The sequence below is a fragment of the Agromyces sp. CCNWLW213 genome, from assembly GCF_037199545.1.
Classification (GTDB): Bacteria; Actinomycetota; Actinomycetes; order Actinomycetales; family Microbacteriaceae; genus Agromyces.
The window spans coordinates 854188-910118 of record NZ_JBBBDX010000001.1 but is presented as its reverse complement, the minus strand read 5'-3'; the positions used below and the strand labels follow the sequence as shown (position 1 = coordinate 910118).

General features: G+C 73.3%; 57 protein-coding genes (2 of these 57 only partly in view). 30 read left to right on the top strand and 27 right to left on the bottom strand.

Annotation, left to right across the window (positions count from 1 at the left end; genetic code table 11):
• Positions 1-276, bottom strand: the 5' portion of a protein-coding gene (greA, locus tag WBQ80_RS04280) for a transcription elongation factor GreA (RefSeq protein ID WP_336571106.1). The gene continues 216 nt to the left of window position 1, outside the view; only the first 276 of its 492 coding nucleotides appear in the window; the start codon lies at positions 274-276; the stop codon falls past the left edge of the window.
• 60 nt (positions 277-336) lie between these two features.
• Positions 337-861, bottom strand: coding sequence for a DUF4307 domain-containing protein (locus tag WBQ80_RS04275; protein WP_336571107.1), 525 nt, complete (start codon positions 859-861; stop codon positions 337-339).
• Positions 862-932: 71 nt separating this feature from the next.
• Here WBQ80_RS04275 and WBQ80_RS04270 point away from each other — a divergent pair, with 71 nt between their 5' ends.
• The gene (locus WBQ80_RS04270) at positions 933-1229 is read left to right on the top strand and encodes a hypothetical protein (protein ID WP_336571108.1); all 297 of its coding nucleotides are present in this window, start codon (positions 933-935) and stop codon (positions 1227-1229) included.
• Between the two features lie 13 nt (positions 1230-1242).
• Here the strand turns inward: WBQ80_RS04270 and trhA are convergent, their stop codons facing one another.
• Complete coding sequence (trhA, locus tag WBQ80_RS04265) at positions 1243-2043, bottom strand: PAQR family membrane homeostasis protein TrhA (protein WP_336571109.1); 801 nt, start codon at positions 2041-2043, stop codon at positions 1243-1245.
• Positions 2044-2117: 74 nt separating this feature from the next.
• Here trhA and WBQ80_RS04260 point away from each other — a divergent pair, with 74 nt between their 5' ends.
• The 3 genes from WBQ80_RS04260 (at position 2118) to WBQ80_RS04250 (ending at position 5666) form a co-directional block, all read left to right on the top strand.
• A complete protein-coding gene (locus tag WBQ80_RS04260) occupies positions 2118-2903 on the top strand; it encodes an isoprenyl transferase (protein WP_336571110.1) in 786 nt (261 codons plus the stop codon).
• A gap of 55 nt (positions 2904-2958) precedes the next feature.
• Positions 2959-4077, top strand: a complete 1119-nt coding sequence (locus tag WBQ80_RS04255) for an aminotransferase class V-fold PLP-dependent enzyme (RefSeq protein ID WP_337282468.1) — start codon at positions 2959-2961, stop codon at positions 4075-4077.
• Positions 4078-4280: 203 nt separating this feature from the next.
• A complete protein-coding gene (locus WBQ80_RS04250) occupies positions 4281-5666 on the top strand; it encodes a PhoH family protein (RefSeq protein ID WP_336571112.1) in 1386 nt (461 codons plus the stop codon).
• Between the two features lie 76 nt (positions 5667-5742).
• On the opposite strand, the gene WBQ80_RS04245 is transcribed toward WBQ80_RS04250, so the two are convergent.
• The 5 genes from WBQ80_RS04245 to xseA all read right to left on the bottom strand — a co-directional run bounded on the left by WBQ80_RS04245 (position 5743) and on the right by xseA (position 10020).
• Complete coding sequence (locus WBQ80_RS04245; protein ID WP_336571113.1) at positions 5743-7158, bottom strand: class II fumarate hydratase; 1416 nt, start codon at positions 7156-7158, stop codon at positions 5743-5745.
• Between the two features lie 76 nt (positions 7159-7234).
• On the bottom strand, positions 7235-7888 hold the full coding sequence (locus tag WBQ80_RS04240; protein WP_337282467.1) for a carbonic anhydrase: 654 nt from the start codon (positions 7886-7888) through the stop codon (positions 7235-7237).
• Positions 7889-7899: 11 nt separating this feature from the next.
• Positions 7900-8541, bottom strand: coding sequence for a DUF4245 domain-containing protein (locus tag WBQ80_RS04235; protein ID WP_336571115.1), 642 nt, complete (start codon positions 8539-8541; stop codon positions 7900-7902).
• Complete coding sequence (locus WBQ80_RS04230) at positions 8541-8786, bottom strand: exodeoxyribonuclease VII small subunit (protein ID WP_336571117.1); 246 nt, start codon at positions 8784-8786, stop codon at positions 8541-8543. The genes WBQ80_RS04235 and WBQ80_RS04230 overlap by 1 nt, the downstream gene beginning before the upstream one ends.
• Positions 8787-8796: 10 nt before the next feature.
• Positions 8797-10020 (bottom strand): exodeoxyribonuclease VII large subunit, encoded by a 1224-nt coding sequence (xseA, locus tag WBQ80_RS04225; protein WP_336571118.1) that lies wholly within the window; start codon positions 10018-10020, stop codon positions 8797-8799.
• Positions 10021-10105: 85 nt separating this feature from the next.
• Here xseA and WBQ80_RS04220 point away from each other — a divergent pair, with 85 nt between their 5' ends.
• Positions 10106-11152 carry a 4-hydroxy-3-methylbut-2-enyl diphosphate reductase gene (locus tag WBQ80_RS04220; protein WP_336571183.1) on the top strand — a complete coding sequence of 349 codons (1047 nt, stop codon included), beginning with the start codon at positions 10106-10108 and terminating at the stop codon, positions 11150-11152.
• A gap of 37 nt (positions 11153-11189) precedes the next feature.
• Here WBQ80_RS04220 and WBQ80_RS04215 read toward each other — a convergent pair whose 3' ends face one another.
• Both WBQ80_RS04215 and fbaA read right to left on the bottom strand, forming a co-directional pair.
• Complete coding sequence (locus tag WBQ80_RS04215) at positions 11190-11828, bottom strand: DUF6264 family protein (RefSeq protein WP_336571119.1); 639 nt, start codon at positions 11826-11828, stop codon at positions 11190-11192.
• 8 nt (positions 11829-11836) lie between these two features.
• Positions 11837-12868, bottom strand: coding sequence for a class II fructose-bisphosphate aldolase (gene fbaA, locus WBQ80_RS04210; protein ID WP_337282466.1), 1032 nt, complete (start codon positions 12866-12868; stop codon positions 11837-11839).
• Positions 12869-12973: 105 nt separating this feature from the next.
• On the opposite strand from fbaA, the gene WBQ80_RS04205 reads away from it, so the two are divergent.
• The 4 genes from WBQ80_RS04205 (at position 12974) to WBQ80_RS04190 (ending at position 17434) form a co-directional block, all read left to right on the top strand.
• Entirely contained in the window at positions 12974-13885 is a 912-nt protein-coding gene (locus WBQ80_RS04205) for a fructose-bisphosphatase class II (protein ID WP_336571122.1), read from the top strand.
• 134 nt (positions 13886-14019) lie between these two features.
• A complete protein-coding gene (gene glpX, locus WBQ80_RS04200) occupies positions 14020-15021 on the top strand; it encodes a class II fructose-bisphosphatase (RefSeq protein ID WP_336571123.1) in 1002 nt (333 codons plus the stop codon).
• 96 nt (positions 15022-15117) lie between these two features.
• Entirely contained in the window at positions 15118-16500 is a 1383-nt protein-coding gene (locus WBQ80_RS04195; protein ID WP_336571124.1) for an MFS transporter, read from the top strand.
• Positions 16501-16591: 91 nt separating this feature from the next.
• On the top strand, positions 16592-17434 hold the full coding sequence (locus WBQ80_RS04190) for a serine hydrolase (RefSeq protein WP_336571125.1): 843 nt from the start codon (positions 16592-16594) through the stop codon (positions 17432-17434).
• 57 nt (positions 17435-17491) lie between these two features.
• Here the strand turns inward: WBQ80_RS04190 and WBQ80_RS04185 are convergent, their stop codons facing one another.
• Positions 17492-18868, bottom strand: a complete 1377-nt coding sequence (locus WBQ80_RS04185; protein ID WP_336571126.1) for a M20/M25/M40 family metallo-hydrolase — start codon at positions 18866-18868, stop codon at positions 17492-17494.
• 269 nt (positions 18869-19137) lie between these two features.
• On the opposite strand from WBQ80_RS04185, the gene WBQ80_RS04180 reads away from it, so the two are divergent.
• The 6 genes from WBQ80_RS04180 to WBQ80_RS04155 are packed head-to-tail and all read left to right on the top strand — an operon-like array spanning position 19138 to position 27677.
• Positions 19138-20982 carry an ABC transporter substrate-binding protein gene (locus WBQ80_RS04180; RefSeq protein WP_337282465.1) on the top strand — a complete coding sequence of 615 codons (1845 nt, stop codon included), beginning with the start codon at positions 19138-19140 and terminating at the stop codon, positions 20980-20982.
• Positions 20983-20986: 4 nt separating this feature from the next.
• On the top strand, positions 20987-22024 hold the full coding sequence (locus tag WBQ80_RS04175; protein ID WP_336571128.1) for an ABC transporter permease: 1038 nt from the start codon (positions 20987-20989) through the stop codon (positions 22022-22024).
• Positions 22021-22986 carry an ABC transporter permease gene (locus WBQ80_RS04170; RefSeq protein WP_336571129.1) on the top strand — a complete coding sequence of 322 codons (966 nt, stop codon included), beginning with the start codon at positions 22021-22023 and terminating at the stop codon, positions 22984-22986. The genes WBQ80_RS04175 and WBQ80_RS04170 overlap by 4 nt, the downstream gene beginning before the upstream one ends.
• Entirely contained in the window at positions 22986-24674 is a 1689-nt protein-coding gene (locus tag WBQ80_RS04165) for an ABC transporter ATP-binding protein (protein ID WP_336571130.1), read from the top strand. The genes WBQ80_RS04170 and WBQ80_RS04165 overlap by 1 nt, the downstream gene beginning before the upstream one ends.
• Positions 24667-26709: a prolyl oligopeptidase family serine peptidase gene (locus tag WBQ80_RS04160; RefSeq protein ID WP_336571131.1), complete on the top strand. Its 2043-nt coding sequence runs from the start codon at positions 24667-24669 to the stop codon at positions 26707-26709. Before WBQ80_RS04165 ends, WBQ80_RS04160 begins: the two co-directional genes overlap by 8 nt.
• Entirely contained in the window at positions 26706-27677 is a 972-nt protein-coding gene (locus WBQ80_RS04155) for a S66 peptidase family protein (RefSeq protein ID WP_336571132.1), read from the top strand. Before WBQ80_RS04160 ends, WBQ80_RS04155 begins: the two co-directional genes overlap by 4 nt.
• Before the next feature lie 59 nt (positions 27678-27736).
• Here WBQ80_RS04155 and WBQ80_RS04150 read toward each other — a convergent pair whose 3' ends face one another.
• Positions 27737-28924 carry a M20/M25/M40 family metallo-hydrolase gene (locus WBQ80_RS04150; RefSeq protein ID WP_336571133.1) on the bottom strand — a complete coding sequence of 396 codons (1188 nt, stop codon included), beginning with the start codon at positions 28922-28924 and terminating at the stop codon, positions 27737-27739.
• 104 nt (positions 28925-29028) lie between these two features.
• Here WBQ80_RS04150 and WBQ80_RS04145 point away from each other — a divergent pair, with 104 nt between their 5' ends.
• From WBQ80_RS04145 to menC, 3 genes are read left to right on the top strand one after another with little or no spacing between them, the layout of a single operon-like run.
• On the top strand, positions 29029-29877 hold the full coding sequence (locus tag WBQ80_RS04145) for a hypothetical protein (RefSeq protein WP_336571134.1): 849 nt from the start codon (positions 29029-29031) through the stop codon (positions 29875-29877).
• 8 nt (positions 29878-29885) lie between these two features.
• Positions 29886-30524, top strand: a complete 639-nt coding sequence (locus WBQ80_RS04140) for a MurR/RpiR family transcriptional regulator (protein WP_336571136.1) — start codon at positions 29886-29888, stop codon at positions 30522-30524.
• A complete protein-coding gene (gene menC, locus WBQ80_RS04135; protein WP_336571137.1) occupies positions 30521-31678 on the top strand; it encodes an o-succinylbenzoate synthase in 1158 nt (385 codons plus the stop codon). The genes WBQ80_RS04140 and menC overlap by 4 nt, the downstream gene beginning before the upstream one ends.
• A gap of 35 nt (positions 31679-31713) precedes the next feature.
• Here menC and WBQ80_RS04130 read toward each other — a convergent pair whose 3' ends face one another.
• Together WBQ80_RS04130 and WBQ80_RS04125 are read right to left on the bottom strand one after the other, a co-directional pair.
• Positions 31714-33225: a DNA recombination protein RmuC gene (locus tag WBQ80_RS04130; protein ID WP_336571138.1), complete on the bottom strand. Its 1512-nt coding sequence runs from the start codon at positions 33223-33225 to the stop codon at positions 31714-31716.
• A gap of 125 nt (positions 33226-33350) precedes the next feature.
• Positions 33351-33968 carry an exonuclease domain-containing protein gene (locus tag WBQ80_RS04125; RefSeq protein WP_336571139.1) on the bottom strand — a complete coding sequence of 206 codons (618 nt, stop codon included), beginning with the start codon at positions 33966-33968 and terminating at the stop codon, positions 33351-33353.
• Positions 33969-34102: 134 nt separating this feature from the next.
• On the opposite strand from WBQ80_RS04125, the gene WBQ80_RS04120 reads away from it, so the two are divergent.
• On the top strand, positions 34103-34900 hold the full coding sequence (locus tag WBQ80_RS04120; RefSeq protein ID WP_336571140.1) for a class I SAM-dependent methyltransferase: 798 nt from the start codon (positions 34103-34105) through the stop codon (positions 34898-34900).
• Here the strand turns inward: WBQ80_RS04120 and WBQ80_RS04115 are convergent.
• Positions 34869-35408, bottom strand: coding sequence for a DUF7363 domain-containing protein (locus WBQ80_RS04115; RefSeq protein ID WP_336571141.1), 540 nt, complete (start codon positions 35406-35408; stop codon positions 34869-34871). The genes WBQ80_RS04120 and WBQ80_RS04115 overlap by 32 nt on opposite strands.
• A 151-nt stretch (positions 35409-35559) precedes the next feature.
• Here WBQ80_RS04115 and ychF point away from each other — a divergent pair, with 151 nt between their 5' ends.
• A complete protein-coding gene (gene ychF, locus WBQ80_RS04110) occupies positions 35560-36633 on the top strand; it encodes a redox-regulated ATPase YchF (RefSeq protein ID WP_336571142.1) in 1074 nt (357 codons plus the stop codon).
• On the opposite strand, the gene WBQ80_RS04105 is transcribed toward ychF, so the two are convergent.
• A complete protein-coding gene (locus WBQ80_RS04105) occupies positions 36623-36820 on the bottom strand; it encodes a hypothetical protein (protein WP_336571143.1) in 198 nt (65 codons plus the stop codon). The genes ychF and WBQ80_RS04105 overlap by 11 nt on opposite strands.
• A 51-nt stretch (positions 36821-36871) precedes the next feature.
• Between WBQ80_RS04105 and WBQ80_RS04100 the strand changes: the two genes are divergently transcribed.
• From WBQ80_RS04100 to WBQ80_RS04090, 3 genes are all read left to right on the top strand, one after another.
• Positions 36872-37456 carry an RNA polymerase sigma factor gene (locus WBQ80_RS04100; protein ID WP_336571144.1) on the top strand — a complete coding sequence of 195 codons (585 nt, stop codon included), beginning with the start codon at positions 36872-36874 and terminating at the stop codon, positions 37454-37456.
• 75 nt (positions 37457-37531) lie between these two features.
• A complete protein-coding gene (locus WBQ80_RS04095) occupies positions 37532-38833 on the top strand; it encodes a hypothetical protein (RefSeq protein WP_336571145.1) in 1302 nt (433 codons plus the stop codon).
• Positions 38834-38906: 73 nt separating this feature from the next.
• The gene (locus WBQ80_RS04090) at positions 38907-39116 is read left to right on the top strand and encodes a dodecin (protein ID WP_336571146.1); all 210 of its coding nucleotides are present in this window, start codon (positions 38907-38909) and stop codon (positions 39114-39116) included.
• A gap of 10 nt (positions 39117-39126) precedes the next feature.
• On the opposite strand, the gene WBQ80_RS04085 is transcribed toward WBQ80_RS04090, so the two are convergent.
• A complete protein-coding gene (locus tag WBQ80_RS04085; RefSeq protein ID WP_336571147.1) occupies positions 39127-39702 on the bottom strand; it encodes a 1-acyl-sn-glycerol-3-phosphate acyltransferase in 576 nt (191 codons plus the stop codon).
• Between the two features lie 254 nt (positions 39703-39956).
• On the opposite strand from WBQ80_RS04085, the gene WBQ80_RS04080 reads away from it, so the two are divergent.
• On the top strand, positions 39957-41642 hold the full coding sequence (locus WBQ80_RS04080) for a cell wall-binding repeat-containing protein (RefSeq protein ID WP_336571148.1): 1686 nt from the start codon (positions 39957-39959) through the stop codon (positions 41640-41642).
• A 36-nt stretch (positions 41643-41678) separates the two neighbouring features.
• Here the strand turns inward: WBQ80_RS04080 and WBQ80_RS04075 are convergent, their stop codons facing one another.
• Positions 41679-41930 (bottom strand): hypothetical protein, encoded by a 252-nt coding sequence (locus tag WBQ80_RS04075; protein ID WP_336571149.1) that lies wholly within the window; start codon positions 41928-41930, stop codon positions 41679-41681.
• A gap of 31 nt (positions 41931-41961) precedes the next feature.
• On the opposite strand from WBQ80_RS04075, the gene WBQ80_RS04070 reads away from it, so the two are divergent.
• On the top strand, positions 41962-42396 hold the full coding sequence (locus WBQ80_RS04070; RefSeq protein WP_336571150.1) for a MarR family winged helix-turn-helix transcriptional regulator: 435 nt from the start codon (positions 41962-41964) through the stop codon (positions 42394-42396).
• Positions 42397-42421: 25 nt separating this feature from the next.
• On the opposite strand, the gene WBQ80_RS04065 is transcribed toward WBQ80_RS04070, so the two are convergent.
• Positions 42422-43279 carry a hypothetical protein gene (locus tag WBQ80_RS04065; protein ID WP_336571152.1) on the bottom strand — a complete coding sequence of 286 codons (858 nt, stop codon included), beginning with the start codon at positions 43277-43279 and terminating at the stop codon, positions 42422-42424.
• Positions 43280-43500: 221 nt separating this feature from the next.
• Here WBQ80_RS04065 and WBQ80_RS04060 point away from each other — a divergent pair, with 221 nt between their 5' ends.
• From WBQ80_RS04060 to WBQ80_RS04045, 4 genes are all read left to right on the top strand, one after another.
• Complete coding sequence (locus WBQ80_RS04060) at positions 43501-43851, top strand: DUF7882 family protein (RefSeq protein ID WP_336571153.1); 351 nt, start codon at positions 43501-43503, stop codon at positions 43849-43851.
• Positions 43852-43934: 83 nt separating this feature from the next.
• Positions 43935-44825 (top strand): Fpg/Nei family DNA glycosylase, encoded by an 891-nt coding sequence (locus WBQ80_RS04055; protein WP_336571154.1) that lies wholly within the window; start codon positions 43935-43937, stop codon positions 44823-44825.
• Between the two features lie 69 nt (positions 44826-44894).
• Positions 44895-45608 carry an LON peptidase substrate-binding domain-containing protein gene (locus WBQ80_RS04050; RefSeq protein ID WP_336571156.1) on the top strand — a complete coding sequence of 238 codons (714 nt, stop codon included), beginning with the start codon at positions 44895-44897 and terminating at the stop codon, positions 45606-45608.
• Complete coding sequence (locus WBQ80_RS04045) at positions 45605-45796, top strand: hypothetical protein (protein ID WP_336571157.1); 192 nt, start codon at positions 45605-45607, stop codon at positions 45794-45796. The genes WBQ80_RS04050 and WBQ80_RS04045 overlap by 4 nt, the downstream gene beginning before the upstream one ends.
• A 28-nt stretch (positions 45797-45824) precedes the next feature.
• On the opposite strand, the gene WBQ80_RS04040 is transcribed toward WBQ80_RS04045, so the two are convergent.
• Positions 45825-46241: a hypothetical protein gene (locus WBQ80_RS04040; protein WP_336571158.1), complete on the bottom strand. Its 417-nt coding sequence runs from the start codon at positions 46239-46241 to the stop codon at positions 45825-45827.
• 88 nt (positions 46242-46329) lie between these two features.
• A complete protein-coding gene (locus WBQ80_RS04035; RefSeq protein WP_336571159.1) occupies positions 46330-46995 on the bottom strand; it encodes a phosphoribosyltransferase in 666 nt (221 codons plus the stop codon).
• A 154-nt stretch (positions 46996-47149) separates the two neighbouring features.
• Here WBQ80_RS04035 and WBQ80_RS04030 point away from each other — a divergent pair, with 154 nt between their 5' ends.
• The gene (locus WBQ80_RS04030; protein WP_336571160.1) at positions 47150-48808 is read left to right on the top strand and encodes a VWA domain-containing protein; all 1659 of its coding nucleotides are present in this window, start codon (positions 47150-47152) and stop codon (positions 48806-48808) included.
• Between the two features lie 85 nt (positions 48809-48893).
• Here WBQ80_RS04030 and WBQ80_RS04025 read toward each other — a convergent pair whose 3' ends face one another.
• The 6 genes from WBQ80_RS04025 to WBQ80_RS04000 form a co-directional block, all read right to left on the bottom strand.
• The gene (locus tag WBQ80_RS04025; protein ID WP_442892673.1) at positions 48894-50477 is read right to left on the bottom strand and encodes an MDR family MFS transporter; all 1584 of its coding nucleotides are present in this window, start codon (positions 50475-50477) and stop codon (positions 48894-48896) included.
• A gap of 118 nt (positions 50478-50595) precedes the next feature.
• Complete coding sequence (locus WBQ80_RS04020) at positions 50596-51738, bottom strand: cysteine desulfurase family protein (protein ID WP_336571161.1); 1143 nt, start codon at positions 51736-51738, stop codon at positions 50596-50598.
• Positions 51735-52634, bottom strand: coding sequence for a carboxylating nicotinate-nucleotide diphosphorylase (gene nadC / locus WBQ80_RS04015; RefSeq protein ID WP_336571162.1), 900 nt, complete (start codon positions 52632-52634; stop codon positions 51735-51737). The genes WBQ80_RS04020 and nadC overlap by 4 nt, the downstream gene beginning before the upstream one ends.
• Positions 52634-54217, bottom strand: a complete 1584-nt coding sequence (gene nadB / locus WBQ80_RS04010) for an L-aspartate oxidase (RefSeq protein WP_336571163.1) — start codon at positions 54215-54217, stop codon at positions 52634-52636. Before nadB ends, nadC begins: the two co-directional genes overlap by 1 nt.
• 1 nt (position 54218) lies before the next feature.
• Positions 54219-55625, bottom strand: a complete 1407-nt coding sequence (gene nadA, locus WBQ80_RS04005; RefSeq protein ID WP_336571165.1) for a quinolinate synthase NadA — start codon at positions 55623-55625, stop codon at positions 54219-54221.
• Positions 55622-55931, bottom strand: partial view of an NUDIX hydrolase gene (locus WBQ80_RS04000; RefSeq protein WP_336571166.1) — the 3' end only. Its footprint extends 461 nt past the window's final position; only the last 310 of its 771 coding nucleotides appear in the window; its start codon lies beyond the right edge, outside the window; its stop codon occupies positions 55622-55624. Before WBQ80_RS04000 ends, nadA begins: the two co-directional genes overlap by 4 nt.

The following is a 55931-nucleotide window of genomic DNA, read 5'->3' as shown; positions in this document are numbered from 1 at the left end:
GGTGCCGGACTCGACCACGCCGGTCGACTGCGGCGCCTCGCCCACCTCGGCGTTGCGCAGCAGTTCGGTCAGCTGCCGGATGCGGGCCTCCTGCTTGCCCTGCTCGTCCTTCGCGGCGTGGTACCCGCCGTTCTCCTTGAGGTCGCCCTCTTCACGCGCGGCCTCGATGCGCTTCGCGATCTCTTCCCGGCCGGTGGTGGAGAGCTGCTCGAGCTCGGCGGCGAGCCGGTCGTAGGCCTCCCGGGTGAGCCAGGTGACGGTTGCCTCCTGCGCCATGGTGCACACTCCCGTGTATAGACATGACGCCCCGGCGGATGCCGGAGCGAATCTCCTATGTTAGATCAGCCAGCAGTTCGAGACCAAACCCGTGTTGGGCTCGAGCGCCGTGCGGACGGTCTCGGTGAACGTGCGGAGCGGTCGTTCGGACGCGGGGATCTCGACGACCTTCCACCCCACGATCGTGAAGTCCTCGTTGAACGCCTGGACGACGCACGCGGTCTCGTTGCCCGCGGGCACCGAGAGCCGCCAGGTCACCTCGACGGCGTGGTCGTCGATGAGCCGGTGCCCGAGGTCGGTCGCCTGGACCTGCGGGCGGCTGCCGTCGAGGCCCGCCCACACGACCCACGCCACGAGCACGACCGCGAACGCGGCGGCGGCGCCGCCGAGGATCCAGCGCTCGCGACGGCGGCGCTCGGGGGTCCGACCGTACCGGTCGGCGAGGTCGTGCGGCGCACCTGGCGGACGCCGGCGATCGGCTGCGGACGACGCGGTCACCGGGGGACGGACTGCTTCGCCGTCGAGGGCGGCGTCCTCGGCGGCGGCGTCGATCTCGGCTGCGTCCGCGGGCTCGCGTGGGGGCACCGCCCGGCTCCTTCCCGGCTCGATCGTCTAGGCTTCACCCAAGCCTACGCCCCGCCCCTGAAGGGATCCCGATGCCCGTCGCGTCCGCCGTCACCGCGCTGCTCGCCGCCGCCGCGGAGGAGGAGTTCGACCCGAACGACGTCACGCCGGGGGTGGAGGGCTTCGTCATCACCTTCATCGTGATGGCGGTCGTCCTGCTCCTCGTGCTCGACATGGTGCGCCGCATCCGCCGGGTGAACTACCGCGCCGAGGCGAAGGAACGGCTCGAGCGCGAGGAACGCGAGGCCGACGCCGCTGCCGGCGAGCCCGGCGCCGACCGGGCCGCGGGCGACGCGGCATCCGACCGGCCGCCGAGCCGGCCCGAGTAGCTCCGGCAGCCCCTCAGCCGACGTGGTACGCGGGCTCCAGGGCGATGAGCAGCGTGGCCGTCCAGTGGCACATGAACGCCAGGACCGTGCACACGTGGAAGATCTCGTGGAAGCCGAAGTGCCCCGGCCACGGATTCGGCCGCTTCATGCCGTAGACGATCGCGCCCACCGTGTAGAGCAGGCCCCCGACGATGACGAGCACCATCATCGGGACGCTCACCGCGAGCAGGTCGCCGAGGTACATGACCGCGGCCCAACCGAGCAGCAGGTACAGCAGCACGTACAGCCAGCGCGGCGCGTGGATCCAGAACACGCGGAATCCGATCCCGACGAGGGCGCCGCCCCACACGATCCCGAGCAGCAGCCAGCCCTTGTCGGGCGGGAGGGCGAGGAGCGCGAGCGGCGTGTACGTGCCGGCGATGAGCAGGAAGATGTTGGCGTGGTCGACCCGCTTCAGGATCACCTTGGTGCGCGGCGACCAGTCGAACCGGTGGTACAGCGCGGAGAGGCCGAAGAGCAGCATCGAGGTGACCGTGAAGACGGCGGAGGCCCATTTCGCCCACGGGCCCTCGGCCAGCGCGATGAGCACGATGCCGGCGACGATGGTGAGCGGGAACGTGCCCGCGTGGATCCATCCCCGCCACGTCGGCTTCAGGTCGGCGGGCCGCTCGGTCGAGGCGTCGATGAGCGGCAGGTTCGGCAGGTCGGTGCCGCGGCGGTCGTCGACCGCGACGGCCGCATCGGCCGGGTCGAGCTCCGACTCGGGTCGCTGCAGGTGCTCGCCGACGTCCTCGGGTTCGCTCGCGGGGCTCATGTGCACAGCGTAGGGGCGTGCTGATCACGGGATGCTGTGAGTGATCGTCTCGGGCGGAGGGGTACCGTAGTCGGGTGCAGACGAGCGATCACCACCTCGGTCGCGGGCTCCTCTACCGGCTCTACCAGAACCGGCTCCGGCGCGAACTCGACGAGGCAGAACTGCCGCACCACGTGGCCATGATCATCGACGGCAACCGCCGCTGGGCCAAGCAGCTCGGCTACGAGACGGCCGCGCACGGGCACCGCGCCGGCGCCGCCAAGATGCGCGAGTTCCTGGAGTGGTGCGACGAGCTCGGAATCGGGGTCGTGACCCTCTACCTGCTCTCGAGCGACAACCTCGGCAACCGCACGTCCGTCGAGCTCGCCGACCTCATCGAGATCATCGCGGACCTCGCGGAGGAGCTCAGCCACTACCGCGACTGGCGCGTGCAGCACGTCGGCACCGACGCGGGGCTGCCCGAGCCGCTCGTCGCCGCGCTCGATGCGGCGGAGCAGCGCACCGCGGGCAAGACGGGCCTGCACGTGAACCTCGCCGTGGGATACGGCGGCCGCCGCGAGATCACCGACGCCATGCGGTCGATCGTCGCCTCGCACCACGCCGAGGGACGGAGCCTCGAGGACCTCGCCGAATCGCTCACGCCCGACCTCATCGGCGAGCACCTCTACACCGGCGGACAGCCCGACCCCGACCTCGTCATCCGCACGTCCGGCGAGCAGCGGCTGAGCGACTTCATGCTGTGGCAGGCGGCGCACAGCGAGTTCTACTTCGTCGAAGCCCTCGGCCCCGACCTGCGGCAGGTCGACTTCCTCCGCGCGATCCGCGACTACACGAAGCGGCACCGGCGGTTCGGCGGATGAGCATTCCCCCCTCCGCATGTCAGGATATGGCTCGGAGAAGGGGGCGCTGACCCACGTGACCATCGACGACTACCTCGCCGGATTCACCGAGGAACCCGGGTACCTCGACTACGCCCGCGTCGGCCCGATGACGCGGGTCGCCGCCGAGGAGACGTCCGCGTTCACGCACGCGCTGGAGCGGGCGCGACACGGCAGCCTCGACGCGCTCCGCGAGCAGGATGGGCGGATGCGCGAGGCGGCATCCGCCCTCACCGGCTTCGCGGTCGACCAGGTCGTCGCCATCCCGAACACCACGACCGGCCTCATGCACGCGATGTTCGGGCTCACCGGAACCGTGCTCCTCTCGCCGGGCGAGTTCCCGAGCCTGCCGATCGCCGCCGTGCGCGCCCAGGAGGCGCTGCACTCGGTCCAGCCGGCATGGCTCGAGACCGATCACGGCAAGGTCACGCCCGGCCAGATCCGCGACCAGCTCGAGGCCAACGTGGCCGCCGTCGCGGTGAGCCTCGTCGACTCCCGCACCGGTTACCTGTGCGACCTCGAGGGCATCCGGCAGGTCATCGGCGACCGGCTGCTCGTGGTCGACGCCATCCAGGGATTCGGCGTCGTCGACGCGCCCTGGGAGCTCGCCGACGTCGTCGTGACGGGCGGCCAGAAGTGGTGCCGGGCGGGGTGGGGCACGGGGTTCATGGCCGTGTCCGATCGCGCGCGTGCGCAGCTCACCCCCGTGTTCTCGGGCTTCACCGGCACCGAGGAGGACGAGGTCTGGGACGAGGTTCCGCCGCCGGCCTCGACGGCGCGGGCGTTCCGGCTCTCGAACCCCGACCCCATCGCCGCGGCCCGGTTCGCGGCCGCGATGGAGGAGATCGCCGACGTCGGCGTGGAGGCGATCAACGGCCGTCTCGCCGAGAACGTCAGCCGCGTCATCGACCTCGCCGACGAGTTCGCGATCCCCGTCTCGTCCTCGCGCGATGAGCGCGAACGCGCGGGCATCGTCGTGCTCGAGCCGGAACCCGAGCACGTCACCGTGCTGTCCGCGTCGCTGCACAACCACGGCGTGACCGCGACCACGCGGCTCGGCGGCGTCCGGCTCAGCATCCACGCGTCCCTCCCCGAGGACACGGTCGAGATGCTGCGCGGCGCCTTCGTCTCGTTCAACACGGCCGCGACGTACTGACGCGGGCGCGCGGCATCCGTCGCACCGACGACCGGCATGTGAACGGCGGATGTCGCGCCGCGTGTCGCTCACGTGGATGTCGGGCGTCGGACGTAGCGTCGAGGCATCGGGCAAGTCGCCCGGTCGAGTCGGCTCGTGAACCGCTCGTTGGAGGATCGCCGGCCGGCCCGTGAGCCGAGCGGAAGCTCGGGGCAGGAGCGGTCGTGACCTCTGTCGAACCCACCAAGCCCGTCGGATCGGTCGAGTCAGTCGCCAGCGCGGCGCCGTCGGGTGCCGAGCCCGGCGGGACCTCGCAGGCCGAACGCACCTACGTGCTCGACACGTCGGTGCTGCTGTCCGACCCGCGAGCCCTGTTCCGATTCGCCGAGCACGCGGTGGTGCTCCCGGTGGTGGTCATCACCGAGCTCGAGGCGAAGCGGAACGACCCGGAGATCGGGTTCTTCGCGCGCAAGGCCCTTCGGATCCTCGACGACCTGCGCGTCGAGCACGAGCGGCTCGACTTCCCGATCCCCGTCGGCGACGACGGCGGATCGCTGCGGGTCGAGCTCAACCACTCGAGCATGTCGGTGCTGCCGAGCGGACTGCAGCTGAACGACAACGACTCCCGGATCCTCGCGTGCGCGATGAACCTCTCGAACGACGGGCTCGCGGTGACCGTGGTCTCGAAGGACCTGCCGCTGCGGGTCAAGGCCGCCTCGGTCGGCCTCGACGCCCAGGAGTACCGCGCCGAGCTCGCGGTCGACTCGGGCTGGACCGGCATGGCCGAGCTCGCCCTCGGCTCGAACGACATGGCCAAGCTCTACGAGCACGAGTCCATCGCGACGAGCGAGGTCGCCGGACTGCCGGTCAACACTGGCCTGGTCATCCACTCCGAGCGCGGCTCCGCGCTCGGGCGCGTCGTCGGCGAACGCGAGGTGCGGCTCGTGCGCGGCGACCGCGAGGTCTTCGGGGTGCACGGCCGGTCGGCCGAGCAGCGCCTGGCGATCGACCTCCTGCTCGACCAGGAGATCGGCATCCTCTCCCTCGGCGGCCGGGCGGGCACCGGCAAGTCGGCCCTCGCGCTGTGCGCGGGGCTCGAGGCGGTGCTCGAGCGGCAGCAGCACAAGAAGATCATGGTCTTCCGGCCGCTGTACGCGGTCGGCGGCCAGGAGCTGGGCTACCTGCCGGGAGACCAGGGCGAGAAGATGAACCCGTGGGCGCAGGCGGTGTTCGACACGCTCGGCGCGCTGGTGTCCGACAACGTGCTCGAGGAGGTGGTCGACCGCGGGATCCTCGAGGTCCTGCCGCTCACCCACATCCGCGGCCGCTCGCTGCACGACGCGTTCGTGATCGTCGACGAGGCGCAGTCGCTCGAGCGCAACGTGCTGCTGACGGTGCTGAGCCGCGTCGGCCAGAACTCGCGGGTCATCCTCACGCACGACGTCGCACAGCGCGACAACCTGCGGGTGGGCCGGCACGACGGCGTCGCGAGCGTGATCGAGACGTTGAAGGGGCACCCGCTCTTCGCGCACATCACGCTCACCCGGTCGGAGCGGTCGGCGATCGCGGCGCTCGTCTCCGAGATGCTCGACGGCGCCGAACTGGCGTAGCAGTCCGCACGGCGACGGCCCCGGAACGAGTGGTTCCGGGGCCGTCGTCGCGAAGGCGGATGCCGCGCGGCGGGCGTCAGCCCGCCTGGGGCGGACGCGTCATCGAGAGCAGGTCGAGCGCCTCGTCGAGCTGCGCCTCGGTGAGGTCGCCGCGCTCGACGTGGCCGAGGTCGACGACGGCCTCGCGGACCGTGATGCCCTTCGCGACGGAGTGCTTGGCGATCTTCGCCGCGGCCTCGTAGCCGATGATCTTGTTCAGCGGCGTGACGATCGAGGGCGACATGCCCGCGAGGGCGGTCGTGCGCTCCTCGTTCACCTGCAGGCCGTCGACGGTCTTGTCGGCGAGCACGCGCACCGAGTTCGACAGGAGGCGGATGGACTCGAGCAGCGCGGTGCCCATCACGGGGATCTGGACGTTCAGCTCGAACGAGCCCGACGCGCCGGCCCACGCGACCGTGGCGTCGTTGCCGACCACGCGCGAGGCGACCATGAGCACGGCCTCGGGGACGACGGGGTTCACCTTGCCCGGCATGATGGACGAGCCCGGCTGCAGGTCGGGGATGAGGAGCTCGCCGAGTCCCGTGTTCGGGCCCGAGCCCATCCAGCGGAGGTCGTTGCAGATCTTGGTGAGGCTCACCGCGATCGTGCGGAGGGCGCCGGACGCCTCGACGAGCCCGTCGCGGTTGGCCTGCGCCTCGAAGTGATCGGCGGCCTCGGTGATCGGCAGCTCGGTCTCCTGCTGGAGGAGCTCGATGACGAGCTGGGGGAACCCGGCGGGGGTGTTGATGCCCGTGCCCACGGCGGTGCCGCCGAGCGGGACCTCGGCGACGCGGGGCAGCGCCGAGCGCACGCGTTCGATGCCGAGCCGGACCTGGCGGGCGTAGCCGCCGAACTCCTGCCCGAGCGTCACGGGCGTGGCGTCCATGAGGTGGGTGCGTCCGGCCTTGACGATGCCCGCCCAGGCCTCGGCCTTCGCCTCGAGGGCGACGGCGAGGTGGTCGAGCGACGGGATGAGCTCGTCGATGAGTGCGGCGGTGACCGCGATGTGCACCGAGGTGGGGAAGACGTCGTTGGAGGACTGCGATGCGTTGACGTGGTCGTTCGGGTGCACCGGGCTGCCGAGCTTCTCGGTCGCGATGGTGGCCAGGACCTCGTTCATGTTCATGTTCGAGGAGGTGCCCGAGCCGGTCTGGTACACGTCGACGGGGAAGTGCTCGGCGAACGAGTGGCGACCCGCGATGACCTCGTCGGCGGCGTCGGCGATGGCCTGCGCGAGCTGCGCGTCGAGCACGCCGAGACGCGCGTTCGCGAGGGCTGCGGACTTCTTGATGCGCGCGAGCGCCGCGATCTGCGCCGGTTCGAGTCCGGAGCCCGAGATCGGGAAGTTCTCGACCGCGCGCTGCGTCTGGGCGCGGTACAGCGCCGACGCGGGAACCCGCACCTCGCCCATCGTGTCGTGTTCGATCCGGTAGTCGGCGGCGTTGTCCACCACGGTGTGTTCCCCTTCGATCTCGGGCGGTTTCGACCTCGGCAGCGGCGCGCGGAGCGAGCGCGAGCCGCCGGCGGCCTCAGATGCGACCGACGACGATGTCGGTCTCGGCGCGCCCCTCGAGCAGGCGGTAGTTCGCGCCGACGATAGCCAGCGTACCGGCTGCGATCGCGTCGCTGATCACCTCGGAGCGGTCGAGGAGCTCGGCCACGGTGTCGCGCAGGTGCTCGCGCCCGACGTACGCGGCATCGATCGCGGCGGCGTCGACCGGCCCCTCGGCAGCCCCCGCGACGCGGCGGACGGCGGGCACGATCCGGTCGACGACCGACTGGATGTGCGCGGGCAGCGGCGCGGCGTCGGGCGCCTGCGAGTCGATCGCGGCGCGCACGGCGCCGCACTGGTCGTGCCCGAGCACGAGGATGAGCGGTACCCCGAGCACGCCGACCGCGTACTCGAGCGATCCGATCACGTCGTCGGAGGTCACCTGCCCGGCGTTGCGGACCACGAACGCGTCGCCGAGGCCCACGTCGAAGATGATCTCGGCCGACAGGCGCGAGTCGCTGCACCCGAAGATGGCCACGAGCGGACGCTGGTGGTCGGCGAGCTCGGTGCGGCGGTCGACGTCCTGTCGCGGATGCTCGGGCGTGCCGGCGATGAAGCGCTGGTTGCCGGCGCGGAGCTCGCGCCAGGTGTCGGCAGGGGTCGTGGGACGTGCGGGCGCGGTCTGGGTCACGGCCGTTCCTCTCAGCGCTGTGCGGCGATGGCCGGCGCGATCGCGCGGGCCAGGGTCTCGAATTCCTCCGGCGGGGCGGTGCCGAGCAGCACGAAGGTGCTGTCGCCGGCCTCAGTGACGAGGCCGTAGCGCGCGTTGCCCACCTCGTCGGTCGTCTCCCGGTTGTCGTAGACGGTCCACTCGACGCCGTCGATCGTGGTCACTCCGGTCGCGATCGTGTTCGCGAGGAGGTCGGCGGTCCACGTGGGGTTGGCGTCGAGGCCCTGGTACATGCCGGCGTACTCGTCGCTGGGCGTCAGGTAGCCGGCGTACCAGGCCGTCACGCCGTCGGCGCGATCGTCGCGCAGCTCGGCCGCGTTCGAACGCCAGCCCTCGGGCAGCTCGGGCACGGCGAGCGTGGTCCCGATGCCGACCTGGGCCTGCGCCGCGACGGCGGGCACGTCGACGTCGCGCTCGATCGGGTCGTCGCTGCGCGGAACGAGCAGCACGATGATCGCGACGACCGCGAGGCTCGCGAGCAGCGAGCCGACCAGGTTCTTGACCGTCTGGCGCTGGCGTCGCCGGACGGCGTCGTCGGCCTTGCGCGCCGCGGTCTCGTCCGGCGTCTCGGGCCGGCCGAGCTCGGCCACCACGCGGGGTTCGCGTCGCGCCATCAGCCCTCGCCGCCGTCGGTCGGCCGGCCGGATGCCACGGCGCCGGCGCGGGCCGCATCGAGCCGCGCCTTCGCGCCCACGAGCCACTCCTCGCATCGCTGCGCGAGCGCCTCGCCCCGCTCCCACAGCGCGAGCGACTCCTCGAGCGTGGCGGAGCCCTGCTCGAGCTCGCCGACGACGCGCACGAGCTCGTCGCGCGCCTGCTCGTAGCTCAGCTCGGCGACGTCCGGGGGAGTGGTGGGCATGGACGGCATTCTATTCGCCGTCGCCGACAGCCCCCCGAGAGGTCGCCCCCAGGCGGCCCTCGGCGAGCGTGATGCGCAGCGGCGTGCCCTCGGGTGCCTGGTCGGGCCGCGTGAGGACGCCGTCGTGATCGCGCTGCACGATCGCGTAGCCGCGTTGCAGGGTCGCGAGGGGCGACAGGGCGCGCAGCTGCGATCGCAGTTCGCCCACCCGGACGCCGGCCCGCTCGATCGAGCGCTCCGCGAGTTCGGCGCCGCGGGCGACCCAGCGCGTGACGTCCTCCGCGCGCCGGTCGACGATCCACCCGGGATCGGCGATGGCGGGCCGCGAGCGGAGGTGCTGGAGGCGGTCGATCTCGTGCGTGACGAGCGTGGTCACGCGCATGCGGAGGCGGGCGCGTGCCTGCTCGACCCTGATGAGCTCCTCGGCCACGTCGGGGACGACGCGCTTCGCGGCATCCGTCGGCGTGGAGGCCCTGAGGTCGGCGACGTCGTCGAGCAGCGGGCGATCGGCCTCGTGCCCGATGGCGCTCACGATGGGCGTCGACGCCGCGGCCGCCGCCCGCACGACCCGCTCGTCGCTGAACCCGAGCAGGTTCTGGAAGTCGCCGCCGCCCCGGGCGACGATGATGACGTCGACGTCGGGGTCGGCGTCGAGGCGCCGGATGGCCGCGACGACCTCGGGGCCGCAGCGCTCGCCCTGCACGGCCGCGTGCACGACGCGGAACTCGACCGCGGGCCACCGCAGCTTCGCGTTCCGGATCACGTCCTTCTCGGCGTCGCTGTCCTTGCCGGTGACGAGGCCGATGACGCCCGGCAGGAACGGCAGTCGCTTCTTGCGGGCGGCGTCGAAGAGCCCCTCTGCGGCGAGCTGGGCGCGCAGGCGCTCGAGGCGCTCGAGCAGGTCGCCGAGCCCGACGTGCCGCAGGTCGAAGACCTGCATGGTGAGCGATCCGCCCTTGACCCACCAGTTGGGCTTCACGAGCGCGACGACGTGGTCGCCGGCCTTGAACTGCTCGGTGAGCTTCGCGCGCGTCGACGACCAGATCGTGAACGACACCGTGGCGTCGGCCTCGAGGTCCTTCAGCTTGCCGTAGACGTTGCCGGCCGAGACGCCCCACTGCGTGACCTCGCCCTCGATCCACACCGTGCCGAGGCGGTCGAGGTACTCCTTGAGCTTGCTCGAGAGCATCGAGACGGGCCACGGGGTCTCGCGCGTCGTGGGGCCCTGAGCCATGCGCCTCCCAGCCGCTCGTCATCTGGGGCCACGTAGGATGGGCACCGTGACGAGCTTGACGGATGCCCCGCGAATCGACCTCGGCATGCCTCGGATCCCGAGCGTGCGCGGCCGGCTCAAGGATATCCCCGCCCAAGGACGCAAGCGGGTGCTGCTCGCTGCGCCCCGCGGCTACTGCGCGGGCGTCGACCGCGCCGTGATCGCCGTCGAGAAGGCGCTCGAGCACTACGGCGCGCCCGTGTACGTGCGCAAGCAGATCGTGCACAACATCCACGTCGTGACCGAGCTCGAGAAGCAGGGAGCGATCTTCGTCGAGGAGGTCGACGAGGTGCCCGAGGGCGCCCACGTCGTCTTCAGCGCGCACGGCGTCTCGCCGGCGGTCGTGAACGAGGCGGCCGAGCGCGGCCTGCACGCCATCGACGCGACGTGCCCGCTCGTGACGAAGGTGCACCGCGAGGCCGTGCGCTTCGCGCGCGACGACTTCGAGATCCTGCTCATCGGCCACGAGGGCCACGAGGAGGTCGAGGGCACGGCGGGCGAGGCGCCCGATCACGTCACGCTCGTCAACAGCCCCGACGACGTGCCGAACATCGAGGTCCGCGACCCCGACAAGGTCGTGTGGCTCTCGCAGACCACGCTCTCGGTCGACGAGACGATGGAGACCGTGCGGCGCCTGCGCGAGCGGTTCCCGAACCTGCAGGACCCGCCCTCCGACGACATCTGCTACGCCACGCAGAACCGCCAGGTCGCGATCAAGAAGGTCGCGCGCGATTCCGACGTGGTGATCGTCGTCGGCTCGGCCAACTCGTCGAACAGCGTGCGGCTCGTCGAGGTCGCGCTCGAGTACGGCGCCAAGCGCGCGTACCGGGTCGACTACTCCACCGAGATCCGGCAGGAGTGGCTCGAAGGCGCCGAGACCGTCGGCGTCACGAGCGGCGCGTCGGTCCCCGAGGGGCTCGTCAAGGAGGTGCTCCTCGAACTCGAGGACGCCGGCTACGGCGAGGTCCAGGAGGTCAAGACGGCAGAGGAGGACCTGATGTTCTCGCTGCCGAAGGAACTCCGCAAGGACCTGCAGGGCAACCGCGACGCTCGCGCCCTCGGCGGACGCGGACGGCAGGCGGCGACGGCCTGATCCGGCCCCTGGCGCGGCCGGCCACCGGACGGGACGGTCAGGCCCCCGGCCCCATGAGCACGCGCGCGTACTCCGGGTCGGACAGCAGGATCTGCGCCATCAGCGCGTAGAGCACGACGAACGCCACCGCGCCCATCACGAGCGGCACCCAGAACGCGAGGCGCCGCGCGCGCAGGCGCCGGACGGACCACGCCAGCGCGATCACCCACAACGCCAGCTGCACGATGGTGCCGACGAGGATGAGCGTCGGCACCTGCGGTCCGGCGACGAAGTCGCGGGCCGGGAGCTCGGTGCCCAAGACCTCGGCCGTCTGCCGGAACGTCTCGGTGGCGACCGACGGCAGCATGGTCAGGAGCAGCGCGTTGTACGCGGCGCCGAACAGGCCGACGACCAGCAGGATGATCGTCGCGATCGCGTCGCCGCGCCGGACCCCGCCGGCCGGCGCGGGCGGCGGTGCGGCCTGCGGTGCCGTGCCCGGAGCGTTCGCCCCGTACGAGGGCGCCGGGGCGGCGGGCGCGGGATCCGCCCGCGGCTCGGCCGGCGGCTGCCACGACCAGCCCTCCGGCGCGTACTCGCCGTAGCGGGGACGGGGCCGCTCGTCGCGCGGCGGCGGGGGAGCGCCGCCGTCGGCCGGCGGCCCCTGCGCCTCGTTCCGAGCGGCCTCGTCCTGCGACATCCGCTGCCCTACGCCGAGATCGACTTGCCGGCGGAGCCGAGCTGGCGGGTCGACTCGCCCACGCGGGCGGCCATCGCCGTCTCGGCGACCTTGCCCCATGCGCGCGGGTCGTACTGCTTCTTGTTGCCGACCTCGCCGTCGACCTTCAGCACGCCGTCGTAGTTCTTGAACATGTAGTCGGCGATCGAGCGCGTGAACGCGTACTGCGTGTCGGTGTCGATGTTCATCTTCACGACGCCGTTGGCGACCGCCTCGGCGATCTCGTCGTCGGTCGAGCCCGATCCGCCGTGGAAGACGAGGTCGAGCGGCTTCGGGCCGGTGCCGTACTTCTCGGCCAGGCCGTCCTGGATCTCCTTCAGCAGCGACGGGCGGAGCTTGACATTGCCCGGCTTGTACACGCCGTGCACGTTGCCGAAGGTGAGCGCCGCCATGTAGCGGCCGTTCTCGCCCAGGCCGAGCGCCTCGACCGCCGCGATCGCGTCGTTCAGGGTCGTGTAGAGCGCCTCGTTGGAGCCCTCGTGCTTGACGCCGTCCTCCTCGCCGCCGACGACGCCGATCTCGACCTCGAGGATGGCGTCGATGTTCTTGATCTTCGGCAGGATGTCCTTCGCGATCTCGAGGTTCTCGTCGAGCGGCACGGCCGAGCCGTCCCACATGTGCGACTGGAAGATCGGGTTGCGGCCCGCCTTCACCTCCTCCTCGGAGGCGGCGATGAGGGGGTACACGAAGCTGTCGAGCGCCTCCTTCGGGCAGTGGTCGGTGTGCAGGGCGACCGTGACCGGGTACGCCTTCGCGACCTCGTGCGCGAACTTCGCGAACGCGAGCGCGCCGGCCGCGCGGGCCTTGACCGTGTGGCCCGCGAAGTAGTCGGCGCCGCCCGTCGTGACCTGGATGATGCCGTCGGAGCCGGCCTCGGCGAGGCCCTGCAGCACCGCGTTGAGCGTCTGCGAACTCGACACGTTGAACGCCGGGAAGGCGAAGCCCTGGGCCTTGGCGGTGTCGAGCATCTGCGCGTACTGCTCGGGAGTTGCGATGGGCATACCTTGCTCCTTCGAAAAGTCGTGGGTTGCGCACGAGTCTAGCGACGTGTCGAGGCGGGCTCAGGTGGGTGACGGATGCCGCCGCCCATCGGGCACGATGGACGCGTGCCTGCTCCGTCGCCCGACGAACCCCCGCTCGCCCTCGCCCTCGCCGAGGCCGCGCGCCTCGCCGCGCTCGCGGCGATCCCGGTCGTCGGCGGAGGCGACCGCGACGCGGTGGACGGCGCCGCGGTGGCGGCGCTGCGCGCTGCGCTCGCCCGGATCGACGTCGACGGACGGGTCGTCGTCGGCGAGGGCGAGAAGGACGGGGCGCCGATGCTGCACCTCGGCGAGCGGTTCGGCACGGGCGCCGGCCCGGCGATCGACATCGCGGTCGACCCGGTCGACGGCACGAGCCTCGCCGCGGCGGGACTCCCCGGTGCGATGGCGATCATGGCGGCGGCGCCTCGCGGTGCGTTCCTCGGCATCGGTCCCGCGCACTACATGGCGAAGCTCGTCTCGCGCGTGCCGGGGCTCGAGATCGACGCGCCGGTGCGCGAGGCGATCGCGCGCATCGCGGAGCACCGTGGGATTCCGGTCGAGCACGTGAGGGTCGCCGTCCAGGACCGTTCGCGCAACGCGGCGGTCGCGGATGCCGCCGAGGCGGCCGGTGCGCGGGTCGAGCGGTTCGTCCACGGCGACGTCGAGCGATGCCTTCGCGCCGCCCGCGCCGACGGCGACCTCGACCTCGTGATCGGCATCGGCGGGGCGCCCGAGGGCGTGCTCACGGCCGCCGCCGTCCGCGCCCTCGGCGGATGGATGCAGGCCCGATTGGCGCCGCAGTCGGCGGCGGAGTCCGATCGGCTCGCCGCCGCGGGCGTCGCGCTCGGCCGGGTCCACGGACTCGACGAGCTCTGCGGTTCGACGACCGCCGTGTTCCTCACCGCCGTGACGCCGTGCGACCTCGGCGGAGGACTGCGACTCGCGCCCGGGCGATCGTGGCGCATCGCATCGCCGTCGTGGGCCTCCGTTCGTTAAGAACCGCCGAACTTTCACGGCACTTCGGCCCGTTCGACCCGGCCGCGCGCATGCCCCGTCAGTAGGCTCGAAGCGAGACGTCGGCGCGCGTGTCCCGCGGTCGCCGCATCCCCACGACGACGGAAGGCCCTCCGATGGCGAGCACCGAGACCGAAAGCCTCTACCTGCACCCCGACCGCAACATCGCGCTCGAGCTGGTGCGCGCCACGGAGGCCGCCGCCATCCGCTCGTACCCGTGGATCGGGCGCGGGGACAAGCTCGCCGCCGACGGCGCGGCGGTCGACGCCATGCGCGCCTTCCTCGGGACGGTGAACTTCGACGGCGTGGTCGTGATCGGCGAGGGCGAGAAGGACGAGGCGCCGATGCTGTTCAACGGCGAGAAGGTCGGCAACGGGCGGGGCCCCGCGTGCGACATCGCGGTCGACCCGATCGACGGCACGTCGCTCACGGCGGCCGGCCGCCAGAACGCGCTGTCGGTCATCGCGGTCGCCGACCGCGGCACCATGCTCGACGCGTCGTCGGTGTTCTACATGGACAAGATCGTGACGGATGCCGCGGGCATCGGCGTCGTCGACATCCGCAAGCCGATCGGCGAGAACCTCCGGGCCCTCGCCAAGGCCAAGGGCAAGGACGTCGGGGAGCTGCGGGTCGCGGTGCTGAACCGGCCGCGCCACGAGCAGCTCATCGCCGACATCCGCGCCGCGGGCGCCGGGACCCGGCTCATCAGCGACGGCGACGTCGCCGGCGGCATCAACGCCGCGCGGTACGAGTCGCGCATCGACATGTGCGTCGGCATCGGCGGCAGCCCCGAGGGCATCACCACCGCATGCGCGATCAAGGCGCTCGGCGGGTTCATGCAGGGCCGGCTCGCCCCGAAGGACGACGAGGAGCGCGCCCGCGGCGAGGCCGCCGGACTCGACTGCGACCAGGTGTACGAGCTCGGCGACCTCGTCCGCAGCGACAACACGTTCTTCGTCGCGACCGGCGTGACCGACGGCGAGCTCGTCGACGGCGTGCGCAAGAAGGGGCCCGTCATCCGCACCGAGTCCATCGTGCTCCGCGGCCGGTCGGGCACGATCCGGCGCATCGTGGCCGATCACCTCGTCGAGAAGTGGCTCGACGAGGACGACCGCTGACCCGGCCCGCTTCCGGCCGACGTTCCGCCGGCGTCGGGGTGCTGCCCTGAGCGGACGGGCTCGCGAGGTGTCGGACGTCTGTCGCAGACTGGGCGGATGACCGATACGCGCGTTCCGCGGGCGCTCCGCCCGTTCACGTCCGGGCAGTACCGGCTGCTCGTCGTGGCGCTCGCCGCGTCGCTGCTGTCGGCCGGCGCCTGGATCGTCGCCGCCGCGTGGCAGGTCATCGAGCTCGGCGGCACTCCGATCGACTTGTCGATCGTGGCGGTCGGTGCGAGCCTCGGCCTCGTCGCGGCCGTGCTCGTCGGGGGAGTGGTCGCCGACCGCGTGCCGCAGCGCCGCATCCTGCTCGTCGTCGAGGTGGCTCGAGCCGGGGTCTTCGCGGTGGCCGGAGTGCTCGCCGCGACCGGCGCGATCGAAGTCTGGCACCTCGCCGTGCTCTCCTTCGTGCTCGGCGTCGCCGACGGGTTCTTCTATCCTGCGTACTCGGCGTGGCTTCCCGCGCTGCTTCCGTCCGAGCAGCTGCTCGCGGCCAACGGGGTCGAGGGCGTGCTGCGGCCCGTGGCGCAGAACGCCGCCGGACCGGCGCTCGCGAGCCTGCTCATCGCCGTGCAGGGTCCGTGGCTGTCGTTCCTCGTCGTCGCCGGGCTGCAGGTCGTCGCGGTGGTCGCGCTGGCGCTCATGCGCACGACCGCCGTCCGACGCGACCTCGACGGCGAGGAGACGCATCCCGTCCGGCAGATGTTCGTCGACCTCCGCGACGGGTTCGCGTACCTCCTGCGGACCCGGTGGCTGTTCGCCACGCTCGCGTTCTCCATCCTGCTCGTGCTCGTCGTGATCGGCCCGATCGAGGTGCTCATGCCGTTCGCGGTTCGCGACCAGGCGGGCGGCGGTGCGGGCGAGTTCGCCCTGGTGCTCGCGGCGTTCGGCGTGGGCGGCGCCGTCGGCTCGCTCCTCGTCTCGTCGTTCCGGCTGCCGCGGCGCTACCTGACGCTGATGATCCTCGCGTGGGGCTTCGGATGCATCCCGCTCGCGGTGATCGGGGTCACCCCGTGGCTCTGGGTGATGGTGGTCGCGACGTTCATCGTCGGGTTCCTGTTCGACGCCGCCCAGGTCGTGTGGGGCACGCTCCTGCAGCGCCGGGTGCCCCCGGCCATGCTGGGCCGGGTCTCGAGCCTCGACTTCTTCGTGTCGCTCGCGCTCATGCCCGTGTCGATGGCGATCGCCGGCCCCGTCGGCGAGTGGCTCGGACTCGCGCCGGCGTTCCTCATCGCCGGCCTCGTGCCGCCGCTGCTCGCGATCATCACGCTCGCCGCGGCCCGGCTGGGCGAGGACGAACTCGCGCATCCGCTCGACGACGGCCCCATGGACGCCACGCAGGTGACGGGCGCCGAGGCGGCGGCCGGGTTCGCCGTCCCCGCCGATGAGCGGCATCCCGGAGCCGAGGACGGCGACCGGGGACGTCGCGGCGACTCCTAGGGATCGCGCCCACCGCCCCGCCGGGCGTCATCGAGATGCAGCCGCTCCGACCGGGCTGATAGCCTCGCCCGGGATCCGAGGGAGGATGACGATGGCGGTCCGCGTCGAACCGGCTCTGCTCGAGCTGCTCCGTACCGACGACGTCCGGCTCCGCGAGGTGTCGTGGTCGGTGTCGGTGCTCGACGTCGAGTCGGGCGACGTGCTCGTCGACCACGAACCGGAGCGCGTGCAGCGGACCGCGAGCATCGGCAAGCTCTTCCTCCTCGTTGAGGTGGCCCGCCAGGCCGCAGCCGGCGTGCTCGACCTCGACGAGCAGGTCGAGCGGAATCCCGAGGAGTTCGTCGCCGACTCGGGCATCTGGTACCGCCTGCGCGCGGACGCGCTCAGCATCCACGACGCCTGCGCGCTGGTCGGCGCAGTGAGCGACAACCTCGCGACCAACGTGCTCGTGCGCCGCATCGGGCTCGACGCCGTCGCACGGACCACGCGGTCGCTCGGCATCACCCGCTCGGCCCTGCTCGATCGGGTCCGCGAGGAGCGCGGGCCGGAGCATCCGCCGACCCTCTCGCGCGGCTGCGCCGGCGAGCTCGCCGACCTCGCGCGCCGGCTCGAGCGGGGTGAGGTCGTCTCGCCCGAGGTGTCTCGCGCGGTCGTCGACTGGCTCGCGCTCGACACCGACCTCTCGATGGTCTCCGCGGCGTTCGGGCTCGACCCGCTCGCGCACACCGAGGTCGACCGCGGCATCCGGCTGTGGAACAAGACGGGGACGATCAGCAGCGCCCGCATCGACGTCGGCGTCGCGTCGACCTCGCGGCGGGGCATCGCGTGGGCGGTGCTCGCCGACTGGGACGGCGCGTCGGGCGATCCGCGCGACGCCGTGCTCGAGCGCATGAGGTCGCTCGGCGAGGGGATCCGGGTGCTGCTGGAGGCGTGACGCAGGGCGCCGCGGGCGATCCGATCCTCCGTGCGCGGGCCGGGCTCGGAGCGGGCGTCAGGCGTTCGTGAGGAAGTCGTGCAGCATGCGGCGGCCCTGCTCGAGTGCCGCGACCGGGACTCGCTCGTCGACGCCATGCGTCCCGGCGAGCTCGCGACCGTCCGGGTCCGGCCCGAGCGGCGCGAAGCCGTACCCGGCGATGCCGATCCGCGCGAACGCCTTGGCGTCGGTGCCGCCGCCCATGCAGAACGGCACGACGACCCCCTCGGGGTCGGCGCGCCGGATGGCGGCGCGCATCGCCTCGAACCACGGCCCGTCGAGCGCCGACTCCACAGGAGGTTGGAACGAGGTGAACTCCAGGTCCACGTCGCCGGCGAGCTCGCGGAGCCGCTCCGGCATGCCCGCGTCGAACCCCGGGGGGCAGCGCACGTCGATCAGGGCCTCGGCCGCCGAGGGGATCACGTTGACCTTGTACCCGGCGTTCAGGACCGTCGGCGTCGAGGTCGCCCGGATGGTGTGACGCGCGTAGTCCGCGGCGCCTCCGAGCGCCTCGAGCGCGGCCGCGACACCCGCCTCGGTTCGCAGGTCGGCCGCGTGCCCGACCGCCGCGCACGCCTCGGCGAGGAAGGTCCGGACGGTCGTCGACAGGTGCAGGGGCCAGCGATGCGCGGCGAACCGCTGCACGGCCTCGGCGATCGCCGCGACCGGATTGTCGATCGTCGGGCGCGAGCCGTGCCCGGCCGTGCCCTCCGCGCGCAGGCGGAGGTGCATCGTGCCGCGTTCGGCGGTGGCGACGGGGTAGAGGCGCACGCTGCTCCCGTCGGCCCCTCGGACGCTCACGGGGACGCCGCCGCTCTCGCCGATCGCGGCCTCGACGCCGGCGAACAGCTCGGGGCGGTGCTCGACGAGCCAGAGCGCGCCCTCGGCGCCCGTGTCCTCCTCGTCGGCGACGAACGCGAAGACCACGTCGCGTCGCGGGCGCTCACCGCGCTCGGCCCAGTCGAGCAGGCACGCGAGCATCATCGCGACCATGTCCTTCATGTCGGTGGCGCCACGTCCCCAGACGTACCCGTCCCGGATCTCGCCGGCGAACGGCTCGACGCTCCAGTCGTCGGGCTCGGCGGGCACCACGTCGAGGTGACCGTGCACGAGGAGCGCCGGGAGCGCCGGGTCGACGCCCGGCACGCGGAGGACCACGCTGGCGCGTTCCGGTCTCGGCCCCAGGATCTCGGGGTCGTATCCGGCGCCGCGGAGGAGCTCCGCGATCCAGGCCGCGATCAGGTGCTCTCCGGAGCTGCGGCCGCCTCCGTGATTGGTGGTGTCGAAGCGGATGAGTCGGGCGCACAGCTGCGCCACGTCGGCCCCGGCGGCATCGGCGGGAAGGGCGGACGCCGAGCTGCCGGCATCCGTTTGGGTGAAGGTTACGTAGCGCATGATTGCGACCGTTCTATCAGATCTCGCGAAATCAAGGCTTGATTTTCCAGAAACAGACCGAGAAACTCAGTGCCAGCGGAAATGATCCGCTACGTAAATTGCACCAACCGCCCCGCACGCCACCGGTTCCACGCGGACCCGGGCCGATTTGACTCCCCGCCCCGCGGGTGATTGATTCGGACGGCGCGACGGGGCGACGGGCTCCCCAGCCCGTCTCGTCCATGGCAGCCCATCGCGCCCCGGCGCGTGATCCGAACCTGTGAGGTCCCGTGAACCAACCGCCAACGCCGCGCTCCGTCGCGACACCGCGCTCGCACCGAGCGCGACTGCTCGCCGTGCCGGCCGTCGTCGCCGCGCTCGCCGCACCGCTCGCCGCCGCTCCGGCCGCCCTCGCCGATGAGGGGACCGACCCGTACCTGCGCGTCGCGACGAGCAACGACATCGACTCGCTCAATCCCTTCATCGCCTCGCTCGCCTCGAGCACCAACCTGATCGGCCTCACGTACGAGCGCCTCGTCGAGTGGAGCGCCGAGGACAACTCGGAAGTCCCCGGCATGGCCTCGGAGTGGACGACCTCGGCGGACGGGCTCACGTGGGAGTTCACCATCCCCGAGGGCCGCGAGTGGAGCGACGGCGAGCCGATCACCGCCGAGGACGCCGCCTGGACCTACACGGCGATCCTCGAGAACGAGCCGCTCCAGATGGCCAACGGCGGGCTCCTGACCAACATCGACTCGGCGGTCGCGGTCGACGACGACACGCTCGAGATCCGCCTCAAGGAGCCGCAGGCGCCGAACCCGGGCGCCGACCTGCCGATCGTGCCCGCCCACGTCTGGTCGGAGCTCGACGCGCCGGAGGAGCACGCGAACGACGAGGACGTCGTCGGCTCGGGCCCGTTCCTCATCTCGTCGTACGACGAGGGCCAGAGCGTCGAGCTCGTGGCCAACGAGACGTTCTGGCGCGGCGCTCCGAAGGTCCCCGGCATCCGCTACATCTACTACAAGAACGGCGACGCCCAGGTCCAGGCCCTCAAGGCCGGCGAGGTCGACTTCGTGAACGGACTCACGCCGGCGCAGTTCGAGGCGCTCGAAGGCGTCGAGAACATCGAGCTCAACGCCGGCGACGGCCGCCGCTACTCGGCGCTCGCCCTGAACCCCGGCGCGAAGGATGCCACGGGCGCACCGCTCGGCGACGGCAACCCGGTGCTGCAGGACGTCGCGGTCCGCCGTGCGATCGCGATGGCGATCGACAAGGAGGCGATCGTCGAGAAGGTGAAGCAGGGCTACGCGGTGGTCGGCGAGACCGAGATCCCGCCGGTCTACCCCGCCTACTTCGGCATCGCCGACAGCGAGCGGATGGAGTTCGACCCCGAGGCCGCGAACGCGCTCCTCGACGAGGCGGGGTACGCGCTCGGCGCCGACGGCATCCGGGTCGACAAGCAGGGCCAGCCGATCGAGCTGCGCATCATGGGCCGCTCGTCCAACCCGGCCCACGCGCAGACCGCCGAGTACATCCAGCCCTGGCTCGCGGACATCGGCATCGCGACCCGCGTCGACATGTTCTCCGACAACCAGGTCAACGACGACTCGACCCTCGGCCGGTACGACATGTACTTCACGGGCTGGGGCCAGGGACCCGATCCCGACTTCCAGCTCTCGATCAACCTCTGCTCGTCGTTCCCGAACGCCGACGGATCGGGCGCCCTCAGCGAGAGCAACTGGTGCGACCCCGAGTTCGACGAGCTCTTCGCGGCCCAGCACACCGAGCTCGACCCCGAGCGCCGTGCGGAGCTCGTCAAGGAGGCGTGGGCCGTCAAGTACGCCGACGCGGTGAACGTGGTGCTCTCGTACGACCAGTCGCTCGAGGCGTACCGCTCCGACCGCTTCGACGGCTTCGCGCTGCAGCCCGCCGAGGGCGGCATCATCGGCAACCAGAACGGGTACTGGGGCTTCTACGAGGCCACGCCCGTCGCGGAGGCCGAGAACGTCGCCGGAGCCGAGGGCGCGCCGACCTGGCTCGTGGTGGCCGTCATCGCCGGAGTCGTCGTCGCCGGCGGCGCCATCCTGCTCATCGTGCGTCGCCGCCGCGCGGCATCCGCGGACGATCGGGCCTGATGACATGACTGTCGCGCTCCAACCCGAGGACGCGATCCGGGAGGCACCCGGGGACGAAGCTCCCCGCGGTGCCTCCTGGCCCCGATACCTCCTCGAGAAGGGGTCCGGTGCGCTCGTGAGCCTGCTCATGGTCGTCGTGCTCGGCTTCTTCGTCTTCCGCATCCTCCCCGGCGACCCGGCGATCTCGCTCACCCGCGGCCGCCGCGTGAGCGCCGAGCAGGTCGAGCAGCTGCGCGAGCAGTACGGGCTCGACCTGCCCCTCCCCGTGCAGTTCTGGAACTACCTCGTCGGGCTGTTCACGGGCGACCTCGGCACCTCGTACACGTACAACCAGCCGGTCGTCGACCTCATCGCCTCGCGCGTGGGCCCCACCCTGCTGCTCACGACGACGGCCGCGGCGATCTCGATCGTCCTCGGCCTGTGGCTCGGCCAGCGCTCCGCCTGGCGCCGGGGCTCGGCGTTCGATCGTGCGCAGACCTCGCTCGCCCTCACCTTCTGGTCGGTGCCGACCTTCTGGCTGGGCCTGCTCCTCCTGCTCGTGTTCGGGGGACTGCTGCAGTGGTTCCCGACCGGCGGCATGGTCACGCCCGGGAGCGACGCGACCGGGTTGGCGTGGGCGTGGGACGTCGCGCGTCACCTCGTGCTCCCGGTCACGACGATGGTGGCCGTGGTCTACGCGCAGTACCTCCTCGTGATGCGGGCGTCGCTCCTCGAGGAGATGAGCTCCGACTACCTCACCACGGCGCGCGCGAAGGGACTCAAGGAGGACGACGTCCGGCGGCGCCACGCCGTCCCGAACGCGCTGCTGCCGACGGTGACGCTGATCTTCCTCACGGTGGGCGGGCTCATCGGCGGCGCGGTGACGGTCGAGGCCGTCTACTCGTGGCCGGGGCTCGGCTACCTGACCTACCAGGCGCTGGGGACCCCCGACCTGCCCGTGCTGCAGGGCACCTTCGTCGTGTTCTCGTCGATCGTGGTGCTCACGAACTTCGCGGCCGACGTCCTCTACCGGGTCATCGACCCGAGGCTGAAGGAATCATGATCACCGACACCACCCCGGCCCCCGCCCCGGCCGCCGCCGCGCCCGCGACGCCGCCGTCGCCGTCGCCGTCGCGGCAGGGCCGCCGGAGCCCCGCCGCGGAGCGCCGTCGACGTCGCGCCGCCGAGGTTTGGCGCGAGTTCTCGCGGCACCGTTCGGGACTCATCGGGCTGGCCGGGCTCCTGATCGTCGTGGCGCTGGCCCTCCTCGCGCCGGTCCTCGCACCGAGCACGCTGCTGCTGGCCACCGAGGCGACGCTGCCCCCGAACCAGCCGCCGTCGGCGGAGGCGCCGCTCGGCACCGATCCCGCCGGCCGATCGGTGCTCGTCATGCTCCTCTGGGGCGCCCGGATCTCGCTCCTCGTCGGCTTCGCCGCGACCGCCGTGTCGATGGTGATCGGCACGACGGTCGGCATGGCGGCCGGCCACTTCCGCGGGTTCGGGCAGTCGGCGTTGCTCCGGGTCATCGACTTCTTCCTCGTGCTGCCCTCGCTCGTGCTCGCCATCGTCCTGTCGACGGTGCTCGAGCGGGGCGTGTTCACCATCGTCATCGCGATCGGCGTCACGTCCTGGGCCGCCACCGCCCGGCTCGTGCGGTCGCAGACCCTCACGGTGGAGGCGCGGCCGTACATCGAGCGCGCGTGGGCGCTCGGCGCCGGCCACGCGCACGTGCTCGGCCGGCACGTCCTGCCGGCCGTGCTCCCGCTCGTGCTCGCCAACACGACCCTCACCGTCGGGTCGGCCATCATCGCGGAGTCCACGCTCGCGTTCCTCGGGCTGGGAGACCCCACCCAGGTCTCGTGGGGCACGATGCTGAAGACCGCCCTCGACACCGGCGCGGCGACGGCGGGCTACTGGTGGTACGTCCTTCCGCCGGGCCTCGCGATCGTCCTCGTCGTCCTCTGCTTCACCCTGGTCGGCCGCGCGCTCGAGGCCGTCGTCAACCCCACCCTCCGGAGCCGCTGATGCCCACGCTCGAGTTCGACGATGTCCGCATCGCCTACCGCACCGCCGGCGACGACGGCCGGCCCGTCCTGCGCAACGCGGTCGACGGGGTGAGCCTCGTGCTGGAACCCGGCGGCACCCTCGGACTCGCGGGGGAGTCGGGCTGCGGCAAGTCCACGCTCGCGATGTCGGTGCTGCGCCTGCTCCCCTCGAACGCCGAGGTGAGCGGCGCCATCCGCTTCGGTGGCGAGGATGTCACGGCGATGCGCTGGGGCCGGCTCCGCGCCGTGCGCTGGGCCGAGGCCGCGATCGTGTTCCAGGGGGCGATGCACTCGCTGAACCCGGTGCAGCGGGTGTCGACCCAGATCGGGGAGGCGCTGCTGCAGCACGCGGCATCCGACTACCGCGATCGGGCGCGGCGCACGGAGCGCATCACCGAGCTGCTCGCGCTCGTCGACCTCCCGGCCGAGAAGGCGGACGCCTATCCGCACGAGCTCTCCGGCGGCCAGAAGCAGCGCGTGATGATCGCGATGGCCCTCGCGTGCGACCCGGAGCTCATCATCGCCGACGAGCCGACCACGGCCCTCGACGTGATCGTGCAGGCCCAGGTGCTCGAGGTGCTCACCGGCCTCGTGCGCGAGCGGGGGCTCAGCCTCCTGCTCATCAGCCACGACCTCTCGGTGCTCGCCGCGACCTGCGACCGCATCTGCGTGATGCAGCACGGACGCGTCGTCGAGGAGGGTCCGGCGAGGCAGGTCATGGCCGACCCCCAGCATCCGCACACGCAGGCGCTCGCCGCCGCGTTCCCCGAGGTCGGCGACCCCGACTCGCGCCTCCGCCTCCCGGGCTACACCGCGCCGCGGCCCGCCGTCGTGCCGGGCTCGGACGACGCGGCGCGTGCCGGGCATGCGGGCCCTGGGGCGAGCCCCGGCGAGGTCGTCGTGGCCGCCGATGGGCTGACCGTCCGGTACCAGGGCCGCGGCGGCCCCGTCACCGCCGTCGACGATGTCAGCCTCGAGTGCCGCGCCGGTGAGATCGTCGCGCTCGTCGGGCAGTCCGGGTCGGGCAAGACCACGCTCGCCCGCTCCATCCTCGGCCTCCAGCGGCCGACCTCCGGTGCCGTGCGGTTCCGCGGACAGCCCCTGCCCACCCGCCGGAAGGAGCTGCTCGCGTTCCGGCGCGCGGTGCAGTTCGTGCTCCAGGATCCGAGTGCGGCCCTGAATCCGCGGCACACCGTCTACGAGGCGGTCGCGGAGGGGCCGCGGCTGCACGGACTCGGCGGCGACGAGGAGGAGATCGTGGCCCGGGCGCTCGCTGCGGCCGAGCTGTCGCCGCCGGAGCGGTTCTTCGGCGCCATCCCGCAGGAGCTCTCGGGCGGGCAGCGACAGCGCGTCGTCATCGCCGGCGCGCTCGCGCTCGAGCCGTCGTTCCTCGTCGCCGACGAGCCGGTCGCCAGCCTCGACGCCAGCGTGCGCGGCGAGATCCTCGCCCTCTTCCTGCGGCTCAAGCACGAGCTCGGGCTCGGAGCGCTGGTGATCACGCACGACCTGGGCCTCGCGTGGAACATCGCGGATCGCGTCGCGGTGATGCACCGGGGCCGCATCGTCGAGGAGGGGACGGCCGAGCAGGTGCTGCTCGATCCCCAGCACGACTACACGCGCAACCTCCTCTCGGTGGTGCCGTCGGCCCTGGCTGCGGACCGTGCCTGAGCCCCGGGCGCTCGCCTGCGGCACCTGGCCCTCGCAGGTCACGGCCGCCGACGTGGCCGCCGCGCGCGGCTCGCTGCAGTGGCTCGAACTCGTGGACGGCGTGCCGTGGTGGGTCGAGGGGCTCCCCGGCGAAGGCGGACGGCTGGCGCTCATGCGCCTGGCCGAAGACGGCTCGGCTGCGGAGGTCACCCCGCCGGGCGCGAGCGCCCGCAACCGCGTGCACGAGTACGGCGGCCGGCCGTGGTGTCCGGTCCCCGGGCGGCCCGGTGCCCACTGCTTCACCGACTGGCGAGACCACCGGCTGCACGCGGTCGAGGCGAATGGTGCGAGCCGGGCGCTCACGCCGGCCGCCGAGGTCGCAGCGGGCGACCGCTACGCGGAGCCGGTCGTCGTCGGCGACGAGGTCTGGGTGCTGCGCGAGCACCACCGGTCCGACGACCCGACCTACCTCGAGCGGGCGTGGATCGCGGTGCCCCTCGACGGCTCCGCCGGCGAGGATCCGGGACGCGTGCGCGCGCTCACCGGGACCGACGCGCACCGGTTCCTCGCCGGCCTGCGGGTCTCGCCCGACGGGCGCCGCGCCGCCTGGATCGGCTGGAACCACCCGGACATGCCGTGGGACGCGACCGAGGTGGTCGTCGCCGAGGTGGTCGACGGCCGCTTCGCTCGGGCGCGGGTCGTCGCCGGCGGGCCGGGCGTGTCCGTCTGCCAGGTCGAATGGCGCGACGACGCCCGCCTGCTGTACTCCGGGGACGCGTCGGGGTGGTGGAACCTCGTCGAGCTCGACCTCGCGAGCGGCGCGCGTCGGGCGGTGACCGAGGACGAGTCGGAGCTCGGCGGGCCGCTCTGGAAGACGGGCTCACGGTGGTTCGCACTCGTCGACGAGGGCCGCGCGGCCGCGCTGCAGGGCGAGACGGCCGTGCTCGTCGACCTCGACTCCGGCCGGGTCGCGCCCATCGACGGCGCGGACGAGCACGGGGTGGCGCAATGGGCGCCGTCGATCTCGGCGGGCGGCGGGCGGGTCGCCGGCATCGGGTCCGGACCGCGTGCGCTGCCGCGCGTGTTCGTCGCCGTCGTCGACCCCGCGCCGGTGGGCGGCTGGGGTGACGGAGGCGGGTTCGCCCCGGTCGGCGGCCACGAGCCGCTCCCGCGCCGCATCGACGGCTCGGTCCTCGACGCGGCATGGCTCCCGTCGCCCCGGTTCGAGTTCCTGACCGTGCCCGGGGGGCTCCCCGTCCCCGCGCACGTCTGGCCGCCGACCAACCCGCTCGCCACGGCACTGCCCGGTGAGCTCCCGCCCTACGTCGTGCACGTGCACGGTGGCCCCACGGGGTCGAACGGCGTCGGCCTCGACCTCGAGATCGCGTACTTCACGTCGCGCGGAATCGGGGTGGTCGCCCCGGAGTACGGCGGTTCCACCGGGTTCGGCCGTGCGTGGCGCGAGCGGCTTCGCGGCGCGTGGGGCGACGTCGACCTCGCCGACGCCGAGACGGCGGCACTGGCGCTCGTCGACTCCGGCGAGGCCGACCCCGACCGTCTCGTCGTGCGCGGCGGCAGCGCCGGCGGGTTCACGAGCGCCGCCCTGATGACGCGGCCGTCGGCCTTCCGCGCCGGGCTCGTCAGCTATCCCGTGATCGACCTCGTCGCCTGGGCGAGCGGCGAGACCCACGACTTCGAGTCGCAGTACCTCGCCGGCCTCGTCGGGCCGCTGCCCGACGCCGAGGCGCGCTACCGCGAACGATCGCCGAGCGACCGGGCGGATGCCGCGCACGGGCCGATCCTGGTGCTCCAGGGCCTCGACGACCCGATCTGCCTGCCGGAGTCGACCGAGCGCTTCGTGGCGCGACTGGCCGAGGCCGGCGTGCCGTACCGGTACGTCGGGTACGCCGGCGAGGGGCACGGCTTCCGCCGCGCCGAGACGCTGCGCCACGCGATCGCCGCCGAGTTCGCCTGGGTCGTCGAGGTCTTCGGGATCGACCCCGTCGCGGCGGAGCCGGCGGAGCCGCAGCCCGCGGTCGATCGGGCGGGTCGATGACGGCCGCAGACGCCGGCGCCCCGCGCCTCGGCGGGGCGGCCGCGATCCGCCGAGCCGCCGACGTGCTGGCCCCGCTCGAACCGGGCGCGCGGGTCGCGCTCGTCGCGACGAGCGGCCCCGTCGACCCGGCGCGGCTGGACCGCTCGATGGCACTCCTGCGGTCGTGGGGCCTCCAACCGGTCGCGTACCCGAGCGCGTCCGCCCGGCATCCGCGGGCCGACTACCTCGCGGGCGACGATGCGGTGCGGGCGGGCGACCTCTCGACGGCATGGTGCGATCCGTCGATCGCCGCGGTCTTCTGCCTCCGCGGCGGCTACGGCTCGATCCGGCTGCTCGACCGCCTGGACGTCGACCGGCTCCGCTCGGCGCCCCCCAAGGCGCTGTTCGGCAGCTCGGATGTCACGGCCGTGCACGAGCTCTGGAACGGGCGACTCGCCACGCCGACGTGGTTCGGCCCGATGCTCGGGACCGACGCGCTGCTCGAAGACGCGGTGGCGACCGAGGGCCTGCGCCGGGCGGTCTTCGAGCCGCTCCCCGGCCGCGAGTACTCCTCGCCGGGCACCGAGACCCTCGTGGCCGGGACGGCGACGGGCCGCGTGGTCGGCGGCACGCTGAGCCTGCTGCGCATGACGCTCGGGTCCGCGGAGAGCGACGGGCTCGACCGCTCCGGCGCGATCGTGCTGCTGGAGGACGTGACCGAGGAGCCGTACCGCCTCGACGCGCTGCTGAGCTCGCTGCTCCGCGCGGGATGGTTCGAGGGCGTCGCCGGGATCGCACTCGGCAGCTGGGAGTCGTGCGGCGACCCGTCCGAGGTGCGCGCGCTCATGCTCGAACTGCTGGGTCCGCTCGGCGTGCCGCTCGTGTGGGACCTCGGCTTCGGGCACTGCGCGAACGCGCACACGCTGCCCCTCGGCATCGAGGCCACGCTGCACGCGGACGGGCGTCCGCGCCTCGTCGTGCACGGCTGAGCCGGCCGGGACTCGCACGCCCGCGCCCGCGCCGACGGCGACGGCGCCGCAGCCGCTGCTCAGTCGTCCGCGAGGGCGGCGATCGTCGCGGCGGCCAGTCGCACGCGCGGGGCGAGGCTGTCGGTCAGCACGTGCTCGTGACGGGCGTGCGCCCCGCCGCCGAGCGGGCCGAACCCGTCCAACGTCGGCACGCCGAGGCGGCCGGTGAGGCTCGTGTCCGCCGCCCCTGCCGCAGGACGGCCCGCGACGGCCTGGCCGACGGACGCCGCCGCCCCGATCACGCGCTCGAGGAGCGCGCCGCCGGACTCGGCCGACCATGCCGGCCGGCTGCTCAGGACCTCGACGACGACGGATGCGCCCTCGCGCACGGGGGCGAGCGCGCGGAGCCCGGCGAGCAGCGACGTCTCCGTCGCCTCGTCGGGCGTCCGCAGCCCGAGGTCGGCGTGCGCCCGGTCCGGGACCATGTTCGTGAGGCCCCCGCCCCGGACGGTGCCCACGTTGACGAGTGCCGTCGGGTGGGCGGTCGCGAGCGCGCGGACCGCGTGCAGCTGGTCGATGAGCTCCTCGATCGCCGACACCCCGGCGAGCGGATCGAGGGCCGCGTGCGCGGCCCGCCCGGCGACGACCAGCCGCACGCGCGCACTGCCGAGGCGCGCGGTCTTGAGGGCGCCGTCAGGATGCGGCGGTTCGAAGCCGAGCACCGCGCGCGCACGGAGCGCGTGCTCCTGCACGAGGTCGCGCCCGGTCGGCGTGCCGATCTCCTCGTCGGCCGTGACCAGGAGGACCACGGGCGGATGCGGCACGCCGGCACGCCGCAGCAGCCGGAGGGCGTGCACGGCGATCACGAGGCCGGCCTTCATGTCGTACCCGCCGGGCGCGTCGAGGCGGACCCCGTCGTGCCGGATGCCGTGCGCCTCGACGGTGCCGCGCGGCCAGACGGTGTCGGCGTGCCCGAGCAGCAGCACGGGCCGCGCATGGGGCGCCGCGGCCGCGCCGTCGACGTGCGCGATCAGGTGGGCCCCGGAGTCATGGTGCCGGGTGGTCACGGCGGCGCCCACGGGGGCGAGCAGGCGTCGAAGTCCGACGTGGACCTCCTCGATCCCGGCGGCGTCGCCCGTGGGCGACTCGGCGCGCACCAGGTCCTCGACGTCGGCGACGAGCTCGCCCGAGTGCAGCGGCTCGTCGGCGAGGCGGGATGCTGGGCGGGCTGGCGCCGGTGAGGCCGGGGATTCTGGGGCGTCGGACATAGATACGAAACGTAACAGGACAGGCGGTTGCGGGCAAGGTTGACGATTCCTGCACAAATACGGAAGCATTGCGAGCAGTTACGTTCCGTAAGAATGAGGTGGCCATGCAGCGAACGGTGCAGGCCGTGACCGTCGGACCGCTCGACAGCGCGGACCGGCGTCAGGCGGCATCCCGGCTCTACCGCGACGTGTTCGGGTACGCCGACCCCGCGCACGCCGTCAGCCCGCGTCTGCTCCGCGCGCTGCTCGACCACGGCGGCACGGCTCTCGGCGCGTACGACCCCGCGGGGTCGACGCTCGGGTTCTGCTACGGCTTCCCTGCGGCCGACGCGCTCGGCGCCTACCACTACTCGCAGGCCGTGGCCGTGCACGAACGGGCCCGCGGGCTCGGCGTCGGTCGCGCGCTGAAGCTCGCACAGGCCGATGGCGCGCGGCGTGCCGGGGCGCGGGCGATGCGGTGGGCGTTCGATCCGCTGCTCACCCGCAACGCCCACTTCAACCTCGCGGTCCTGGGCGCCCGGGTCTCGACGTTCCACCGCTCGTACTACGACGAGCCGGGCACCGATCGGGCCATCGCCGACTGGGCGCTCGACCCGGGCGCGCTCGAGATCGATCGCCGCGCGGCGTCGGCGGACGTCGCCGCGATACGCGACGCCGCCGTCGGAGACGGCGCCGAAGCCGCCTCCGCGGCTCGGCGCGGGGACGTCGTGCGCGCCGGTGAGGGGGACGGACCCGGGGGCCGAGCCGTGCGCTGGCTCGTCGCCCCGCTCGATCCGGCGTCGCCGGCGGGCGCGGTCGCGACGCCCGCGGCGGCCGAGGTCGCCGAGCAGCTCGTCGCGGCGTTCCGCGACGGCTACGCACTCGTCGCCTGCGTCCCGACGTGGCAAGCCGAGTCGCGGCATCCGTCGGAGCCCTTCGCGCTCTATGTTCTGGGGAAGGAGCCCTGCCGGTGAGGAGTCAGATGTCTGAGCGGAATGGCCTGAACAGCCCGCATGAACGCTACGACGCGCGCGTGCAGCGACGGTCGGCCGTGGTGCTGAAGCGTCGCGTGCTCGAACAGGAACGAGCCCAGCTGCTCGCCGCGCTGGACTGGGCGCGCGACGACGACTCGTTCGAGCGGATCGCCGCGCTCATCGTCGCGGCGCGACGGCGCTTCATCTTCGGTGCGGCGAAGTCGTTCACGTTCGCCTCGCTGCTCGCGATGGACCTCAGCGCGAGCCTCGCGAACGTCACCCTCATCGACGGCACCATCGTGCGACCACTCGACGTGCTGAGCGACGTGCGCACCACCGACGTGATGGTCGCCATCTCGCTCGCCCGCTACCGGCGCTACACCATCGACATCGCCCTCGAGTTCGCCCGCGCGGGCGGCACGCTCGTGGTGATCACCGATGCGCCCGACGCCCCGCTCGTCGACCACGCGACCGAGACGATCGTCGTGAGCACCGAGAGCGCGTCGTACGCGAACTCGCCCACGACGGTCGCCCTCGCGCTGCACCTGCTCGCGACGCTGACGTCGGCGAGCTCGAAGGGCGCCGGTCGACGGATGGTGGAGCGCGACCGACTCGCCGACGTCCTCGGCCTGTACGTGGCGGAGTGAGCGTGCGCATCGTCGAGGCGACGCTCTTCCGGGTGCGACTGCCGCTCGTGCACGAGTTCGAGACGAGCTCGCATCGGAAGAGCGCGATCGAGCACGTGCTCGTGCGTCTGCGCGACGCCGACGGACGGGCGGGGTGGGGCGAGATCGCCTCGCCCTCGGGGCCGTACTTCGGCGCCGAGACCACGGACACGTGCTGGACCATCGCCGGGCGCGTGCTGCTGCCCGCGCTCGTCGGTGCCGAATGGGAGACGCCCGCGGACGCCGCCGCGACATGGCGACGCGTACGCGGCAACCGCTTCGCCATCGCCGGCATCGACGGCGCCCTGTGGGCGTTGCACGCCGACCGGCTCGGCGTCGCCCTCGGGCGCGCGCTGGGCGGCGTGCGGGATGAGATCACGGCAGGCGTCTCCCTCGGCATCGAGCCGACGGTCGACGCCCTGCTCGCGCAGGTGCAGCGCCACGTCGACGACGGGTATCCCCGGGTGAAGCTGAAGATCGCGCCGGGATGGGACGTGGAGCCGGTCCGCGCGGTCCGAGCCGCTTTCCCGCGGCTCGACCTTCACGTCGACGCGAACGGCGCCTACCCGCGCGATGCGGGGTCGTTCGAGGTGTTCACCGCGCTCGACCGGGAGGGGCTGACGATGATCGAGCAGCCGTTCGCTCCTGACGACCTCCTCTCGCACGCCGAGCTGCAGGGTCGCCTCGACACCCCGGTCTGCCTCGACGAGTCGGTCGAGACCATCGACGGACTGCGCACCGCGCTGCACCTCGGGGCGATCGGCGTGCTCAACATCAAGGTCAGCCGGATGGGCGGACTGTCGACCGCCCTCGTCGCGCACGGCCTGGCGGGGGAGGCAGGAATCCCCGTGTGGTGCGGCGGGATGCACGAGTTCGGCATCGGCCGCGCTGCGAACCTGGCCATCGCCAGCCTGCCGGGATTCGTCCTGCCGAGCGACGTGTCGGGGTCCGACAAGTACTACGGCCGGGACGTCACCATGCGGCCGATCCTGGCGGATCGCGGCCGCGTCCCCGTGCCCGACGCTCCCGGACTCGGTCTCGAGGTCGATGAGGCCTTCATCGAGGGGACGGCCGGCGACCGGCTCGATGTCGTCGTCGATCGGCGCGAGGCGGGAACCCGCGTCATCGCCGCGTGACACGAGGCCGTCGGACCGGACCGCGCTCCGACGCGTCAGGATGACGCGGAACGGATGTGCGGGTCGAGGTCGGCGCCGTCGAACTCGGTGTCGATGACGAGCTCGACCGGCGCATCGACCGGCACGGCCGCAGCCTCGTCGGGCGATCCGCCCTCGGGTGCGGCGGTCGGCGACGAAGCCGAGGCCTGGGCCGAGGCCGCGGCGGCTGCACCACCCTCGAGGCCGCCTTCGGTCAGCTCCGGGGCCGACAGCCGGCGCGGCGACTCGTGGATCGGGGTGGGCTCGGCGACCAGCGACAGCTTGGTCTCGTTGATGCCCGGGAACTGACGCGCCGTGACCAGCACGCGCGACTCGAGCGAACTGGCGAACTTGTTGTAGCTGTCGACCGTGCGCTCGATGGCCTTGCGGAGGGAGTCCGCGTGCCCGGCCAGGACGCCGATGCGCTGGTACAGCGTGTTGCCGAGGTCGAACAGCTTCTTCGCCTCGTCGGACACGGCCTGCTGCTGCCACGCGTAGTCGATGGTCTTCAGCACCGCGAACAGGTTCACGGGCGAGGCCAGCGCGACCCGGCGCTCGAAGGCGTAGTTGAGCAGGCCCGCGTCCGCTTCGAGCGCCGCGGAGAGCAGCGACTCGTTCGGGATGAAGGCGATGACGAACTCGGGCGCCTCGAGCCCCTCCCAGTACCCCTTCTTGCCGAGCGCATCGATGTGCGAGCGCATCGCGCGGACGTGCTTCTCGATGAGGGACTTGCGGCGCGCGCCCTCTTCTCCGATCGCGGTCTCGGGGATGGCCGAGGCCTCGAGGTAGTGCTCGAGCGGCACCTTCGAGTCGAGCGGGATGAACTTGCCGCCCGGAAGGTAGACCACGAGGTCGGGGCGGCCCCGACCCTGGTCGGTGGCCACCTGGTGCTGCTCGCCGAAGTCGACGTGCTTGATCAGGCCCGCGGCCTCGACCACGCGGCGCAGCTGCGTCTCGCCCCAGACGCCGCGCGTGCTGTTGTTGCGCAGGGCGCTCGCGAGCGACTCGGTCGTCGCGCGCAGTTCGGCGTCGGAGAGCTGCGCGCGCTTCAGCTGCTCGGCGATCGAGCCGTACTGCTCGTTGCGCTGCTGCTCGAGCTCGGACACCTTGCGCTGCATCGTCGCCAGGGTCTCGCGCACGGGGCTCAGCGCCTGGAGGACGGCGCTCTCGCGGCGCTCGCGCTCGCTCCGCTCGGCCTGGTCGAGCCGCTGCTGCTCGAGCGCCTCGCGGTGCTGGCGCACCTGGTGCTCGAGCTGCTCACGCAGCCCGGCCGCCGCCGCCTCGGCCGCGGCGAGTTCGGCCCGCAGCATCGCCTGCTGCTCGTGCTGCTCGGCCAGCAGCGCGGCCCGCTCGGATTCGGCCGCCGCGCGCAGCTCGAGCAGGGCCCGCTCGTGACGCGCCTCGACGAGTGCCGGGTCCTCGACCGTCGCGCCGACATCGCCGGGGCGACGGGACGCCACGACGTGCATCGCGAGCGCGCCGAGCGCGCCGCCGACGAGGAGGCCGATGAGCAGCAGGAGGAAGTCCATGCCGTCAGTGTGGCAGCGGCCCACGACATCCGATCGACGCCCCGGGGCGTGGCGCGACGAACCCTCCGCGTGCGTCGCCGGGGTCGCAGGCCGGACCCACGACCCCGGCTCCGGGGGAGTCGTCGCTACTGCAGCGCCATCGGGTCGTGCTGCGAGGCCCGCTGCGCCGTGGCGGTCGCGCCGATCGCCCCGACCCGGACGCGCGTCACGTGCGCGAGGCGCTCGAGGTCGTCGACGTCGTGGCGCTTCGCCGCGTGCACCACGATCCCGGCGCACGCCTCGGCGTCGGCCAGCGCGTCGTGGTGCGAGAAGTCGTCGAAGCCGGCCGCCATGGCGGCGACGGGGAGCCGGTACGAGTCGAGGTGGTAGGTGCGTCGCGCGACCTGCAGGCTGCACAGGTAGCGGAAGTCGGGCACCGCGAGCCCGTGCGCCTCGGACGTCTTCGCGATGACGCCCATGTCGAAGCCGGCATTGTGCGCGACCAGCCAGTCGTCGCCGGCGAACTCGCGGAGCCACGGCAGGTGGGCCTCCCAGCCGGCGGCGTCCGCCACCATGCCCGGGGTGATCCCGTGGATCCGCACGTTCCACGGCGAGAAGTCGCCGTGGGGGAACGGCGGCCGGATGTAGCGGTGCTCGCGTTCCACGACACGACCGCCGACCACCTTCACCACCCCGACCGAGCACGCGGACGCGGCGGAGGAGTTGGCGGTCTCGAAGTCGATCGCGGTGAAGCTCACTGGCACGCGCCGATCGTCCCACGCCCGGGCGACACCCCCGGGCGCGTCGCGCAGCGCGTCGGCGATCGGGGTGCGCACGAGTGGTTGACGGATGCCGCGCCGCGGGCGTGGAATGTCCGGGACGGGATCGGGGGCCGGCCATGGGCGACGCGGACGAGCAGTCACGAGGGGGCGGGCGCGCCGCGCCCGTGATCGACCCCGGCGACCCGGGCACGCAGGCCGTGGCGCGGTCGTTCGGCGCCGTGGCATCCGTCTACGGGACGGCCCGCCCCGGCTACCCGGTCGCGGCCGTCGCCTGGCTGGTGGGCGACGCCCGGCGCGTGCTCGACCTCGGCGCCGGCACCGGGAAACTGACCGAGGCGCTCGTCGCGCTCGACCTCGAGGTCATCGCGGTGGACCCGGTCGAGGAGATGCTCGACGAGCTCGAGGTGCGCGTGCCCGGCGTCCCGCGGATCCTCGGCACCGCCGAGGACATCCCCATCGAGGACGCCTCGGTCGACGCGGTCGTCGCCGGGCAGGCGTGGCACTGGTTCCAGACGGAGCGGGCCGTGCCGGAGATCGCACGGGTCCTCCGTCCGGGCGGCACGCTCGGCCTCGTCTGGAACAGCCGCGACACGTCCGTCGGCTGGCTGCGCGAGGCCGGCGCCATCATGCACGAGCGCCACGACGCCTCGGCGACCCTCGAGGAGTACGTCCGCGTCGGCCGTCCGTTCGGCGACATCGAGGAGCACCGCGTCGAGTGGGTCGAGCGGATGACGCGCGCGAGGTTCCTCGACCTCGTGCGTTCCCGGAGCCACTGGATCACCGCACCGCCGGCGGAGCAGGGGGCCGTGATCGCGTCGATCGAGACGCTGCTCGACACGCACCCCGACGTGGCTGGAGCGGGCGAGCTCGCGATCCCCTACGTCACGCGGTGCTTCCGGACCCGGCGGCCGTGACCTCGCCCTCGGGCTCGGCCGCGGCGATCTCGGACGGGGGCGGGCACACCGGCGGCTGACCGGCGGGACGGGCCGGGACGACCGCCGTGACACGCGCCAGCCCGGTCTGGTCGTGGTCGCCGGAGCCGACGACCTCGATGGTCGCCCGAAGAGCGGCGAGCGGTTCCCGCCCCTCGCCGCAGATCACGACGGTCACCTCGCCCGGTCCCGGGTCGACGCCCACCAGGCGGAAGGTGACGGCGGCACTGCCGTGGGGGGAGAGGCGCAGCGCACGGGTGCGGCGGACGCCGAGCGCGAGCTTGAGGCCCCGCGGCTCCACGGTGACCCAGAGGTGCCGCGCGGCCGCATCCGGGCCGACCGCGGGCGCCGCGGCATCCGTGCGCGCGGCTGCAGGCGGAGCGGCCGCGCTGAGTTCGACGCGCATCGTCGTGGCGGACCCCACGGCGACGATCGGCTTCACCAGGGCCTCCGCGTGCACCTCGACGGCGGCACGTCCTTCCTGCAGCATCCGTACCCCTTCCGGTGTGCGCCCAGTGCGCAGTCGAGCGGGGCGACGTTTCCCCGCTCCGGCGACGCTACGCAGCGGCATCCGCCACCGCATCAGGGAGCGCACCGAGACCGACGGGGGACGCGGAGGCCGCGGGGTACGATTGACCCCCGTGGCTCTCACCATCGGAATCGTCGGTCTCCCGAACGTCGGCAAGTCGACGCTCTTCAACGCCCTCACCAGGAACCAGGTGCTCGCGGCGAACTACCCCTTCGCGACGATCGAGCCGAACATCGGCGTGGTGAACCTGCCCGACCCGCGACTCGAGGTGCTCGCGAAGATCTTCGGCTCCGAGCGGATCCTGCCGGCGGCCGTGTCGTTCGTCGACATCGCCGGCATCGTCAAGGGCGCGAGCGAGGGCGAGGGGCTCGGCAACAAGTTCCTCGCCAACATCCGCGAGGCCGACGCGATCGCGCAGGTCGTGCGCGGCTTCGAGGACTCCGACGTGGTGCACGTCGAGGGCGCCGTCGACCCGAAGAACGACATGGAGACCATCAACACCGAGCTGATCCTCGCCGACCTCGAGACCCTCGAGCGCGCCATCGCGCGCTACGAGAAGGAGGTCAAGGGCAGGAAGCTCGACCCGTCGGTGCTCGCCGCGGCGACGGAGGCGCAGGAGGTGCTGCAGAAGGGCACGCCCCTGTCCGCGGCATCCGTCGACCTCGCACCCATCGCCGAGCTCGGCCTCCTCACCGCGAAGCCCTTCATCTACGTCTTCAACGTCGACGAGGCGGTGCTGACGGATGCCGCGCGCAAGGCGGAGCTCGCCGCGCTCGTCGCACCGGCCGAGGCGGTCTTCCTCGACGCGAAGATCGAGTCCGAGCTCATCGACCTCGACCCGGCGGATGCCGCGGAGCTGCTCGCGTCGACGGGCCAGGACGAGTCGGGCCTCGACCAGCTCGCGCGCGTCGGCTTCGACACGCTCGGCCTGCAGACCTACCTCACCGCGGGCCCCAAGGAGTCGCGCGCCTGGACCATCCGCAAGGGCTGGAAGGCGCCGCAGGCCGCCGGGGTCATCCACACCGACTTCGAGAAGGGCTTCATCAAGGCCGAGGTCATCTCGTTCGCCGACCTCGTCGACGCGGGCTCGGTGGCCGAGGCCCGCGCGCGCGGCAAGGCGCGCATGGAGGGCAAGGACTACGTCATGCAGGACGGCGACGTGGTGGAGTTCCGCTTCAACGTGTGACGGGCGCGGGTGGGAGCAGGAGCATTCGCAGCGCGAGCGCTCGGCACGCGAGGAAGCCGTCTCGGGCGCGCCGGATCTCGATGCGGAGATGCGCCGCGACCATCCCGGCCGGCGACGCGATCTCGACGAGCAGGTCGGGGTCGTCGAGCGCCCCCGTCCGGTGGGCTCGTGACCGGTCCGTGACCATCGGACGAGGCGGCGCGTGCAAGACTCGCCCCAGTCGCGACACAGTCAGGGCGTGAGGATCGCCAGCACCGACGCCGCAGCCGACGACACGACCCAGGGGGTGCCGATGCCCGACCGCGCGGAGCCGCCGACGGCCGAGGGCGGCGAGGACGCCCTGACCTGGTTCACGGGCGTCGTCCGGGAGCACTCGACGGCGCTCGTGAAGTACTTCGCCCGCCGCGGTCCGCGGCAGGACGCGGAGGACCTCGCGGCCGAGGTGTTCGCGACCGCGTGGCGCCGGCGCGACGACGTGCCGCGCGAGGCCGTGCTGCCGTGGCTCTACCGCACGGCCGGGTTCACGCTCGCCAACCACCGGCGCAAGGTCGTCGACCTCCCGGTCGACGACGTACCCGAATCGGGGGAGTCGCGCGTCGCCGAGGACCCGGAGCTGAGCGCCCTGTTCGACGACGAGCTCCGAGGCGCGCTCATGAGCGTCGGGGAGCGCGATCGGAGCATCCTGATCCTGCACGCATGGGAGGGACTCGACGGCGAGGAGCTCGGACGGGTGCTCGGCATCTCGCGGTCCGGTGCGGATGCCGCGCTCTCGCGCGCACGAAGGCGCCTCCGCGAGGCCTGGGGCGAGCGGCTGTCGTTCTGACCCGCGGCCCCTGCAAGGTTCCGGGCCGGCGGCACACATGCAGGGTGAGAGCCGATGTCACGGAGGGTGATCCACATGAACGACGACGACCAGCGCGACCCGATGGCCCGGCTGCGGGCCGCCGATCCGGCCGCCGGAGTCGAGGCCCGAGCCGGGTTCGCCGACGAGGTCGTGGCACGCGTCACGGGGGAATCGCCCGCCGTCGACGGCGCGCCGGTCGCGGACCTCTCAGCGGAGCGTTCCCGCCGCCGCCCGGGCTGGATGCAGGTCGCCGCGGTCGCGGCGGCGCTCGTCGTCGTGGGGGCCGTCGGGTACGGTGCAGGGGCGACCGCCGTGGGAGGATCGAACCTCGCCGGTGGCGCGGCGCCCCCGATCTCGCTGCAGGGTCCGTCGGACGCCGCGACCGCCGAGGGCGGCGCCGCGCCCGAGTCCGCGGCGGGGGAGGAGATGGTGCGCGAACCCGGCACCACCGACATGACCTCGCCCTCGTGGGGCACCGGGCGGAACTCCTTCACCGCGTCGGGCCTGTCGACGTCGGAGGGCACCGCGGCGGCCTACGCGTTCGACGCGCGCGCGGCATCCACCGTCGACACCGTCGCAGCGCTCGCCGCGGCGCTCGGCCTCGACGGCACGCCCGAGCTGGTGGACGGGGCGTGGGCGGTGGGCCCGAGGGACGGCACGGGTCCGGCGCTCGGGGTCTCGCTCGACGGCACGCTCGGCTTCTGGTACTCCGATCCGGGCGTCTCGCCCTGGCAGTGCACCGACGGCGCCGAGGTCTGCGAGCCCACCGCCGGCGCCGTGCCGTCGGAGCAGGCTGCCGTCGACGCGCTGCGCTCGCTGCTCGAGTCGACGGGACGGGACGCGACGGCGTACGAGTTCTCCTCGGAGACGTACGAGGGCGCGCTGACCCGGTCCGCGCAGGCGTGGCCGGTCGTCGACGGCCAGCGCGTCGACCAGGCCTGGAGCGTCGAGCTCTCGGATCGCGGCATGGTCGGCGCGTCCGGAACCCTCGCGGAGCTCGTGCCCCTGGGCGACGCTCCGATCGTGAGCGAGCAGGAGGCGTTCGAGCGGCTCTCGGACCCGCGATTCAGCGCGGCGATCACCGCGCTGCCCGCCGAGATGCGGGACATGCCGGCGACCGACCTGCCCGCATGGGTGCCGCCGACCGAGCCGCCCGCCGCGCCGCAGCCCGGGGATCCGGTCTCCTGGCCGGTCAACGACGTCGAGATCGTGGACGCGCGGCTGGGGCTCGCGAGCCAGTGGCAGTCCGACGGCGGCGTCGTCGTGGTGCCCGCGTACGAGTTCACCGACGCCGACGGCGGCACGTGGTCGGTCATCGCGGTCGCCGAGTCCGAGCTCGACTTCTCGCTCCGCTAGGCCTGTCGCCGCGAGGCGCGCCCGGCTAGGGTCGAGGCACCCCGCGACGGCGCGGGGGAGTCAGGAGCCGGTCATGCACGACCACGTCTACCGCGTCACCGAGATCGTCGGGAGCTCGTCCGAGAGCCAGGACGCCGCCATCCGGAACGCCATCGCCCGCGCGACCTCGACGCTCCGGAACGTCGACTGGTTCGAGGTGATCTCGACGCGCGGGCACGTCGCGGAGGGGAACGTCGCGCACTTCCAGGTGACCCTGAAGGTCGGGTTCCGCCTCGAGGAGTGATGCGCGGGGACTACGGCGTCCCCCGTTCGTCGCGGAGGCGGGGCTCGGTGCGCAGGTGCGGGCGGAGGCCGGACTTGTCCGCGTAGAACGCACGGATCCGCTCCATGTCGGCCGCGACGTCGCCGGTGAGCTCGAAGGTCGGTCCGAGGCCCGTGGTCATGGTCGTGCGGTCCACGTACCCGAGCGTGACCGGCATGCCGGTCTCGCGGGCGATGCGGTAGAAGCCGGACTTCCAGTACCGGTTCGATCCGCGCGTGCCGTCGGGAGTGACGACGAGCCCGAACACCTCCCCCGCGCGGATGCGCCCCACGACCTCGCCGACGACCCGGCTGGGGTCGTCCCGGTCGACGGGGATGCCGCCGAGCCGGCGCATGATCGGCCCGCGCCATCCGCCGAACAGGCTCTTCTTGCCGAGCCAGCGGATCTCGATGCCGTAGCGCCACGCGATGGCGAGCATGAGGACGAAGTCCCAGTTCGACGTGTGGGGAGCGCCGATGAGCACCGAGGGTCGATCCGGCGCCGGTGCGCCCGCGAGCGTCCACCTGCTGCAGGCCCAGTAGAGGTGGGAGACCAGTCGTCGGAGCATCCGGCCACCGTATGCGACGGATCATGCCGGAAACGGCATGCGGTCCGCCGTCCGCCTGCCGAGCGGTGGTTCCGGAGTCGGCGTGCGCGACACGCCGTGCTGCCTTCCGTGATCCGGCGCGGGAGCTGCGTAGCCTGATCGGTTCAAGACAAACGTTCAACATGAACTTCACAGTTCGCCCGCCGACGCCTACACTGCGATGACGAGCCGGCGCGGACCCCTCCGCCGCCAGCTCGCTCCGGGGGGAGGCGATGGTGGTCCGGTCGTTCCGCGTTCGCGGCATCGTGGGGGTGGCAGCGGCGCTCGCGCTGGCGTTCGGCACCGCCGTTCCCGTCCACGCCGATGAGCTCGTCCCCGACGGCGGACCGCAGTCGGTCGCGACGGCACCTCCGGCGGCGGATCCCGCGCCCACCGCCGCGCCGGCGCCGACGCCCGGGCCGCCGCCGAGCCCGGCGCCGACCTCGGCGCCGCTCGAAGGGGAGGACCCGCCCAGCGCGACGCAGCCCCCTGCGGAGACCCTCGCACCCCCCGCCGAGATGTCGTCCCGCAGCGAGACCCGGCAGTCGACCGAGATGTCCGCGACGGTCGCGGATCCGGTCATCCAGGCCTTCGGAACCGGCGTGCACCGGCTGGCAGGGGCCGACCGGTACGAGACGGCGGTCGCCATCTCGAAGCGGTTCGGCCCCAACGTGCCGGTGCTCCACGTCGCGACCGGGCTGAACTTCCCCGACGGGCTCACGGCGGCCGCTGCTGCGGCGCGGTCCGGCGGGCCGCTGCTGCTCACGAGGACCGACGCCCTCCCCGAGGTGGTGCGCGCGGAGATCGTGCGCCTCGCTCCGGCCCGCATCGTCGTGGTGGGCAGCGACGCGGTCGTGAGCCAGGCGGTCTTCGACCAGCTCGCGACCCTGGCCCCGACGATCACCCGGCTCGGCGGCACCGATCGGTACCAGACCGGCGAGCTCGTCGTCGACGACGCGTTCGGCGCCGCCACCGAGGCGTTCGTCGCCACGGGGGCCGACTTCCCGGACGCCCTCGCGGCATCCGCGGCAGCGGGGGCGATCGGCGCGCCCGTGTTCCTCGTCGAGGGGCTCGCCCAGTCGGCCAGGCAGACGACCGTCGCGGCGATGAAGGCGCTCGGCGTGAAGACCGTCCGCATCGCGGGCAGTGCCGGCGCAGTCAGCGAGGGGATCGCGAAGCAGCTCGCGGGCGAGGGCTTCACGGTGCTCCGCCACCAGGGCGCCGACCGGTACCTCACCGCCGCGGCCATCAACGAGGCCGTCTTCCGCAGCACGTCCTCGGCCGTCGGGAGCGCGTTCCTCGCGACCGGGAGCGACTTCGCCGACGCCCTGTCCGGCGCGGCGCTCGCGGGCGCGATCGGGTCCCCGCTCTACCTCACGCGCGCGACCTGCATCCCGCACCCGGCGTGGACCGCGCTGCGCGAGATGGCGCCGCCCGCGCGCGTGCTCCTCGGCAGCGCCGCCGTGGTCGGCGACGCGGTCGCCGAGGACACGGCCTGCGGCACGGACTGGGCGAAGCCCGCGAACGGCCGCATCACGAGCTCGTTCGGCCCGCGGGAGCCCATCTGCACGTCCGGTGGGTGCACCTCCTCGTTCCACGGCGGAACCGACCTCGCGACCGGATGCAACGCGCCCATCTACGCCGCGAGCTCGGGCAAGGTGAGCACGGCGGGCTGGGTCGGCACGTACGGCAACTTCATCAAGATCGCGCATGCCTCGAGCATCGACACGGGCTACGCGCACCTCGTCGACGGCGGCATACGGGTCAAGGTGGGCCAGACGGTCTCGGTGGGCCAGCTGATCGGCTACTCCGGCACGACCGGTGCGTCCACCGGATGCCACCTCCACTTCGAGGTGTACCAGGCCGGGACGCGCATCGACCCGGTGCCGTTCCTGTCCGCACGGGGCGTGACGCTCGGCTGATCGGCCGGGGGAGCCGTCGCTCCGTGCCGTCCCGGTTCAGGCCGCGTGGCCTTCGCGGACCGGACAGTGCAGGCGCGTGGCCGTGTTCGCGTCGCCGCGATCGATGCGGTGCGCGGCCATGGGGGCGCCGCAGATCGGACACGACGGGTCCGGCGCGGGCCGGTACGGCGCCTCCGGACGCCCGATGCCGACCTCGGCCGGTCCGGCGAAGGGGTACAGGAACCGGTTGACGCGCGCCCAGAACCCCGGGACGTCCTTCCACGGGTTCGGGAGCTTCTCTTCGTGCACGAACAGTTAGTGTACTCGCTATTCTTGGGGGATGACCGATCCGCTCGAGCTGGACCGACAGCTCTGCTTCGCGCTGGCGGCGACGAGCCGCGAGGTCGTGCGCCTCTACCGTCCCTCGCTCGACCCGCTCGGGCTCACGCACCCCCAGTACCTCGTGCTCCTCGCGCTGTGGGAACGCAGCCCCCGGCGACTCCGCGAGGTCGCCGATCGGCTGTACCTCGAGCCGGCGACCGTCAGTCCGCTGATCGGGCGCCTCGAGGCGGCGGGCCTGGTCACGCGGTCGCGCAGCGCCATCGACGAGCGCGCGGTCGACATCGCCCTCACGGGCGAGGGCGCCGCCCTCCGCGAACAGGCCCTCCGCGTGCCCGGCGAGGTCGTCGAGCGCCTCGGGTACTCGGTCGAGCGACTCGAGCGCCTGCGCGACGAGCTCACGTCGCTCCTCGACGCGGCGCACGCGGTGGCGTGAGGCGCCGCGGCCGCCGGGTGCGCCGTCAGTCCGGCGAGGACGTGCAGCGCACGTCCTGGATCCAGCCGTAGTCGTAGTCGTCGTTGCCGAACACCACGGGCAGCGCTTCTCCGGCGGTCGCGTCGCCCTCGGTGAGCGTGCGCGTCTCCTCTGCGGGCGCCGCGACGTCGGCATCGTTCGAGAATCCGAGCTCGATCTCGAGGGTCGCGCAGTCCGACTCGGGGAGCAGCGCAGACTCCCAGCACCCCTCGGCGTGCTCGACGCCGCACCGACTCGCGTAGCGGCCGTCGGAGTACATCTCGAGCGCGGCGGGGAACGTGAAGGCGATCTCGTCCGCCTCGACGCGCTCGACGCCCGGGTCGGCGGTCGGCTCCGCGTCGGTGGAGCCGTCGGCCTCGTCGGCCGCCCCCTCGCCCGCGTCGCCGTCCGAGGCGCCGTCGTCCGGGCCGACGGGGGACTGCTCGGAGGCGACCCGGGCCTGCTCCATCGCGGCCGTGGCGAGTCCGGCGGCGCCCATGCCCGCCGCGACCAGGGCCGCGAGGAGCACGACCGAACCCGCGACGATGCCGATGACGGCGCCCGCGGGGAGGCCGCGCCGACGGTTAGCCGGCGCCGCGGCATCCGTCGTGGGCCCGCTCGCCGTGGCCGGCGTCGCGACGGGCGGCACGACCGCGCCCGGGGGCAGGACCTCGGCGAGCAACGCGGCGCGCGCCTCGGCGAGCGTGGCGGCCCACGCCTCGGCCGACGCCCGTCCCTCCGCATCGGGGTAACGGGACGGATGGCGCTCCCACGCCTCCCGTGCATACGACTGCTCGACCTCCTCGGGCGAGAGCGGGGCGGCGGGGTCGAGGCGCAGGACGGTGCGCGCGGTGTTCGGGTCCACAGCGGGATCATACGGTGCCTGGAGTCGTCCGAAGCGCGCTGCCATGCCGGAACCTCCGGTGTCAAGACCCTCCCCCGAATCACCCGGAGTGCATAGAACTATCTGCGCGGGTCCCGAAGCCCGTGACAGGCCGTCGGTCCGCGTGCGTTCGACCACGCGCGTCCCGGGAGCGCCCGGGCGACCGGCGGCCTGACCGATCCCCCCGCATCGGAAGGACCACCTTGGGCAACCTCATGCTCGGCCGCATCGTCCGGATCGACCTCCCGGACGACGTGCTCGCCCACGTCCACGCGGTCGTCATCGCGAAGCTGCGGGTGCGCGAACCCGTCATCGTGGGCTGGGTCGCCGACGGCGGTCACCACGACGAGGTCATGGTGAACCCCACCATGCCGATCATCGCCCAGTACGACGTCGACCAGGACCCGAGCCTCGACCGGCGCTGGCTCAATCGCCTGATGATGGCGGCGAACGGGGTGCGCGGGCTGCAGCTCACGCCCGAACTCGTCGAGTCGCTGCGGGCGATCGACGGCGACGCATCGGATGCCGCGGAGCCGGCCTCCCGCTCCTCCTGACCGTCGCCGCGCCGAGCCTCCCGCGACCCGCACCTCGACGTCGACCCCGTGCGGATTCCGGCGACCGGTGACACGATGGGGCGATGCCCGAGATGCCCGAGGTCGAGGCGCTCGCCCAGTTCCTGCGCGAGCGCTCGGTCGGCCGCGCGATCGCCTCGGCGCGCGTCGCCGCGATCTCGGCGCTGAAGACGTTCGACCCGCCGCTGCACGCGATCGAGGGGCGCCCGATCGCGGGGGTCGCCCGGCACGGCAAGTTCGTCGATCTCGAGATCGCTCGCGCCGCGGCGAGCGGCGAGGGCGAGGCGGGCCTGCACCTCGTGTTCCACCTCGCCCGTGCAGGGTGGCTCCGCTGGTACGACGAGGTCCCCGCCACCGTGCTGCGCCCCGGCAAGTCGCCCATCGCGCTCCGCGTCCGGCTCGACGACGGCTCCGGGTTCGACCTGACCGAGGCGGGCACCAAGAAGTCGCTGGCGGTCTACGTGGTGCGCGAACCGCGCGACGTCCCGGGCATCGCGCGCCTCGGGCCCGACCCGATGACCGACGGATTCACGCTCGACGACTTCGCTGACGTCCTCGCCGGGCGGCGCACGCAGGTGAAGGGGCTGCTGCGCGACCAGTCCGTGCTCGCCGGGATCGGCAACGCCTACTCCGACGAGATCCTGCACGCCGCGAAGATGTCGCCGTACAAGCTCGCCGGCTCGCTCTCCGACGACGAGGTGCACCGGCTGTACGAAGCCATGCGCGAGACGCTCGGCGAGGCCCTCGCCGAGGCGTCGGGCCGGCCCGCCGCCGAGCTGAAGGACGCCAAGCGTCGCCGGCTCCGGGTGCACGGGCGCACCGGCGAACCGTGCCCGGTCTGCGGCGACACGGTGCGCCAGGTCGAGTTCCACGACTCGACCTTCCAGTACTGCCCCACCTGCCAGACCGGCGGCAAACCGCTCGCCGACCGCGTGCGGTCACGACTGCTGAAGTAGCGCTGAGGGGATGCCGCGAGGCCCCTGATTCGCGACCCGTTCCCAGCCGTGCGGTGGTTCACTCGGCGCATGGCCCCGTTCGCGATGTTCCCGCTCGGGAGCGTGCTCTTCCCGCACATGCCGCTCGCGCTGCGCGTGTTCGAGGAGCGCTACCTCGTGATGATGTCCCGCGTGCTCGGCGACGAGCCCGCCGAGTTCGGGGTCGTGCTGATCGAGAGCGGACGCGAGGCGGCCGGTCCCGAGGCCCAGCGACGCTTCCGCCACGGTACCGTCGCCGAGGTCACCGAGCTCGGCGAGACGGACGGCATGCTCGCGGTGCTCGCCCGCGGGGGCCGTCGCATCGAGGTCGTCCGATGGCTCGACGACGATCCGCACCCCGCCGCGATCGTGCGCGACCTCCCGGAACTCGAGTGGGATCCCGCCCTCGCTCCACTCCTGGCGCAGGCCGAACTGGTCGTCCGGCGCACGATCGCGCGAGCGAGCGAGTTCGTGGAGCTGCCGTGGGACGCCGACGTCGGGCTCAGCGACGACCCCGTGGCATCCGCGTGGCAGCTCGCCGGGATCGCCCCGCTCACGCAGCTCGACCAGGTCGCGCTCCTGCGTGCGCAGAGCCTCCGCGAGCTGCTGACCCGCCTCATGGACTTCACGCACGACGCCGGCGCGGTGCTCACCGCGGCATGGACGGCGGAGGACGACCTCGACGCCGAGCTCGCGGCGTTACGCGACGACGCCGATCCCGACGACCCCCATCCCGGAGACGACCCCGAGGAGAACCGCACGTGACCGATCGATGGACGCGCCTGACCTGCCCGGAGTGCGGCGGTACCGCCGCCGCACTCGTGACCGTGGTGCCCACCATGGGCGACGCCGGCCTGGCCGTGAGCGCCTATCGGTGTCCCGGCGGATGCCGCCTCGACGACGTGCACGCGGGCGTCGACGAGGCCCTCGGCATCCGTCACGTCTTCGGTTGAGGCCGGCGACGCGGACGGCGCGCCCGGCCTAGCGGCGGGTCTCGCCCGGGCTCGGGCTCCGGTCCTCGCCGTCGATGACGTCGGGGTCGACGGCCGCCGCGCCGCGGGCGTGCTCCTCGCGCTCGGCCCGCAGCCGCTCGGCGTCCGAACGGTGCTCCTGGCTCTGCTGGGCGAGCCGCTCGGCCTCGAGCTGCGCCTCGGCCGCCTTGGCCTCCGCGTCGCGCGCGGCGGCATCGGTCTTCGCGGCACGGACCTCGCGCTCTCGCGCCGCCGCCTCGACCTCGGCGGCGCGTTCCCGCATCTCCGCGGCCTCCTGCCGCCGTCCCTCGACCTGCCGCTCACGGCGTCGGTTCGAGGTCGCGACCCAGGCGATGACGGCGATGAGCGCGATGAGTGCGATCACGCCGACGACGATCCAGATGATGGTGCTGGTGTCCAAGTCCACGGTGCTCCGCCTTCCCGTTCGGGCTCGACCACTCAACCGCGGCTCGCGTCCGACCGGAAAGGGGTTGCGCGCGTCGGCTCTCCTGTGCTCAACCCGGACCGGAGCCGTCCGCCGCTGCGCGGCGATGGGCTGCATCCAGGATCGCCGACACCTCGTCGTCCCCGGTCTGCCGGAAGTCGAGGTAGTGCATGCCCACCGACATGAAGCCGGGCGGCGCCTCCACGCAGACGATCTCATCGGGCTCCGGGATCGACTCGAGTGCCCGCGGCGATCCCACGGGGACCGCCAGCACGACCCGGGACGCCCCACGTGCCCGGGCCACCCGGCACGCGACCCGCGCGGTCGCGCCCGTCGCCACCCCGTCGTCGACGACGATGGCGGTGCGCCCGCGGACCGGGACCGGCGGCCGGTCGCCGCGGAACCGTCGCACGCGCGCCTCGAGCTCCGCGCGTTCGCGGCGCTCCACGGCCGCGAACTCCTCCGGCGTCACGTGGCCGAGCCCGACGACGTCCTCGTTCACGACCTCGGCGCCCTCCTCGCCGACCGCGCCCATCGCGACCTCCGGTCGTGCGGGCAGGCCGAGCTTGCGCACCACGAGGACGTCGAGCGGCGCCCGGATCGCGCGCGCCACCTCGTCGGCCACGGGGACCCCGCCCCGGGGCAGGCCCAGCACGACGGCATCGTCGGCCGGGAGCAGGGCCACCGCCGCGGCGAGCCGGCGGCCCGCGTCACGGCGATCGGCGAAGCGGCTCACCGGCCGGTCCCCGCTCTCGGGCGCACGCTCGCGGCTGAGTTCGCCATTCGCTCATGTTCGCATATGCTGTCAGCACCCTTCCCCCTGAACGGGGGAACCCGTTCAGACTGGGATCGGCGCGCCTGCGGCGCGGCCGTTCGGCTTGGAGTGCCCCGTGGGACGTCACAGCGTCGCGGCTCCGGCGAAGGCGCCGAGCCGCCGATTCATCCTGTCCGTCGCCGCCGGCGTGGCGGTCATCGCCCTCGTCGCGTCCGGCGTCTACCTCTGGGTGGGAGGCCACCTCAACCCCCTCCTGGCGGTGGCCGACCAGCCGACGTGCGACGAGCCCGAGCAGCTCCTCGTGGTCGCCGATACGTCGATCGCCCCGTCCGTCGCCGAACTCGCCGCCGACTTCGACGCCGACCCCAAACGGTGCGTCGAGACCGAGGTCCGGGCCCAGGACTCGGCCGACACGGCCGCCTCGGTGGCCGCCGGCACGTCCGACGCCGAGGTCTGGATCCCGGATTCCACGGTCTGGATCGACCGGACGCGCGCCACCGCGACGTCGCTCGGCCTCGGGGCGCCGGTCCTCGAGGTGGGCGACTCGATCGCCTCGTCGCCCATCGTCTTCGCGGCCGCCGCCGCCGACGCCGAGGAGCTCGCGAAGGAGCCCGTGAGCTGGGCCCGCGTGCTGAACGGCCAGCTGCCCGCGCTGCTGCCCGACCCCGAGGCGTCGGCGGCGAGCCTCGCGAGCCTGTACGCGCTCAAGGGGCAGTCCTCGCCCGACGACCCGCGCCAGTTCGCGGGCGCGATGATCGCCCTGAGCAAGTCGATCCCCGCGTCGCCGGATGCGGCGATGGCCACCGTCACCTCGTCCGCCACGCCCGTGATCACGCTGACGAGCGAGGCGCGCGTCGTGGCGCACAACGCCGACGACTCGGCCGAGCCGCTCGTCGCGGCCTATCCCACGGAGGGCACCGTCGCGCTCGACTACCCCTTCGTCCGCATGGCCGATGAGCGCACCGAGAACCTCGACGCCTTCCGGGCGGCGCTGTCGAAGGCCGGCGACCACTTCGCCGAGGCGGGCTTCCGTGCGCCCGACGGAAGCGGCGAGCTCGAATCGCGCGGCGTCGCCGCGACCGCGCCGCCCGCGCAGAGCGAGCTCGACGGCGCCGCCCAGATCGAGATCCTCCGGGCCTGGGGCGTGCTGACCATGCGCGGCCGCATGCTCGCGGTGATCGACGTGTCCGGCTCGATGCAGGACCCGGCCGCGAACGGCCTGCGCCGCATCGACGTGTTCCAGCAGGCCGCCATGGGCGCGGTCCAGAAGTTCTCCGGAGAGGCCGAGCTCGGCGTCTGGCTCTTCTCGACGGCGCGCAACGGTAACCTCGACTACGAGGACGTCGCGCCGATCGCCCCGCTCGCCGACGCGGCGCACACGCAGCGCATCGCCGGCATCATCCAGTCCCTGCCCTCGCGGCTGGGCGGCGCCACCGGCCTCTACGACACCACGCTGGACGCCGTGAAGCGGGTCCGCGAGACCTACGACCCCGAGAAGGTCAACTCGGTCCTCGTCATCACCGACGGCAGGAACGAGGACCAGAACGGCATCAGCCTCGACCAGCTGCTCGCCGAGCTCGCGACGATGGACGACCCGAACAAGCCGGTTCCGGTGATCATGATCGGGTTCGGACCGGACACCGACCTCCAGGCCATGCAGAAGATCGCCAAGGCCACCAAGGGCGGCGCCTACTCGGCCGCCGAGCCCGAGGACCTGGGCACCGTGCTGGTCGACGCGATCTCGCAGCGCACCTGCCGACCCGACTGCGGCTGACCGGCCGCCACCCGCACCGACTGAGACGCGCGGCGCCCGATCCCCGGAGGGGCGGGCGCCGCGCGTTCGTCGCGTGGGTCGCTGTTCAGTGCGCTGCGGGGGCGCCCGCCATATCGGCGGGCCGGCGGACCAGCGTGGCGCCGACGATCGCGAAGACCGACACGATCGCGCCGACGAGGAACGCGTTGCGCACTCCGGCCGCCTGCGCGGCGACGGCGGCCGTGCCGGCGGCCTCGGCGGTCGCCGCCGTCGCCGTCATCACCGTGATGAACATCGCCGTGCCCGCCGCCCCCGCGACCTGCTGCAGGGTGCCGACGATCGCCGAGCCGTGCGAGTACAGGCGCGGCTCGACCGAGCCGAGGGCGCTCGTGAAGAGCGGCGTGAACATGAAGGCGAGCGCCGTCGACAGCGTGACGTGCGCGATGAGCACCATCCACGGCGGGGTCGACTCCGTGACGAGCGTGAGCGACCAGAGGACGCCGCTCACCACGACGCTGCCCGGCACGAGGAGCGGCGTCGGACCGAGCCGGTCGTACAGGCGGCCGACGGTGGGCCCGAGCAGCCCCATGACGAGCCCGCCCGGCAGCACGAGCAGCCCGGTCGCGAGCGGCTCGAGCCCGAGCACGTCCTGCAGGTAGATGGGCAGGAGGATGATCGTGCCGAACAGGGCGGCCATCATCACCGCCATCATCGCGATGGACACGGCGAAGTTCCGCGTCCGGAAGGTGCGCAGGTCGAGCAGTGCGCGATCGACCCGCTGCAGGCGGACCTGCCGCAGGATGAAGACGAGGATGCCGAGTGCGCCGATCACGAGCGACGCCCACATCGGCAGGGCGTCGGCGGGGGAGCGGCCGCTCACCACGCCGCCGACCAGGCTGAGCCCGAAGACGAGGCCGCCGAAGCCGATCGCCGAGAGCACGACCGAGACCACGTCGATGGGGAACACGCGCGTCTCGCCGACGTTGGTCACCCGGCGGAGCCCGATGACGAGCATCGCGAGCGCGATGGGCAGCACGAGCCAGAACATGTAGCGCCAGCCGAGCGAGTTCAGGATCAGTCCGGAGATCGCCGGCCCCACCGCGGGCGCCACCGACATGACGATCGAGACGCGGCCCATGAAGCGCCCCCGGTCGGACGGCGGGACGAGGGTCATGAGCGTGGTCATGAGCAGCGGCATCATGATCGCCGTGCCCGTCGCCTGGACGATGCGGGCCGCCAGCAGCACCTCGAACCCCGGGGCGAGCGCGGCGAGGAGCGTCCCCGCGGAGAACAGGCTCATGGCCGTCCCGAACACGGGTCTCGTGGGGAAGCGCTGGAGCAGGAAGCCGGTGATCGGGATCACGACGGCCATCGTCAGCATGAACGCGGTCGTGAGCCACTGCGCGGCCGTCAGCGTCACGCCGAGGTCGACGACGAGCTCGGGGATCGCGACGCTCATGATCGTCTCGTTGAGGAACACGACGAAGGTCGCGGCCAGCAGCAGCCAGATCACGCGCGTGTCGCGCGGCCCTTCGGCGGCCGCGCCCCGATCGGCCGCCCGATCGGGGGCCGTCGCGGCGTCGAACGGCGCGTCGTCGCGTGGTGGCAGCGTGATCGAGTCGGTCTGGGGTGCGGTGCGTTCGGTCACGTGCGTCCTCGTTCGTATCGTCGTCTCGTCGTCGCCGGCCATGACGGAGCGCGTGCGCAGCGGCGAACGCGAGGTGAAACCACCCGTCCGCCGCGTGGTATTCCCGTTCGAGGGGAAGCATGCGCGTGAATATTCCTCGCGACCTCCCGTGCCGGGCCGGTCAGCGCACGATAGCGCGCACCGCCGACACGGCGTCCGCGAGCGCGGTCGCCGCGAACTCGACGTCGTCGGAGGCGGCGTCCGAGCCGAACGAGAAGCGCACGGCCGTGCGCGCGAGGTCCGGGTCCAGGCCCATCGCGGTCAGCACGTGCGAGGGCTCGTCGCTGCCCGCAGCGCACGCCGACCCGCTGGAGACGACCACGTCGCGTCGCTCGAGCTCGAGCAGCACGGCCTCGCCGGCGGTCCCCGGGAACACGTACGAGGCGGTGCCGGGAAGTCGCCGCGTCGCGTGGCCCGTCGGCACGGCGTCCGGGACCGACGAGGCGACGAGGTCGCGGAAGCGCTCCGTGAGCGCGGCGACGCGCGCAGCGGCATCCGGCCGCTCGGACTCGGCGAGCCGCAGCGCCGTCGCGAAGGCCACGGCCCCCGCGACGTTCTCGGTTCCCGACCGGCGGCCGCGTTCCTGGCCGCCGCCGTGCAGGACGGGCTCGAGCGGGAGCCGCCCGCGCACGACCAGCGCGCCGGTGCCCTTGGGTGCGCCGACCTTGTGCCCGGCGAGCGACATCGCGTCGACCGCGAGCGCATCGAGCGAGAGCGGCAGCCACCCTGCGGCCTGCACGGCATCGGCGTGCATGAGCGCGCCGGCGCCGTGCGCGATGCGGGCGAGCTCGGCGATCGGGTTCACCGTGCCGACCTCGTTGTTGGCCAGCTGCACCGAGACGAGCGCGGTGTCGGGGCGGATGACCCGCTCGAGCGCCTCGGGGGAGACCATGCCCGTGGCGTCGACCGCGACCTCGGACACCTCGAAGCCGTGCAGGCGGCGCAGTGCGTCGGCCGACTCGAGGACCGCCTCGTGCTCGACCGGCGAGACGACGACGTGACGCCCGCGCGGGTTCGCCAGCGCCAGTCCCTTGAGCGCGAGGTTGTCGGCCTCGGTGCCGCCCGACGTGAACACCACGTCGCCCGGCCGGCTGCCCACGACGGCCGCGACCTCGCCGCGCGCCCGGGCGAGGGCACGGGCGGCCTCGTCGCCGAATCCGTGCCGGCTCGACGGATTGCCGAATGCGCCGGTCAGGTAGGGCCACATGGCCTCGAGCGCCTCGCGGCGCACGGGCGTGGTGGCGGCGTGGTCGGCGAAGATCATGGCGACCCCGAGACGGACGCGGCATCCGTCGACGCCGTGCCGGCCGGGTGGACGGCCATGTCGAGCCCGAGGTCGACCGCGCGGGCCGAGTGCGTGAGCGCGCCCACCGAGATGACGTCGACCCCGGTCGCCGCGATCGCCCCGACCGTGTCGAGGCTCACGCCGCCGGACGCCTCGACGACGGCCCGGCCCGCGATGAGCTCCACGCCCGCGCGCAGGTCGTCGAGGGAGAAATTGTCGAGCATGACCGTGTCGGCTCCGCCCGCGAGCACCGCCTCGACCTGGTCGAGGCGGTCGACCTCGACCTCGAGGTGGGCCGTGTGCGGCATCCGCCCGCGGGCCTCGCGGAGCGCCGTCGCGACGTCGGCGCCGCCGGCGGTCAGGACGGCGAGGTGGTTGTCCTTGGCCATGACGGCGTCGGAGAGCGAGCGCCGGTGGTTGCGTCCCCCGCCGTCGCGCACCGCCTGTCGCTCGAGGCTGCGCAGGCCCGGCGTGGTCTTGCGCGTGTCGACGATGCGGGCGCGGGTCCCCGCGACGGCCTCGACGTACCGGGCCGTGAGGGTCGCCACCCCCGACATCCGCTGCACCAGGTTGAGCGCGACGCGCTCGGCTCGAAGGATGCCTCGGGCGGGCCCGTGCACGCGCGCGAGCACGTCGCCCGCGGCGAACCGGTCGCCGTCGCCGGCGCGCAGCTCGACGTCGATGGCCGGGTCGACGAGGCGGAAGGCCGCCTCGACCACGCGCACGCCGCTGAGCACGCCGGCTTCGCGCGCGACGAGCTCGGCCGTGGCGGTGGCCGTCGCCGGGATCAGCGTCTCGCCCGTGAGGTCGCCCCAGGGGGCGTCCTCGTCGAGGGCCATGAGCACGACCCGCTCGATCTCGCGGAACTCGGTCATCAGGCGGCCTCTCGTTCGGTGTCGGCGACGGATGCGGCGTCGCGACGCGTGTGCGCGCCGACGCTCGTCGTGCGGGCGAGCGCCGACGCCACCGTGAGGCGGGCGAGCTCGAGCAGGTTCCGGTCCTCGGCCGTGCGGCGGTCGACGACCTCGGGCGCGCGCCATCCGTCGAGCCGGGCGGATGCCGCGGCGAGCCCGTCGGCGTCGCGCTCGAGGCCGACGTGGTCCCACATGAGCTGCTGCAGCTCGCCTCGGTCGACGACGCCGGCGCCGACCCGGCCGGGACGGACGTGCGCGACCTCGGAGGATCGCGGCGCCGCGCCCGCGGGCGCCGCGCCGCGTCGTCCCAGGGGGCCGACGACGGGGCGGCCCGCGTCGCCGGGCCACGGGCGGTCCGCCCCCGCGGCACCCGAGGCGGCGAGGTCGCGCGCGGCGCGCTCGGCGAACACCGCGCCCTCGAGCAGGGAGTTGGACGCGAGCCGGTTGGCGCCGTGCACGCCCGTGCGGGCCGCCTCGCCGACCGCCCACAGGCCGGGCAGGCTCGTGCGCCCGTCGAGGTCGGTCGCGATCCCGCCCATGGCGTAGTGGGCGGCCGGCACGACCGGCACCGGCTCGCGCGACCAGTCGAAGCCGGCGCGTCGACATGCGGCGTCGATCCCCGGGAAGCGGGCGGCGAGCCGCTCGGCGCCGAGGTTCGACGCATCGAGCACGACGGGTTCGCCGTCCTGCTCGGCCATCCGCCGCCACACGGCCCGGGCGACCACGTCGCGCGGCGCGAGCTCGGCTCGCGGGTCGACGTCGAGGAGGAAGCGCCGGCCGGCCGCGTCGCGGATCACCGCACCCTCGCCGCGGACGGCCTCGGAGACGAGCGGCGTGCCGGGCACGGCGAGCGCGGTCGGGTGGAACTGCACGAACTCCAGGTCGCGGAGCTCGGCCCCCGCGCGCGCCGCCGCAGCCACGCCGTCCCCCGTCGCGACGTCGGGGTTGGTCGTATGCCGGTACAGGCATCCCACGCCGCCCGTCGCCAGGACGACGGCGTCGGCGCGGAGGTCGGTCGGGGTCCCGTGGCCCGGCCCGGCCCAGATCACGCGGATGCCGACCACCGATCCCGCCTCGGCGACGAGGTCGACGAGCGTCGTCTGCTCGAGCACGCGGACCCCGCGCCGGCGGATCGTCTCGACCAGTGCCGCCTGGATGGCGGCGCCCGTGGCGTCCCCTCCCGCGTGGAGGATGCGCGCACGGGAATGCGCCGCCTCCAGGCCGCGGGCGAGGCCGGACTCGTCGCGATCGAATGCGACGCCGAAGCGGATGAGGTCGCGGATGCGCGCCGCTCCCTCCTCGGTCAGCACGCGAACGGCGTGCGGGTCGGCGAGGCCCGCGCCGGCCGCGATCGTGTCCGCGGCGTGCCGTCCCGGGGCATCGCCCGCGAAGACCGCGGCCGCGATGCCACCCTGCGCCCACGCGGTCGCGCCCTCGCCGAGCGCTGCCTTCGTGACGACGGTGACGTCGCAGCCCGCCTCGGCGGCGCGGATGGCGGTCCACAGCCCGGCGATGCCGGAGCCGACGACCACGACGCGGGTCATGTCACGCCCCGACGGATGCGGCCGCGGCATCCGTCGCCGCGGCGATGGTGGACCCCGCGGGCACGGTGGCGGAGGCCGGCGGCTTGGCCGCGAGCATGCGCTCGAGGGCGACCCGGGCGGGCTCGGCGACATCGTCGGCCACCTCGATGCGGTTCACGACCCGGCCCGCGACGAGCTCCTCGAGCACCCACGCGAGGTAGCCCGGGTGGATGCGGTACATCGTCGAGCACGGACACACGACCGGGTCGAGGCAGAAGATCGTGTGCTCGGGGTGCTCGGCGGCGAGCCGCTGCACGAGATTGATCTCGGTGCCGATCGCGAAGGTGGACCCGGCGGGCGCCGCCTGGATGGCCTTCACGATGAAGTCGGTCGACCCCGCGGCATCCGCCGCATCGACGACCGGCATCGGGCACTCGGGGTGCACGATGACCTGCACGCCCGGGTGCTCGCGGCGCGCCTGCTCGATCTGCTCGACCGTGAAGCGCTTGTGCACCGAGCAGAAGCCGTGCCACAGGATGACGCGGGCGTCCTCGAGCTCGGCGGCGGTGCTGCCGCCGAGCGGCTTCCGCGGGTTCCACATCGGCATCGCCTCGAGCGGCACCCCCATGGCCTTCGCGGTGTTGCGGCCGAGGTGCTGGTCGGGGAAGAACAGCACGCGCCGGCCGCGCGCGAACGCCCACTCGAGCACGGTCGTCGCGTTCGACGACGTGCAGACGATGCCGCCGTTGCGGCCGACGAAGCCCTTGAGCGCGGCCGACGAGTTCATGTACGTGACGGGGATCACGGGCACGCGACCCTCCCCGTCGGTCGCGGTCAGGTCGCCGTAGACCTCCTCGAGCTGCTCCCAGCACTCCTCGACGCTCGACGTGTCGGCCATGTCGGCCATCGAGCAGCCCGCGGCCAGGTTCGGGAGGATGACCGCCTGCTCGGGACGCGAGAGCATGTCGGCGGTCTCGGCCATGAAGTGCACGCCGCAGAACACGATCGCCTCGGCCTCCGGCTTGGACTTGGCGGCGTTCGCGAGCTGGAACGAGTCGCCCGTGAAGTCGGCGTGCTGCACGACCTCGTCGCGCTGGTAGAAGTGCCCGAGGACGACGACGCGGTCGCCGAGCGTCGCCTTCGCGGCACGGATGCGCTCGTCGAGCTGGGCGGGGCCCGCCTCGCGGTACTCGGCCGGCAGCGACCCCTGGCGCGGCGCACCCGCCGGGATCACGTCGCCCATCGAGGATCCGGGACCGTAGCCCGCGGGACCCCGGTCGAACTCCCAGGGGCCCTTCGCGAGCTCGGGCGCGCAGGTCTCGCCGCGCGACGTGCCGGTCGTGATGAGGCGGATGCTGCGGTCGACGGATGCGGCGTCGCGGATGCTGCGCCCGGCCTCGGCCGTGGTGACGGGGATGGTGGTGCTCATGGCGTGTCCTTGCTGCGCGTGCCGGGCCGTGCGGTCGAGGGCGGGGTGGCGGATGTCGCGGGCGGCGTCGCCGCGAGCGCCGGCGAGGGCGACGCCGCGGCCGAGTGGGCGGGATCGAAGCGGTACAGGGCGGGCGGCCGGTGGCGCGTCCCGGAGAGGCGCTCGCCGGTGTCGACGAGCGTGCCGGAGGCCTCCATGGTGCGGCGGAAGTTCGCCGGGTCGAGTCGCTTGCGGAGCACGGCCTCGTGCACGCCGCGGAGCTCGGCCATGGTGAACGTCTCGCCCAGGAGCGCATGGGCGATGCCC

Coding starts and splice junctions, on each gene's coding strand:
- WBQ80_RS04270 (WP_336571108.1), top strand. CDS start 933: ATGCCCGTCGCGTCCGCCGTCACCGCGCTGCTCGCCGCCGCCGCGGAG.
- trhA (WP_336571109.1), bottom strand. CDS start 2,043: ATGAGCCCCGCGAGCGAACCCGAGGACGTCGGCGAGCACCTGCAGCGA.
- WBQ80_RS04235 (WP_336571115.1), bottom strand. CDS start 8,541: ATGGCGCGACGCGAACCCCGCGTGGTGGCCGAGCTCGGCCGGCCCGAG.
- WBQ80_RS04230 (WP_336571117.1), bottom strand. CDS start 8,786: ATGCCCACCACTCCCCCGGACGTCGCCGAGCTGAGCTACGAGCAGGCG.
- xseA (WP_336571118.1), bottom strand. CDS start 10,020: ATGGCTCAGGGCCCCACGACGCGCGAGACCCCGTGGCCCGTCTCGATG.
- WBQ80_RS04220 (WP_336571183.1), top strand. CDS start 10,106: ATGCCTCGGATCCCGAGCGTGCGCGGCCGGCTCAAGGATATCCCCGCC.
- WBQ80_RS04215 (WP_336571119.1), bottom strand. CDS start 11,828: ATGTCGCAGGACGAGGCCGCTCGGAACGAGGCGCAGGGGCCGCCGGCC.
- fbaA (WP_337282466.1), bottom strand. CDS start 12,868: ATGCCCATCGCAACTCCCGAGCAGTACGCGCAGATGCTCGACACCGCC.
- glpX (WP_336571123.1), top strand. CDS start 14,020: ATGGCGAGCACCGAGACCGAAAGCCTCTACCTGCACCCCGACCGCAAC.
- WBQ80_RS04195 (WP_336571124.1), top strand. CDS start 15,118: ATGACCGATACGCGCGTTCCGCGGGCGCTCCGCCCGTTCACGTCCGGG.
- WBQ80_RS04190 (WP_336571125.1), top strand. CDS start 16,592: ATGGCGGTCCGCGTCGAACCGGCTCTGCTCGAGCTGCTCCGTACCGAC.
- WBQ80_RS04185 (WP_336571126.1), bottom strand. CDS start 18,868: ATGCGCTACGTAACCTTCACCCAAACGGATGCCGGCAGCTCGGCGTCC.
- WBQ80_RS04175 (WP_336571128.1), top strand. CDS start 20,987: ATGACTGTCGCGCTCCAACCCGAGGACGCGATCCGGGAGGCACCCGGG.
- WBQ80_RS04170 (WP_336571129.1), top strand. CDS start 22,021: ATGATCACCGACACCACCCCGGCCCCCGCCCCGGCCGCCGCCGCGCCC.
- WBQ80_RS04165 (WP_336571130.1), top strand. CDS start 22,986: ATGCCCACGCTCGAGTTCGACGATGTCCGCATCGCCTACCGCACCGCC.
- WBQ80_RS04155 (WP_336571132.1), top strand. CDS start 26,706: ATGACGGCCGCAGACGCCGGCGCCCCGCGCCTCGGCGGGGCGGCCGCG.
- WBQ80_RS04150 (WP_336571133.1), bottom strand. CDS start 28,924: ATGTCCGACGCCCCAGAATCCCCGGCCTCACCGGCGCCAGCCCGCCCA.
- WBQ80_RS04145 (WP_336571134.1), top strand. CDS start 29,029: ATGCAGCGAACGGTGCAGGCCGTGACCGTCGGACCGCTCGACAGCGCG.
- WBQ80_RS04140 (WP_336571136.1), top strand. CDS start 29,886: ATGTCTGAGCGGAATGGCCTGAACAGCCCGCATGAACGCTACGACGCG.
- WBQ80_RS04130 (WP_336571138.1), bottom strand. CDS start 33,225: ATGGACTTCCTCCTGCTGCTCATCGGCCTCCTCGTCGGCGGCGCGCTC.
- WBQ80_RS04120 (WP_336571140.1), top strand. CDS start 34,103: ATGGGCGACGCGGACGAGCAGTCACGAGGGGGCGGGCGCGCCGCGCCC.
- WBQ80_RS04115 (WP_336571141.1), bottom strand. CDS start 35,408: ATGCTGCAGGAAGGACGTGCCGCCGTCGAGGTGCACGCGGAGGCCCTG.
- WBQ80_RS04105 (WP_336571143.1), bottom strand. CDS start 36,820: ATGGTCACGGACCGGTCACGAGCCCACCGGACGGGGGCGCTCGACGAC.
- WBQ80_RS04095 (WP_336571145.1), top strand. CDS start 37,532: ATGAACGACGACGACCAGCGCGACCCGATGGCCCGGCTGCGGGCCGCC.
- WBQ80_RS04090 (WP_336571146.1), top strand. CDS start 38,907: ATGCACGACCACGTCTACCGCGTCACCGAGATCGTCGGGAGCTCGTCC.
- WBQ80_RS04085 (WP_336571147.1), bottom strand. CDS start 39,702: ATGCTCCGACGACTGGTCTCCCACCTCTACTGGGCCTGCAGCAGGTGG.
- WBQ80_RS04070 (WP_336571150.1), top strand. CDS start 41,962: ATGACCGATCCGCTCGAGCTGGACCGACAGCTCTGCTTCGCGCTGGCG.
- WBQ80_RS04055 (WP_336571154.1), top strand. CDS start 43,935: ATGCCCGAGATGCCCGAGGTCGAGGCGCTCGCCCAGTTCCTGCGCGAG.
- WBQ80_RS04050 (WP_336571156.1), top strand. CDS start 44,895: ATGGCCCCGTTCGCGATGTTCCCGCTCGGGAGCGTGCTCTTCCCGCAC.
- WBQ80_RS04025 (WP_442892673.1), bottom strand. CDS start 50,477: ATGGCCGGCGACGACGAGACGACGATACGAACGAGGACGCACGTGACC.
- WBQ80_RS04020 (WP_336571161.1), bottom strand. CDS start 51,738: ATGATCTTCGCCGACCACGCCGCCACCACGCCCGTGCGCCGCGAGGCG.
- nadC (WP_336571162.1), bottom strand. CDS start 52,634: ATGACCGAGTTCCGCGAGATCGAGCGGGTCGTGCTCATGGCCCTCGAC.
- nadB (WP_336571163.1), bottom strand. CDS start 54,217: ATGACCCGCGTCGTGGTCGTCGGCTCCGGCATCGCCGGGCTGTGGACC.
- nadA (WP_336571165.1), bottom strand. CDS start 55,625: ATGAGCACCACCATCCCCGTCACCACGGCCGAGGCCGGGCGCAGCATC.